55 protein-coding genes (2 of these 55 running past the window's edge) are annotated in these 55,230 nt (G+C 68.8%); 24 read left to right on the forward strand and 31 right to left on the reverse strand.

The window, feature by feature from the left end; all coding sequences use genetic code 11:
• The 3 genes in view from ABZZ22_RS02250 to rimP are tightly spaced (at most 26 nt apart) and all read right to left on the reverse strand, a layout consistent with a single transcriptional unit that may run on beyond the window.
• Nucleotides 1-330: the beginning of an alpha/beta fold hydrolase gene (locus tag ABZZ22_RS02250; protein ID WP_354926373.1), read on the reverse strand. The gene continues 570 nt to the left of window position 1, outside the view; only the first 330 of its 900 coding nucleotides appear in the window; it begins with the start codon at nucleotides 328-330; its stop codon lies off the left edge, out of view.
• A 26-nt stretch (nucleotides 331-356) separates the two neighbouring features.
• Nucleotides 357-1,334: a transcription termination factor NusA gene (nusA, locus tag ABZZ22_RS02255; RefSeq protein WP_354926375.1), complete on the reverse strand. Its 978-nt coding sequence runs from the start codon at nucleotides 1,332-1,334 to the stop codon at nucleotides 357-359.
• Between the two features lie 3 nt (nucleotides 1,335-1,337).
• Nucleotides 1,338-1,820, reverse strand: coding sequence for a ribosome maturation factor RimP (gene rimP / locus ABZZ22_RS02260; protein ID WP_354926377.1), 483 nt, complete (start codon nucleotides 1,818-1,820; stop codon nucleotides 1,338-1,340).
• A gap of 180 nt (nucleotides 1,821-2,000) precedes the next feature.
• On the opposite strand from rimP, the gene ABZZ22_RS02265 reads away from it, so the two are divergent.
• Both ABZZ22_RS02265 and ABZZ22_RS02270 read left to right on the forward strand, forming a co-directional pair.
• The gene (locus tag ABZZ22_RS02265) at nucleotides 2,001-2,423 is read left to right on the forward strand and encodes a hypothetical protein (RefSeq protein ID WP_354926379.1); all 423 of its coding nucleotides are present in this window, start codon (nucleotides 2,001-2,003) and stop codon (nucleotides 2,421-2,423) included.
• Nucleotides 2,420-2,866: a DUF4439 domain-containing protein gene (locus ABZZ22_RS02270; protein WP_354926381.1), complete on the forward strand. Its 447-nt coding sequence runs from the start codon at nucleotides 2,420-2,422 to the stop codon at nucleotides 2,864-2,866. The genes ABZZ22_RS02265 and ABZZ22_RS02270 overlap by 4 nt, the downstream gene beginning before the upstream one ends.
• Nucleotides 2,867-3,232: 366 nt before the next feature.
• On the opposite strand, the gene ABZZ22_RS02275 is transcribed toward ABZZ22_RS02270, so the two are convergent.
• From ABZZ22_RS02275 to ABZZ22_RS02300, 6 genes are all read right to left on the reverse strand, one after another.
• Entirely contained in the window at nucleotides 3,233-4,744 is a 1,512-nt protein-coding gene (locus ABZZ22_RS02275) for an acetyl-CoA hydrolase/transferase family protein (RefSeq protein ID WP_354926383.1), read from the reverse strand.
• Nucleotides 4,745-4,804: 60 nt separating this feature from the next.
• Nucleotides 4,805-6,565, reverse strand: a complete 1,761-nt coding sequence (locus tag ABZZ22_RS02280) for a proline--tRNA ligase (protein WP_354926385.1) — start codon at nucleotides 6,563-6,565, stop codon at nucleotides 4,805-4,807.
• 75 nt (nucleotides 6,566-6,640) lie between these two features.
• On the reverse strand, nucleotides 6,641-7,486 hold the full coding sequence (locus tag ABZZ22_RS02285) for a GNAT family N-acetyltransferase (protein ID WP_354926387.1): 846 nt from the start codon (nucleotides 7,484-7,486) through the stop codon (nucleotides 6,641-6,643).
• 56 nt (nucleotides 7,487-7,542) lie between these two features.
• Nucleotides 7,543-8,202, reverse strand: a complete 660-nt coding sequence (locus ABZZ22_RS02290; protein WP_354926389.1) for a hypothetical protein — start codon at nucleotides 8,200-8,202, stop codon at nucleotides 7,543-7,545.
• A gap of 135 nt (nucleotides 8,203-8,337) precedes the next feature.
• Nucleotides 8,338-9,120, reverse strand: coding sequence for an SDR family oxidoreductase (locus ABZZ22_RS02295; RefSeq protein ID WP_354926391.1), 783 nt, complete (start codon nucleotides 9,118-9,120; stop codon nucleotides 8,338-8,340).
• Nucleotides 9,104-11,146 (reverse strand): hypothetical protein, encoded by a 2,043-nt coding sequence (locus tag ABZZ22_RS02300; protein ID WP_354926393.1) that lies wholly within the window; start codon nucleotides 11,144-11,146, stop codon nucleotides 9,104-9,106. The genes ABZZ22_RS02295 and ABZZ22_RS02300 overlap by 17 nt, the downstream gene beginning before the upstream one ends.
• A gap of 222 nt (nucleotides 11,147-11,368) precedes the next feature.
• Between ABZZ22_RS02300 and ABZZ22_RS02305 the strand changes: the two genes are divergently transcribed.
• Nucleotides 11,369-11,521 (forward strand): hypothetical protein, encoded by a 153-nt coding sequence (locus tag ABZZ22_RS02305; RefSeq protein ID WP_354926395.1) that lies wholly within the window; start codon nucleotides 11,369-11,371, stop codon nucleotides 11,519-11,521.
• Entirely contained in the window at nucleotides 11,518-11,931 is a 414-nt protein-coding gene (locus tag ABZZ22_RS02310) for a hypothetical protein (RefSeq protein WP_354926397.1), read from the forward strand. Before ABZZ22_RS02305 ends, ABZZ22_RS02310 begins: the two co-directional genes overlap by 4 nt.
• Nucleotides 11,932-12,145: 214 nt before the next feature.
• Here ABZZ22_RS02310 and ispG read toward each other — a convergent pair whose 3' ends face one another.
• The 5 genes from ispG to ABZZ22_RS02335 form a co-directional block, all read right to left on the reverse strand.
• Complete coding sequence (ispG, locus tag ABZZ22_RS02315) at nucleotides 12,146-13,300, reverse strand: flavodoxin-dependent (E)-4-hydroxy-3-methylbut-2-enyl-diphosphate synthase (RefSeq protein WP_292646119.1); 1,155 nt, start codon at nucleotides 13,298-13,300, stop codon at nucleotides 12,146-12,148.
• 21 nt (nucleotides 13,301-13,321) lie between these two features.
• Nucleotides 13,322-14,680: a site-2 protease family protein gene (locus tag ABZZ22_RS02320; RefSeq protein WP_354926399.1), complete on the reverse strand. Its 1,359-nt coding sequence runs from the start codon at nucleotides 14,678-14,680 to the stop codon at nucleotides 13,322-13,324.
• Nucleotides 14,677-15,786, reverse strand: a complete 1,110-nt coding sequence (gene dxr, locus ABZZ22_RS02325; protein WP_354926401.1) for a 1-deoxy-D-xylulose-5-phosphate reductoisomerase — start codon at nucleotides 15,784-15,786, stop codon at nucleotides 14,677-14,679. Before dxr ends, ABZZ22_RS02320 begins: the two co-directional genes overlap by 4 nt.
• Before the next feature lie 204 nt (nucleotides 15,787-15,990).
• Nucleotides 15,991-18,024 (reverse strand): acyltransferase family protein, encoded by a 2,034-nt coding sequence (locus ABZZ22_RS02330; protein ID WP_354926403.1) that lies wholly within the window; start codon nucleotides 18,022-18,024, stop codon nucleotides 15,991-15,993.
• A gap of 143 nt (nucleotides 18,025-18,167) precedes the next feature.
• Nucleotides 18,168-19,610, reverse strand: a complete 1,443-nt coding sequence (locus tag ABZZ22_RS02335; protein ID WP_354926405.1) for a gamma-aminobutyraldehyde dehydrogenase — start codon at nucleotides 19,608-19,610, stop codon at nucleotides 18,168-18,170.
• 117 nt (nucleotides 19,611-19,727) lie between these two features.
• Here ABZZ22_RS02335 and ABZZ22_RS02340 point away from each other — a divergent pair, with 117 nt between their 5' ends.
• A complete protein-coding gene (locus ABZZ22_RS02340) occupies nucleotides 19,728-21,116 on the forward strand; it encodes an aspartate aminotransferase family protein (protein WP_354926407.1) in 1,389 nt (462 codons plus the stop codon).
• Nucleotides 21,117-21,135: 19 nt separating this feature from the next.
• Here the strand turns inward: ABZZ22_RS02340 and ABZZ22_RS02345 are convergent, their stop codons facing one another.
• Complete coding sequence (locus ABZZ22_RS02345; protein WP_354926409.1) at nucleotides 21,136-21,750, reverse strand: hypothetical protein; 615 nt, start codon at nucleotides 21,748-21,750, stop codon at nucleotides 21,136-21,138.
• 18 nt (nucleotides 21,751-21,768) lie between these two features.
• Here ABZZ22_RS02345 and ABZZ22_RS02350 point away from each other — a divergent pair, with 18 nt between their 5' ends.
• Both ABZZ22_RS02350 and ABZZ22_RS02355 read left to right on the forward strand, forming a co-directional pair.
• Entirely contained in the window at nucleotides 21,769-21,948 is a 180-nt protein-coding gene (locus tag ABZZ22_RS02350) for a hypothetical protein (protein ID WP_179657042.1), read from the forward strand.
• Nucleotides 21,949-22,387: 439 nt separating this feature from the next.
• Nucleotides 22,388-23,650: a DUF222 domain-containing protein gene (locus ABZZ22_RS02355; RefSeq protein WP_354926411.1), complete on the forward strand. Its 1,263-nt coding sequence runs from the start codon at nucleotides 22,388-22,390 to the stop codon at nucleotides 23,648-23,650.
• Nucleotides 23,651-24,104: 454 nt separating this feature from the next.
• Here the strand turns inward: ABZZ22_RS02355 and ABZZ22_RS02360 are convergent, their stop codons facing one another.
• A complete protein-coding gene (locus ABZZ22_RS02360) occupies nucleotides 24,105-25,484 on the reverse strand; it encodes an FAD-dependent oxidoreductase (protein WP_354926413.1) in 1,380 nt (459 codons plus the stop codon).
• Between the two features lie 131 nt (nucleotides 25,485-25,615).
• On the opposite strand from ABZZ22_RS02360, the gene ABZZ22_RS02365 reads away from it, so the two are divergent.
• From ABZZ22_RS02365 to ABZZ22_RS02375, 3 genes are all read left to right on the forward strand, one after another.
• Nucleotides 25,616-26,086 (forward strand): Lrp/AsnC family transcriptional regulator, encoded by a 471-nt coding sequence (locus tag ABZZ22_RS02365; RefSeq protein ID WP_354926415.1) that lies wholly within the window; start codon nucleotides 25,616-25,618, stop codon nucleotides 26,084-26,086.
• The gene (locus ABZZ22_RS02370) at nucleotides 26,083-27,498 is read left to right on the forward strand and encodes an FAD-dependent oxidoreductase (protein ID WP_354926417.1); all 1,416 of its coding nucleotides are present in this window, start codon (nucleotides 26,083-26,085) and stop codon (nucleotides 27,496-27,498) included. Before ABZZ22_RS02365 ends, ABZZ22_RS02370 begins: the two co-directional genes overlap by 4 nt.
• A gap of 189 nt (nucleotides 27,499-27,687) precedes the next feature.
• Nucleotides 27,688-28,578: an RIO1 family regulatory kinase/ATPase gene (locus ABZZ22_RS02375; protein WP_354926419.1), complete on the forward strand. Its 891-nt coding sequence runs from the start codon at nucleotides 27,688-27,690 to the stop codon at nucleotides 28,576-28,578.
• Between the two features lie 60 nt (nucleotides 28,579-28,638).
• Here ABZZ22_RS02375 and ABZZ22_RS02380 read toward each other — a convergent pair whose 3' ends face one another.
• Nucleotides 28,639-29,226 (reverse strand): hypothetical protein, encoded by a 588-nt coding sequence (locus ABZZ22_RS02380; RefSeq protein ID WP_354926421.1) that lies wholly within the window; start codon nucleotides 29,224-29,226, stop codon nucleotides 28,639-28,641.
• The gene (locus tag ABZZ22_RS02385) at nucleotides 29,227-29,820 is read right to left on the reverse strand and encodes a TetR/AcrR family transcriptional regulator (RefSeq protein ID WP_354926423.1); all 594 of its coding nucleotides are present in this window, start codon (nucleotides 29,818-29,820) and stop codon (nucleotides 29,227-29,229) included.
• Between the two features lie 72 nt (nucleotides 29,821-29,892).
• Between ABZZ22_RS02385 and ABZZ22_RS02390 the strand changes: the two genes are divergently transcribed.
• Together ABZZ22_RS02390 and ABZZ22_RS02395 are read left to right on the forward strand one after the other, a co-directional pair.
• A complete protein-coding gene (locus tag ABZZ22_RS02390) occupies nucleotides 29,893-30,771 on the forward strand; it encodes an oxidoreductase (RefSeq protein WP_354926427.1) in 879 nt (292 codons plus the stop codon).
• 18 nt (nucleotides 30,772-30,789) lie between these two features.
• Nucleotides 30,790-31,902, forward strand: a complete 1,113-nt coding sequence (locus tag ABZZ22_RS02395) for a Rossmann fold nucleotide-binding protein (RefSeq protein ID WP_354926429.1) — start codon at nucleotides 30,790-30,792, stop codon at nucleotides 31,900-31,902.
• Here ABZZ22_RS02395 and ABZZ22_RS02400 read toward each other — a convergent pair.
• Nucleotides 31,877-33,037 carry a glycosyltransferase family 1 protein gene (locus ABZZ22_RS02400; protein WP_354926431.1) on the reverse strand — a complete coding sequence of 387 codons (1,161 nt, stop codon included), beginning with the start codon at nucleotides 33,035-33,037 and terminating at the stop codon, nucleotides 31,877-31,879. The genes ABZZ22_RS02395 and ABZZ22_RS02400 overlap by 26 nt on opposite strands.
• A gap of 299 nt (nucleotides 33,038-33,336) precedes the next feature.
• Between ABZZ22_RS02400 and ABZZ22_RS02405 the strand changes: the two genes are divergently transcribed.
• The gene (locus ABZZ22_RS02405; protein ID WP_354926433.1) at nucleotides 33,337-33,771 is read left to right on the forward strand and encodes a hypothetical protein; all 435 of its coding nucleotides are present in this window, start codon (nucleotides 33,337-33,339) and stop codon (nucleotides 33,769-33,771) included.
• 6 nt (nucleotides 33,772-33,777) lie between these two features.
• Here ABZZ22_RS02405 and rlmN read toward each other — a convergent pair whose 3' ends face one another.
• From rlmN to rpsB, 8 genes are all read right to left on the reverse strand, one after another.
• Nucleotides 33,778-34,902, reverse strand: coding sequence for a 23S rRNA (adenine(2503)-C(2))-methyltransferase RlmN (rlmN, locus tag ABZZ22_RS02410; protein ID WP_179661336.1), 1,125 nt, complete (start codon nucleotides 34,900-34,902; stop codon nucleotides 33,778-33,780).
• Nucleotides 34,903-35,023: 121 nt separating this feature from the next.
• Nucleotides 35,024-35,422 carry a hypothetical protein gene (locus ABZZ22_RS02415; protein WP_354926435.1) on the reverse strand — a complete coding sequence of 133 codons (399 nt, stop codon included), beginning with the start codon at nucleotides 35,420-35,422 and terminating at the stop codon, nucleotides 35,024-35,026.
• 61 nt (nucleotides 35,423-35,483) lie between these two features.
• Nucleotides 35,484-35,981: a histidine phosphatase family protein gene (locus tag ABZZ22_RS02420; protein ID WP_354926437.1), complete on the reverse strand. Its 498-nt coding sequence runs from the start codon at nucleotides 35,979-35,981 to the stop codon at nucleotides 35,484-35,486.
• A complete protein-coding gene (locus ABZZ22_RS02425; protein WP_354926439.1) occupies nucleotides 35,981-36,886 on the reverse strand; it encodes a phosphatidate cytidylyltransferase in 906 nt (301 codons plus the stop codon). Before ABZZ22_RS02425 ends, ABZZ22_RS02420 begins: the two co-directional genes overlap by 1 nt.
• Before the next feature lie 176 nt (nucleotides 36,887-37,062).
• Entirely contained in the window at nucleotides 37,063-37,617 is a 555-nt protein-coding gene (gene frr, locus ABZZ22_RS02430; RefSeq protein ID WP_354926619.1) for a ribosome recycling factor, read from the reverse strand.
• Between the two features lie 65 nt (nucleotides 37,618-37,682).
• Complete coding sequence (gene pyrH / locus ABZZ22_RS02435) at nucleotides 37,683-38,396, reverse strand: UMP kinase (RefSeq protein WP_354926441.1); 714 nt, start codon at nucleotides 38,394-38,396, stop codon at nucleotides 37,683-37,685.
• Between the two features lie 167 nt (nucleotides 38,397-38,563).
• Nucleotides 38,564-39,373, reverse strand: coding sequence for a translation elongation factor Ts (tsf, locus tag ABZZ22_RS02440; protein ID WP_354926443.1), 810 nt, complete (start codon nucleotides 39,371-39,373; stop codon nucleotides 38,564-38,566).
• Between the two features lie 49 nt (nucleotides 39,374-39,422).
• Nucleotides 39,423-40,370: a 30S ribosomal protein S2 gene (gene rpsB, locus ABZZ22_RS02445; protein WP_354926445.1), complete on the reverse strand. Its 948-nt coding sequence runs from the start codon at nucleotides 40,368-40,370 to the stop codon at nucleotides 39,423-39,425.
• Between the two features lie 422 nt (nucleotides 40,371-40,792).
• Here rpsB and ABZZ22_RS02450 point away from each other — a divergent pair, with 422 nt between their 5' ends.
• On the forward strand, nucleotides 40,793-41,416 hold the full coding sequence (locus ABZZ22_RS02450) for a peptidoglycan DD-metalloendopeptidase family protein (protein ID WP_354926447.1): 624 nt from the start codon (nucleotides 40,793-40,795) through the stop codon (nucleotides 41,414-41,416).
• Here ABZZ22_RS02450 and ABZZ22_RS02455 read toward each other — a convergent pair.
• From ABZZ22_RS02455 to ABZZ22_RS02470, 4 genes are all read right to left on the reverse strand, one after another.
• Nucleotides 41,335-41,940, reverse strand: coding sequence for a hypothetical protein (locus ABZZ22_RS02455; protein WP_354926449.1), 606 nt, complete (start codon nucleotides 41,938-41,940; stop codon nucleotides 41,335-41,337). The two genes, ABZZ22_RS02450 and ABZZ22_RS02455, sit on opposite strands and share 82 nt — an antisense overlap.
• A 127-nt stretch (nucleotides 41,941-42,067) precedes the next feature.
• Complete coding sequence (locus ABZZ22_RS02460) at nucleotides 42,068-43,030, reverse strand: tyrosine recombinase XerC (protein WP_354926451.1); 963 nt, start codon at nucleotides 43,028-43,030, stop codon at nucleotides 42,068-42,070.
• A 29-nt stretch (nucleotides 43,031-43,059) separates the two neighbouring features.
• Nucleotides 43,060-44,232: a DNA-processing protein DprA gene (gene dprA, locus ABZZ22_RS02465; RefSeq protein ID WP_354926452.1), complete on the reverse strand. Its 1,173-nt coding sequence runs from the start codon at nucleotides 44,230-44,232 to the stop codon at nucleotides 43,060-43,062.
• Nucleotides 44,229-45,761: an ATP-binding protein gene (locus ABZZ22_RS02470; protein WP_354926621.1), complete on the reverse strand. Its 1,533-nt coding sequence runs from the start codon at nucleotides 45,759-45,761 to the stop codon at nucleotides 44,229-44,231. The genes dprA and ABZZ22_RS02470 overlap by 4 nt, the downstream gene beginning before the upstream one ends.
• Between ABZZ22_RS02470 and ABZZ22_RS02475 the strand changes: the two genes are divergently transcribed.
• From ABZZ22_RS02475 to ABZZ22_RS02520, 10 genes are all read left to right on the forward strand, one after another.
• Complete coding sequence (locus tag ABZZ22_RS02475; RefSeq protein WP_354926623.1) at nucleotides 45,648-47,033, forward strand: recombinase family protein; 1,386 nt, start codon at nucleotides 45,648-45,650, stop codon at nucleotides 47,031-47,033. The two genes, ABZZ22_RS02470 and ABZZ22_RS02475, sit on opposite strands and share 114 nt — an antisense overlap.
• A 521-nt stretch (nucleotides 47,034-47,554) precedes the next feature.
• Nucleotides 47,555-47,773, forward strand: a complete 219-nt coding sequence (locus tag ABZZ22_RS02480; protein ID WP_354926454.1) for a hypothetical protein — start codon at nucleotides 47,555-47,557, stop codon at nucleotides 47,771-47,773.
• A 189-nt stretch (nucleotides 47,774-47,962) separates the two neighbouring features.
• A complete protein-coding gene (locus ABZZ22_RS02485) occupies nucleotides 47,963-48,424 on the forward strand; it encodes a hypothetical protein (RefSeq protein WP_354926456.1) in 462 nt (153 codons plus the stop codon).
• Nucleotides 48,411-49,757: an AAA family ATPase gene (locus ABZZ22_RS02490; protein ID WP_354926458.1), complete on the forward strand. Its 1,347-nt coding sequence runs from the start codon at nucleotides 48,411-48,413 to the stop codon at nucleotides 49,755-49,757. Before ABZZ22_RS02485 ends, ABZZ22_RS02490 begins: the two co-directional genes overlap by 14 nt.
• A complete protein-coding gene (locus ABZZ22_RS02495) occupies nucleotides 49,754-49,927 on the forward strand; it encodes a hypothetical protein (RefSeq protein ID WP_354926460.1) in 174 nt (57 codons plus the stop codon). Before ABZZ22_RS02490 ends, ABZZ22_RS02495 begins: the two co-directional genes overlap by 4 nt.
• Nucleotides 49,924-50,286: a hypothetical protein gene (locus ABZZ22_RS02500; RefSeq protein ID WP_354926462.1), complete on the forward strand. Its 363-nt coding sequence runs from the start codon at nucleotides 49,924-49,926 to the stop codon at nucleotides 50,284-50,286. Before ABZZ22_RS02495 ends, ABZZ22_RS02500 begins: the two co-directional genes overlap by 4 nt.
• Before the next feature lie 2 nt (nucleotides 50,287-50,288).
• Nucleotides 50,289-50,540 (forward strand): hypothetical protein, encoded by a 252-nt coding sequence (locus ABZZ22_RS02505; RefSeq protein ID WP_354926464.1) that lies wholly within the window; start codon nucleotides 50,289-50,291, stop codon nucleotides 50,538-50,540.
• A 125-nt stretch (nucleotides 50,541-50,665) separates the two neighbouring features.
• A complete protein-coding gene (locus ABZZ22_RS02510; RefSeq protein WP_354926466.1) occupies nucleotides 50,666-52,426 on the forward strand; it encodes an HNH endonuclease in 1,761 nt (586 codons plus the stop codon).
• Nucleotides 52,427-52,485: 59 nt separating this feature from the next.
• Entirely contained in the window at nucleotides 52,486-53,709 is a 1,224-nt protein-coding gene (locus ABZZ22_RS02515) for a phage portal protein (RefSeq protein WP_354926468.1), read from the forward strand.
• Nucleotides 53,702-55,230 carry the 5' portion of a hypothetical protein gene (locus ABZZ22_RS02520; RefSeq protein ID WP_354926470.1) on the forward strand. Its footprint extends 61 nt past the window's final position, so only the first 1,529 of its 1,590 coding nucleotides appear in the window; it begins with the start codon at nucleotides 53,702-53,704; its stop codon lies beyond the right edge, outside the window. Before ABZZ22_RS02515 ends, ABZZ22_RS02520 begins: the two co-directional genes overlap by 8 nt.

Here is a 55,230-nt window from a genome sequence, read left to right on the forward strand (position 1 = left end):
GATCTCGGGATGCAGCGTGCCGAGCAGCAGCGCCGCCTGGGCGCCCCAGGACGTGCCCAGCACCACCAGCCGCTGGTAGCGGGAGTGGAGCTCGGCGAGGACGTCGTCGAACGTCTCCAGCGGCATCAGGCGGGCCTCGCCCGGCTGTCCGGGGCCGCCGAAGTAGCGGATCGACGCAGCCGCCACGCCGTGCGCGGCGAGCATCCGGCACCGATCGGTCTCGACCCGCCCCGAGGACCCGGACAGGACGAGGACCCCGGTGGTGGCACCTTCCGGCTCCACCAGAATGCCCTCGGACCCGGTCAGAGCTGTCTCACGCACGTTCGGCATGCGCACAGGCTAGCCAGCCGCGAGGCTCAGGCGACCGGGGTCTCCTCGTCGGAGCGGATGTCGATGCGCCAGCCGGTGAGGCGAGCGGCGAGGCGGGCGTTCTGCCCCTCCTTGCCGATGGCCAGCGAGAGCTGGTAGTCGGGCACGACGACGCGAGCCGACTTGGTCGCCTCGTCGATGATCTGCACCGCGGCGACCCGGGCCGGGGAGAGCGCGGAGGCGACGAGCACCTTCGGGTCCTCGGACCAGTCGACGATGTCGATCTTCTCGCCCTGCAGCTCGGACATGACCTGGCGGACCCGCTGCCCCATCGGGCCGATGCAGGCACCCTTGGCGTTGACGCCGGCGACGGTCGAATGGACGGCGATCTTGGTGCGGTGGCCGGCCTCTCGGGCGATCGCGGCGATCTCGACGGTGCCGTCGGCGATCTCGGGGACCTCGAAGGAGAAGAGCTTCTTGACCAGGTTGGGGTGGGAGCGCGAGAGCGTGATCTGCGGACCACGCATGCCCTTGCGCACGCTCACCACGAGCGCCTTGATCCGGGTGCCGTGGCTGTAGTCCTCACCGGGCACGCGCTCGGAGAGCGGGATGACGCCCTCGAGTCGGCCCAGGTCGACGAGCACGTCGTCGGGGTTGCGGCCCTGCTGGATGACGCCGGAGAGGATGTCGCCCTCCTTGCCGGAGAACTCACCGAACTTCACGTCGTCCTCGGCGTCGCGCAGCCGCTGCAGCACGATCTGCTTGGCGGTGGTGGCGGCGATCCGGCCGAAGCCCTCGGGCGTGTCGTCGTACTCCCCGACGACGTTGCCCTCGTCGTCGACCTCCGCAGCCAGCACGCGTACGTGCCCGGTCTTACGGTCGAGGTCGACCCGCGCCTTCGTCTGGGACTCGCCGGTCTTGTGGTAGGCCGTCAGCAGGCCCTGTTCGATCGCCTCGACGAGCACATCGAGCGAGATCTCCCGCTCCCGCTCCAGCATCCGCAGGATGCTCATATCGATGTCCATGGCCTACTCCCCCTCGTCGATCCGCTTGAACTCGATCTGCACAAGCGCCTTCTTCACTTCCGCGTACGCCACCTCGCGGCGCTTGCCGCTCACCTCGAGGCTCGCGCGCTCCTCGTCGGACTCCTTGACGCGGCCGGCGAACGTGGAGCCGTCGACGGTGGTGACCTTGACCAGGCGACCCTTGTTGCGGCGCCAGTGGCGCGGCAGGGTCAGCGGCCGGTCGACACCGGGAGAGGTGACCTCGAGCGTGTATGGCTGCTCGCCCATGACGTCGGACTCGTCGAGGACCCGGTTGACCTCACGGGTCGCCTCGGTGACCCCCTCATGGGTGATCCCGCCGTCCTTGTCGACGGCGATCCGCAGGATCCGGCGCTTGCCGGCCGGCGTGATCTCCACTGCCTCGACGTCGAGGCCCAGGACCAGAAGCGGGTCGACAAGGGCCTCCTCGATGGCACTCGCGATCGCGTCCTTCCGCTCAGCACTCAACGCGATCTCCCCCTGCATCCTGTTGTCTGATCCTGTTGGCTGGTCCAATTGTGTGGGCCGCCGAGCACGCGGCGCCGCCGATGACACCTTACCTGTACGCCTCGGGTGTCTCGCACAGCACGCGGTTGTGTTGGAAAGCCGCTGACGCGACTCTCGCCGGGTGTGGCTAGGGTTCCTCACGTGTTCAGGATGCTCTCGCGCCGCACCGCTGTGGCCGTCGCCGTGGTCGCTCCGATGGCCGCCTCGGCGTGTTCGGCCTCGGAGATGCTCAATCCTGTCAAAGCACCGCCGCCGAGCACTCCCCCGGCCCCCGCCAACCCCGACCAGAGTGTGATCGACGCCACGGTCGCGGAGATCCTCGGCGCCGACGCGGGCGCGCCGGCGGCCTTCGTCCAGCTCCATCGCGTCCACATCGAGGCGCTGGCGCCGTCCGAGGGCGTCACGGCCGCGCCGGCGCAGGGCCGCTGGCAGGAACGTCAGCTCGCCCTGGTCACCACGCTCACCGCCGCTGCCGGGCATGCCGCGGACCCGCAGCTGATCACGCTGCTCGCCTCGGCAGCCGCCGGCCAGCAGCAGCTGCTGCACGGACGGGGCCTGGCATGACGGGGGCCGGCACGACAGCCGCGGACTCGGCCTCGACAGAGGCCATCCAGGCTGCGCTCGCGGTCGAGCACGCTGCGATCTACCTCATCGGCGCCCTGGGCGGGCGCACCTCCGCCTCGTCCACACCGGCGCTGGCGCGAGCGCTCGAGGTCGCGTACGCCGACCACGTGAACGCCCGCGAGGCCCTGGCCGTCCGCGTGGTGGCCGCGGGGCTCGAGCCGGTCGCGTCCTCCGCCGTCTACGACGTGCCCCGCCAGACCGGGTCGGCCGAGGGCATCAACGCCGCGGCCCTGCGCTTGGAGCGGGACACCACCGCGACCTATCTCTCCCTGGTCCCGAAGGCGACCGGCACCGACCGCACGCTGCTCGTCCAGCTGCTCTGCCGGGCGGCCGCGCGGCAGCTCGACCTCGGCGCGAAGCCGACGGCGTTCCCTGGAACCTAGGCCAGCGCCACCAAAAGCCGAGATGGCCCGCGAACCGTCCGGCGCGGGAGACTCCCGAGATGTCTCCCGAATCCGGGCGGCTCGCGGGCCAGGTTTTGGCCTGGACACGAGGCCTGAGAAGCCGCCTGGGGGCGGACCTCTCTTGCAGAAGTATGCAATCCCCGCTCAGAATGGCCCAGACCCGCAAAAGCGCATTGCAAGAACTTGCAACTTTTCCTGGTGTCATTCCCAGGAGCGAGCGATCTGGTGTATGGCCGCTCAGCCGCCGGGCGGCGGGGCACAGGGAGACCTTCAGCACCGTACCGATCTTCGAAGACCCTGTCCGCTCGCGCAGACGCATCGAGACAGATCCGAGACCTTCCCGGCTCACATGTGTCCGGTCTCGACGTAGGAACTATGCCAAGAGAGCGCCTCACCGAGCAGGTGCGGCGTGTGCACGGCATCGGGACGCTCGCGCTGGGCGCGCTCGAAGTAATCGACGAGCCGGTCGCGGTAGCCGGGGTGCGCGCAGCGGTCGATGATCTTCCGCGCCCGTGCCCGCGGCGAGAGTCCGCGCAGGTCGGCCAGCCCCTGCTCGGTGATCACGACCTGCACGTCGTGCTCGGTGTGGTCGACGTGGCTGACGAAGGGCACGATCGAGGAGATCGCGCCGTTCTCGGCGGTCGAGGCAGAGACGAAGAAGTTGAGATACGCGTTGCGGGCGAAGTCGCCCGAGCCGCCGATGCCGTTGACGATCGAGGAGCCGGCGACGTGGGTGGAGTTCACGTTGCCATAGATGTCGGCCTCGACCATGCCGTTGATCGCGATGAGGCCCAGCCTCCGTACGACCTCCGGATGGTTCGAGATCTCCTGCGGCCGCAGCAGGATCCGGCCCTTGTAGTGGTGGATGTCGTCGTTGAACCGCTGAGCGCCCTCCTCGGAGAGCCCGAAGGACGTCGACGAGACGCCGATCAGCTTGCCCGAGTCGAGGAGGTCGAGGAGGCCGTCCTGGATCGTCTCGGTGTAGGCCGTCAGATGCTCGAACTCGCTCTCCTGGAGGCCGGCCAGGACCGCGTTGGCGACGTTGCCGACGCCGGCCTGGAGCGGCAGCAGGCTCCGGTGCAGCCGGTCGTTGCGCACCTCGTGCCGGAGGAAGTCCACGAGGAGGTCCGCCATCGCGCGGCTGTTGTCGTCGACCGGGCGCAGCGGCGTGTTGCGGTCGGGCTGGTCGGTCTCGACGACGGCGACCACCTTCGCCGGGTCGACCCGGAGGTAGGGGTCGCCGATCCGCTGCATCGGCGTGGTGAGCTGGATCGGTGCTCGCTGGGGCGGCAGGCGGGTGCCGTAGTAGATGTCGTGGAAGCCCTCGAACCCTCGCGGCTGCCAGCTGTTCACCTCGAGGATCACCTTGTCGGCGTTCTCCAGCCAGGTCTTGTTGTTCCCCACGCTCGAGGAGGGGACGAGCAGCCCGTTGTGGAGGATCGCCGCCACCTCGACGACGGCGACGTCGAGGCCGCCGTAGAAGCCGAACCAGCTGTGCTGGGCGACGTGGGACAGATGTACGTCGACGTACTCGACCTCGCCGGAGTTGATCTGCCGGCGGAGCAGCGGGTCACCGTTGTAGGGAAGCCGCTTGGAGAGCCCGTGCGCCTCGGCGAGGACGCCGTCGAGGTCGGGCGCCGTCGAGGCACCGGTCCACGCCTGGACCCTGAACTCCTCGCCACGCTCATGAGCCGCCCGCATACGTCGTGCCAGCGCCGCCGGCACCGCCTTCGGGTGCCCGGCCCCGGTGAACCCCGAGAACCCCACGGTCTCCCCCGGCGCGATCTGCTCGGCCGCCTCCGCGGCGCTCATCGCCCGCCCGGCGAGCGTACGGTCAAGAATCCTGAGCCCCGTCATGGGATCGATCTTGCCTCACCCCCGCTCGCCGAGTCGGTAGAAATGGCGGGCGGGGGTGGGTCAGCCGCGGACGACCTCGGTCAGGTGAGCGACCACGTCGTCGAGAGCGACCTCGGTCCTCTCGCCGCTCTTACGGTCCTTGACCTCGATCTTGCCCTCGACCAGACCCTTGCCGACGGTGACGATGGTCGGGACGCCGATGAGCTCGGCGTCCTTGAACTTCACACCGGGAGAGACCTTGGGGCGGTCGTCGTAGAGCACGTCGATGCCGGCGGCCTCGAGCTCACCGGCGAGCATCGAAGCGGCCTGGAAGATCGCGGCGTCCTTGCCGGTGGCGACGAGGTGGATGTCGTACGGAGCGACGTTGCGGGGCCAGGCCAGGCCGATGTCGTCGAGGGTGCCCTCGGCGACGGCGGCCACGGCCCGGGTGACACCGATGCCGTAGGAGCCCATGGTGACCGTGACGAGCTTGCCGTTCTCGTCGAGGACCTGCAGGCCGAGGGCGTCGGCGTACTTGCGGCCGAGCTGGAAGACGTGGCCCATCTCGATGCCGCGGGCCAGCGTCAGCGGGCCGGAGCCGTCAGGAGCCGGGTCGCCCTCACGCACCTCGGCGGCCTCGATGGTGCCGTCGGGGGTGAAGTCGCGGCCGGCGACCAGATCGATGACGTGCTTGCCCTCGACGTTGGCGCCGGTGACCCAGCGGGTGCCGGTGACGACGCGCGGGTCGACGAGGTAGCGGATCCCCGAAGCCGAGGACTCCCCCAGCGCCTCGGGGCCGATGTAGCCCTTGACCAGCTCGGGGTGCTTCTTGAGCTCGACGTCGTCCATCGGCTCGACCTCGATCGGCTCCAGCTGCCCCTCGAGACGCTTGATGTCGACGTCGCGGTCGCCGGGCAAGCCGACGGCAAGCGGCTCGACGGTGCCGTCGGGGTGGCGCAGCGTCAGCAGCACGTTCTTCAGCGTGTCGCCGGCCTCCCAGGGACGGTCCTCGCGCGGGAACGCCTCGTTGAGGTGGTCGACGAGAGTCTGGATCGTCGGTGTGTCGGGGGTGTCCTCGGCGTGGGCGGCGGGCACGCCCTCATAGGAGATCGGCTCGGGGGCCAGGGTCGTGACCGCCTCGACGTTGGCGGCGTAGCCCCCGGCCGAGCGGACGAAGGTGTCCTCGCCGGCCTCGGAGACGGCCAGGAACTCCTCGGAGGCCGAGCCGCCCATCGCACCGGAGGTCGCCTTGACGATGACGTACTCGAACCCGAGGCGGTCGAAGACCTTGACGTACGCCGCACGGTGGGCCTGGTAGGCGGCCTCGAGGCCCTCGTCGGTGTAGTCGAAGGAGTAGGAGTCCTTCATGATGAACTCGCGCCCGCGCAGCAGCCCGGCACGGGGACGCGCCTCGTCGCGGTACTTTGTCTGGATCTGGTAGAGCGCCAGCGGCAGGTCCTTGTAGGAGCCGTAGAGGTCCTTGACCAGAAGCGTGAACATCTCCTCGTGCGTGGGGCCGAGCAGGTAGTCGGCCTCCTTGCGGTCCTTGAGCCGGAAGATGCCGTCGCCGTACTCCGTCCAGCGGCCGGTCGCCTCGTAGGGCTCGCGCGGCAGCAGCGCGGGGAAGTGCACCTCCTGGGACCCGATCGCGGCCATCTCCTCGCGGATGATCGCCTCGACCTTGCCGAGCACGCGCAGTCCCAGCGGCAGCCAGGAGTAGATCCCCGGAGCGGCGCGGCGGATGTAGCCGGCACGGACAAGCAGCTGGTGGCTCGCGACCTCGGCGTCCGCGGGACTCTCACGAAGAGTCCGCACGAACAGGGTCGACATACGGGCGATCATGCGGGCAAGCGTACGGCGCAACGGACCGCTCCCGCGAACCGGTTCTGGGTGTGTTGTGACCGGCCCCGAGCAGGCTCAGAACATGATGGTGGAGAAGCGGGCCGTCTCGAGGAAGCCGGCCCGCTCGTAGGCGCGGCGGGCGGGGGCGTTCCACTCGTTGACGTAGAGGGAGATGCGGGGGGCGACCTCGCGACGGACGATGTCGCAGACCGCGGCCATCCCGCGGGCGGCCAGGCCCTCGCCGCGGCGGTGCGCGGGCACCCAGACCCCCTGGATCTGGGCGGCGCCCGGCGTCGCGCAGGCGACCTCTGCCTTGAAGACGACCTCGCCGTCCTCGATCCGCGCGAAGGACCAGCCGCGCGCGATCAGCTGGAGCACCCGGGCGCGGTAGAGGTCACGGCCACCGCCGGTCTCGGGCGAGATCCCGACCTCCTCGGTGTACATCGCCACGCACGCCGGATAGAGGACCTCCATGTCGGCGCGGACCGTGCGGCGTACGAAGGGGTCCGGCTCGACCAGGCTCTGCAGCTGCTGCTCGAGATGAGGCTGCTCCCAGCGCTCGTCGCGCGGTTTCCCCCAGGACTCACCGATCGCGCTCCACAGCGAGCGCACCGCGGGCTGCCGCCCCACGATCGTCGAGACGGTGCGTACGCGGTTGCGGGCCCGCTCACCGAAGGCGTACGCATCCTCCTCGGTGGCCTGGATCGGGACCAGGTTGGCGCCGACATGGCAGGCCGCGACCAGGTCGCCACCGTCCCAGCGGCCCCAGATCTCGCCGCCGAGCCAACGCGGCTCGAGGTTGGTGGTGCGCGCCCGGTATTCCGCGAACACGTTGACCACCGGATCCTGACCGGTCAGCTCCAGGAACGCACTCAGATCCCCCGCATGCAGCGGGCGGATCCCCTGGCGCGTCGTCAGCATGTCATCGAGCCTAGAGCCAATCCGGTTGTACGTCGCGCCTCGGCTCGCAGGCCGGATCACGCAAAGATGCGCTCGATCGAGTGCATCCGCTCGCGGACGGTCTTGAGCAGTACGTCCTGACCGGCCGCGCCCGTGTCGCCCCACACCGCCCGGCCCACCATCACGCCGCCGGCACCGAGCGCTCGGACCTGCGGCAGACGCTTGTTGAAGTCGTCCCAGCTCATCCCGTCCGACCGTGCGACCCAGGGCGCTCTCCCGATGTCGGCGCGCTCGATGGCCGCGATGCCCTCGTCGTTCACCTTGAGCTTGAGCACGATGCCGGTCTCTCCCGAGCGCTCGGCGAGTGCGGCCAGATCGTCGAGACAGCCCGGCCTCGCGCAGTAGGGCTCGAGGAAGACCCGGTGATAGCCCGGCAGGCGTTCGAGCACGGCCTGCGCGATCGGCGCGCAGCCCGCCTGGTGGTCCTCGAAGCCGACCTTGACGGCGTCGGTCGATCTCGTGGGGACGATGAGCTCTTCGACGGTCTCGATGTCCGGGAGTCCGGCGCAGGCGAGCTCCGGGCGTACCTCGCCGTGCCCCTGCGCTGGACGCACGACGATGCCCCAGCCGGGGGCGTGGGCCACCAGGTCGAGGAGCTCGAACCTGATGTCGGAGGAGTCCGGGGTGCGGAACAGCCCATCGTTAGCGTGATCGATGGCAAGCCAGAGATTGGTCACTGTTGTCGCCAGTCTGAGGAGGGAACAAGAGACATGTGGAGGCGCTAGGCGAAGCCTAAGCAGCGCGGCCCATGATCAGCGGCAACTCGCGTGCACTGCAGGCTGCGGGTCGCGCGGCCCCTCGATGATCGGTTCTCAGTATTCGCCGCCGTCGGCGACCACACACTGACCATTGATGGCGCTGGCGCCGTCGGAGGCGAGGAAGACACAGACCTTGGCGACGGCGTCGGCGGTCACGAAGCGGTGCCCGGGGATGCGCGCCGCCCGGTAGGAGATGTACTGGTCGACCGTGACGCCTTCCTTGCGAGCGTGCTTGACGAAGACCTGCCGGGAGGACTCGCTCCACATCGGTCCCGGAGCGACGACGTTGGCGCGGACGACCCCCTCCTCCTCCTGCGCGATCGCCTGGGCGAGCCCGGTCAGCGCGTGCTTGGACACGCCGTAGGCGGCCCGTCGTGACGGCGTACGGATCCCGAAGACCGAGCTGACCAGGACGACCGCACCGGACCCGGCCGCCCGCAGCTTCGGGAGCGCGAGCGAGGCCGTACGCCACACCGAGGTCAGGTTGATGTCGAGGGTGTGCTGCCACTCGGACCGGTCGATCTCGGCGACCGTGTCGGGGCTGGGGTTGATGCCGGAGCAGTTGATGAGGCCAGACAGCGTGTCGAACCCGGCGAGCGACTCGGCCAGGGCGTCCACCCCGTCGTCGGTGGTCAGGTCGGCCTCCACCCGCGCCACCGCTCCGGTCTCGTCGGCGAGGTAGGCGAGCTCGGTCGTACGGCTGTAGCCGTGCACGATCACCGGAGTGCCATCGGCGCTCAGTCTGCGTGCGACGGCACTGCCGAGGTCGCCGGTGGCTCCGAGGACGAGCACTGGTGGCCGAGGCTGTGCACCCGGCGACTCAGGCAGTGTGCTCATGGCGCTCCTTGATCCGTCGGATCGCCGCCCTCACCACTTGGTCGTGGGTGGGCGGCAGACCAGTGAGACCTTCAAGATGGCTCAGGCAAGTGATATCACCCATTTGTCCGAGCCGATATGCGGTTATCGGAATCGCCGGCGTGAGCACCGGGTGGTGCAGCCTTCGGACCAGCGCCTCGGTGATGTCGGTGTCCACGCGGAGCGCGTCGCGCTCTCGGCCGACGGTGCGTGGGTCCTCCTCACGGTCCAGGATCTGGAGATAGCCGTCGACCGGGACCCGACCGCGCAGAACGAGCTGATACATCGCCGCCTTCCGCAGGAACAGCGACTCGAAGGCCTCCAGCACGAACTCCAGCTCGTCCCAGTAGCGCTCCGGCGCCTGGTCGAGGAGCTCTCCGTAGTCGTCGCGCTCCTCGGTCAGGTAGAGGCAGATCAGCCGGTCCATCCAGGACAGGCTCTCGCGCACGCTCAACCGGGCCACCGCGTCCAGGTCTCCGGGCTGGAACCCGGCCTTCAGAAAGCTCATCACCATCCCGCCGAGGTGCATGTGGACGAAGCGGGCACCGTCGAGCGCCATGGCGCGTCCGTCGCGCAGCCGGTCGCGGATGCTCTCGGCCACGAAGTAGCGGTAGAAGGTCTCGTGAGCGAACTCCGCCGACTCCACCGAGTCCCTGGTCCGCCCGCTCACCCCGAAGACCTCGGGGTGGTCGAGCAGGTCGGCGATCCATTCGTACGTCAGGAAGTCCCGCTGCCTGGTGATGTCGAGATCACGCTGCAGGTTCGCGAAGAGCCATTCCGAGACGCGCGGGACCGGGATCAGGTCCTGCTCCTGCGAACCCGGCTCGTCCATCCCGGTGAACAGGTCCCAGGCGATGTCGCGGTAGGTCTGGAACCGCACCCTGCTGGGGATGCGTGAGCTCTTCCGATCCCAGGGCTGACCGCAGATGTGCTTGAGGTGGACGGTGTAGCCGTCCCACAGCGTCCGGGGAGCGGGCGCGCCTTCCTCGATGGAGGCGTAGAGCTGCTTGAGGACCAGCGGCGTCGCGGGGAAGAATCCCCCGCCACGCTCCATCTCGGCGGCCAGGCTGTTCAGCCTCTCATCGCCTCCGCGCTCATCGCCGAGAGCCCGCACCTCGACCGGCGAGATCGGCTCGACGCGTACGACCACGGCTTCCTCGACGCCGAGATCCTCCAGGCGCGCGGGACTGCGCAGCTGCTCGGCGAGCTCGTCGCGCTCGGTCTGCAGGTTGCGCTTGCTGATCACGACGAATCGGCCGCCCCGGCCGAACGCGGAGCGCAGCTCGCTCAGGTCGGGACGGGTGACGCCGTGCTCCTCGGCGCTCGAGGAGATCAGGTCGAAGTCGTCGATCACGATCGGCGAACGGTCATCGTCGACCAGATCCGCGTAGTCGACCGCCCCGTCGCGCAGGCTGATGTAGCGCACCTGCTCCTTCGACGCGGTCCACTCCCTGGCCTCGATCGTCTTCCCCGAACCCGAGGGACCGGTGAGGAAGAAGAGGTTGGACTCGGGATTCTCCAGCCATCGGCCGAGCACCTCGATGAGCGGGATCGTGGCCCGGTCCGTCGTCAGCCCGCTCAGCAACGCCACTCGTGCCCGCGGGAAGGTCAGCCGGGAGCTGGTGGCGGGCGCCGGCGCCTCGGTCATCTCAGCCGCTGCGAGGGTGAGCATCGGCTGTGCCGAGGCGGAGCCCGAGGCGATGGACCCGGGCAGTCCCGCATGCTGATCACGCCAGGCGTACGCCTTCCACCACTTCGACTGCCAGATGCCGGTGTTCTTGCGGATCCACTCGCCCTGGTGGGCCGGGTCGAGAGTGCGAGGCACCGCGCCTCCGACGACGCGGATGAGCTCGTCGAGCGGCATCAGCTTCGAGCCGGACGTACGCCGGTAGAAGGTGCTTCTGGCCATGGCCACGCCGGCGCCACCATCGGCTTTGCCGGTGACCTGCCTGACCCAATCGCGCAGTTCGACGTTGAACTGCTCTGGAGAGAGCGCTTCGTCGGTCATTTCCCCTCGCCGAGTCGTCGCGACCGCGGGCTGTGAGTATCTCGCAGGCGTCCCATTTCTGTCCCAGAAACGTCCCAACTCCCCCAGGACTGTCTTTACTTCGTCCCCACTCCCACCCGGCTACTGGCGAGTTGGATGTGACGTCCGCCACCTTGGAGACGTCCCCGACAGGGACAGCGCCGGCCCACCGAACGGGCCCCAACGCTGAAGGAGATGATGACCATGAGGAACCACAAGTTCAGCATCGCTACCTTCGCCGTCACGCTTCTTGTCGTGTTCGGCTTCAACCAGCTGCTCAGCGCTGAGCCGCCCAAGTGCGAGGCGGCCGCCGGCACCTCGTCCGTGTCCGTCGTCGCGGGAGGGGTGCTGTCATGAACGGCTTCTTCCCCCGCCCCGGCGAGACCGTCCGGGCCCGCGGCGGCACCCGCTCCGGAAAGCGCGGTGTCGTCGTCGCCACCGCCGCGGGTCGCGCCAAGGTCCGCTTCGACGGCCGCAGCGGCACCCGCTGGGTCCGCAGCGGCAACCTGAGCTCGACCGGCGGCGGCTCGCTGCCCTGGGTCCTTCCCGTCAAGGCCGCACTCGTCCTGTTCCTGGTCGTGCCGGGCATCCGGTTCGTCGTCGTCCACCTGTGGACCCACGGCGGACTGGACGGGTTCGCCACGGCTCTCGGAAACCAGATGGGCCAGGCGGCGCTCGCCTGGGGCCACCTGCTCACCACGGACCCGCTCGGAGCACTGCTCCACCTCGGGTTCCTCGGCGTGGTCTCCAGGCTGATGCACTGGTGATGCCGCCGACGACCTTCGAGACGTACGCAGGAAGTTGTCTCGAAGCGACAGACAGAGGCCCGGTCCGGCTGTGATGGACCGGGCTTCTTGCGTACGTGGCCCACGCCGGGTTGCGGGATGCTCACCGAGATGACTCGGCGAGTGCGCACCTGCTTCGTGGAACTCCACGAAGGAAGCGACCGTCCACCGAGTTACCTCGGTGAACATCCACCGCTCAGCCGCTGACCGAGACCGACGCGCCGCCGCCCTCGACGGGCTCCATGCCCTCGGCGATCTTCATCGCTTCCTCGATCAGCGTCTCGACGATGGCGGCCTCGGGGACGGTCTTGATGACCTCGCCCTTGACGAAGATCTGGCCCTTGCCGTTGCCGGAGGCAACACCGAGGTCGGCCTCGCGAGCCTCGCCGGGCCCGTTGACGACGCAGCCCATGACCGCGACCCGCAGCGGGACCTCGAGGCCGTCGAGGCCGGCGGTGACCTCGTCGGCGAGCTTGTAGACGTCGACCTGCGCACGCCCGCAGCTGGGGCAGGAGACGATCTCGAGGCGGCGCGGCTTCAGGTTGAGCGACTCCAGGATCTGGATGCCGACCTTGACCTCCTCCACCGGCGGCGCGGAGAGCGAGACCCGGATCGTGTCGCCGATGCCCTTGGACAGCAGCGAGCCGAAGGCGACGGAGGACTTGATCGTGCCCTGGAAGGCGGGGCCCGCCTCGGTGACACCGAGGTGGAGCGGCCAGTCGCCGGACTCGGCGAGCAGCTCGTAGGCGCGCACCATCACGACCGGGTCGTTGTGCTTGACCGAGATCTTGAAGTCCCGGAAACCGTGCTCCTCGAAGAGGCTCGCCTCCCACATCGCCGACTCGACCAGCGCCTCGGGCGTGGCCTTGCCGTACTTCTCCAGCAGCCGCTTGTCGAGCGAGCCCGCGTTGACGCCGATCCGGATGCTCGTGCCGTGGTCCTTGGCGGCCGCGGCGATCTCCTTGACCTGGTCGTCGAACTTGCGGATGTTGCCCGGGTTGACCCGGACCGCTGCGCAGCCGGCCTCGATGGCGGCGAAGACGTACTTCGGCTGGAAGTGGATGTCAGCGATCACCGGGATCTGCGACTTCTGCGCGATCGCCGGGAGCGCGTCGGCGTCGTCGGTGCTCGGACAGGCGACGCGGACGATGTCGCAGCCCGACGCGGTCAGCTCGGCGATCTGCTGGAGGGTCGAGTTGACGTCGGCGGTGACCGTGGTCGTCATCGACTGCACGGAGATGGGGCTCTCGCTGCCCACTCCCACCGAGCCGACCTTGATCTGGCGGGTCTTGCGGCGAGGAGCGAGCACCGGGGCGGGTGCCTCCGGCATACCAAGGGGGATCGACGTCATGGGGTCAAGATTACTTTCCGGTCAGGCTTGCAGGTGAAGTGGGACGACGAGGTCGGCGACGATCAGCACAACACCCATCACCAGGAGCGCCGAGGCCACGACGTACGCCACCGGCAGCAGCTTCGCCGGGTCGGCGTGGCCCGGCTCGGGCCGTCGGAAGAGCCTGGCGAAGGCGCGGCGTACGCCCTCCCACAGCGCCGTCGCGATGTGGCCGCCGTCGAGCGGCAGGAGCGGGACGAAGTTGAAGATGCCGATGAACAGGTTGAAGCCACCGACCAGGAACGCGAAGCTGGCGACCTTCTCACCGACGTCGAGGCCCTCGTGGGCGGCGATCTCGCCCGCGATGCGGCCGCCGCCGACGATGCTGACCGGGCTGTCGGCCGAGCGCTCCTCGAGACCGACGATCGCGAGCGCGACGTGCCAGACCTTGACCGGGAGCCGCAGGAGCGCGTGGACGGCGTTCTCGGCCATCACGCCCATCTCCTTCAGCGCGTAGACCGGCCCCTCCTTGGTGGTGACCACGTGCGACTCGGGTGACATCCCGAAGAAGCCGACCTTCGCGGTCTCGGGGTCGGCGCTGGTGTCGTCGAGGTCCTTGACCCGCTCCTGCACGACGGTCTGGGTCTGCAGCGTCATCCGCTCGCCGTCGCGCTCGATGACGATCGTGGCCTCGCCGTCCATGTTGTCGCGGATCAGCTTCTGCGCGACCGGCCACGAGGTCAGCTCGGTGCCGTTGAACGAGATCAGCTCGTCGCCGGGTTTCAAGCCGGCGTCGGCGGCCGGGGTCGGCCTGTCGCTCGGACGGCACTCACGGCCCTGTTCCTCCCAGGTCAGCAGGCACTCCTGCAGGCTCGAGACGACCGGATGACCCTCGTTGACGACAGGCTCGCGGACACCGTAGATGCCGAAGACGCCCCAGAGCACGAAGAACGCGATCGCGATGTTCACCGACGGCCCGCCGGCCATCACGATGACCTTCTTCCACCACGTCATCTTATAGAAGAGCCGTGGCTCGTCCTCCGGACGGATCAGCTCCCACTCGGCCGAGCGGGCATCGCTGATCAGCTGGGTGAACATGCCGGTGTTGGACTTGCGGATCTTGAGCGCACCGTCATCGGTCCGCTCCCCCAGCTGGTCGGCGCCGGGCGGCAGCATGCCGACGATCTTGACGTAGCCACCGAGCGGGATCGCCTTGAGGCCGTACTCGGTCTCGCCGATCTGCTTGGACCACACCGTCGGCCCGAAGCCGATGAAGTACTGCGTCACCTTCCCGCCGAACGCCTTCGCCGGGATCATGTGGCCGAGCTCGTGGAGCCCGATCGAGACCAGGATCGCGACGACGAAGCCGATCACTGCCAGCGTGTAAAGCAGCACACTCATTTACCGGTCTCCAGGATGCGAGTTGTCTCCGCGCGCGCCCAGGCGTCGGCGGCGAGCACGTCCTCGATAGAGAGGGTGCTTTCAGAGCGTACGCCCTGATGGGCTGCCATGACCTCCACGATCGTGTCCACGATGCCGGGGAACGGGATCTGGCCCTCGTGGAAGGCGTCCACGCAGACCTCGTTGGCGGCGTTGTAGACGGCGGGGTGGGTGCCACCGCGGGTCCCGGCCTCGCGGGCCAGCCGCACGGCCGGGAAAGCTGAGTCGTCGAGCGGCTCGAAGCGCCAGTCGGCGGCCTTGGTCCAGTCGATCGGTGTCTCTGCGTCCGGCACCCGCTCGGGCCAGGCCATCCCCATCGAGATCGGCACCAGCATCGTCGGCAGCCCGAGCTGGGCCACCACGGCACCGTCGGTGAACTCGACCATCGAGTGGATGTACTGCTGCGGGTGGACGACGACCTCGATCCGGTCGAAGGGTACGTCGAAGAGCAGGTGTGCCTCGATCACCTCGAGGCCCTTGTTGACCAGGGTGGCGGAGTTGGTCGTGATCACCCGCCCCATCGCGAAGTTGGGGTGCTTGAGCGCCTGCGCCGGGGTGACCTGGGCGAGCTCATCGCGGGAGCGGCCGCGGAACGGGCCGCCGGACGCGGTCAGCACCAGCTTGCGTACCTCCTCGGCGCGGCCGGCACGCAGGCTCTGCGCGATGGCGGAGTGCTCGGAGTCGACCGGGACGATCTGTCCCTCGGCGGCGACCCGCTTGACCAGCGGACCACCGATGATCAGCGACTCCTTGTTGGCCAGCGCAAGGGTGTTGCCGGCCTCCAGCGCGGCCAGCGTCGGGCGGAGACCGACGGCACCGGTGATCCCGTTGAGCACCACGTCGGCGGGCTGGGCGGCCGCCTCGACCGAGGCCTCCTCCCCCAGGCCCGCGACCTTGGGCGCGAACTCGGCGACCTGGGCCTCGAACAGCTCCTTGTTGGACCCGCCCGCGGTCAGGCCGACGACCCGGAACCGGCCCGGGTTGGCCCGCACCAGGTCGAGTGCCTGGGTGCCGATGGACCCCGTGGAACCGAGGATCACCACGTCGCGTGGTCGCTGATCGTTCACCCGCCCATCCTGCCAGCAGAGGCTGAGAAGGCGCCAAGCGGACACCGAAAGGACCGGCGAGAAGACCCCGGAAATAGCAACAGCCCCGGACTCCCCCACGGGTCCAGGGCTGCGCATGAAACGTTTTGCAACGTCTGGCCACAATTAAGCCACAACATGCACGTTAAGGCAAATTCCAGGACGCGCGTCCCAGTTGAATTCGCGTCAGATGTGCGGTGCCAAGAGGACACCCAGGCGAGGGGCGACGTGCCGGACCCAGGACTCGGTCAGGTGTGAGGGGTCGTAGTAGGTGACCTTCTCCCCCACGACGAGCGGGCAGCGGTCCTCGGCGCACACGAAGCGCTGGGGGTCGACGTAAGCCGCCTTGGTGCCCTTCAGCGCCGCGCGCGTGATCTCGTTGCTGCTCGTCTCGCGGGAGTCGGGGTCGCTGAGGCAGGACCGCTGGTCGGCGTCGGGCGCGCTGATGCAGTCGGCGGGTTCGTGGTCGACGGCGGGCACGTCGCCGATGACGACCACCTTGCGGGAGATCTCTCGATAGGCCTTGGCCGTGCTGCGTACGGCCCGGGACCACTGCTCGTCACGGTCCATCCCGGCGTAGCTCTTGGGCATGAAGAGCTGGCCACGGGCGGTCGAGACGATCGCGTCGGGCTCGAGGCCCTCGAGACGCTCCGCCGACCAGTCCCGGAACTCGTCGCACTCGGCCTGGGTCATCTTCTTGCCCCGGTGCTGGACCGGGTAGGGGGCGCAGCCGACCTTCACCAACGGCACGACCCGGAAGCCGTTCTCGTTGCCGAGGTCGTCGAAGGCGGTCAGCCACATGCCGGCATGGGAGTCACCGACGACGGCGACGGTCTTCTTCGCGTCGGTGTCACCCAGGGTGCAGTCGGCGACCTGGGTGTCTCCGTAGTTCGCATAGCAGTCGTACGTCTTCTGCCAACGGTCGTCGGTGATCTCGGCGCCGAGCACGGCCGGCGGGATCGGGCCACCACGGTCGGCGATGTCGAGAGCCGCGCGGAGCTCGCGCTGCACCTGCGGCGGGCCGCCGGTCTCGGCGGCGGTGTCGGGGACCTCGTTGGCCGCGAACCACGCCTGCGCCTGGGCGGCGCGCTCCCTCTCGGCGTACGCGGCATAGCCGGTCGTCAACCAACCGCTGCCGACCGCGAGCACGAGCGCGACCGGCCACAGAACCAGCGAACGCAGCCCGTGCGAGAGCACCGGCACCTGCTTGTGCTGGAACGGGAGCTCGACGAAGCGGTGGCTCAGCACGGAGAGGAGCACCGCGACGGCGACCGCGACCGTCATCTCGAGCGCTTCGTTGCCGAGGCGGAGGAACTCTGGAGCGAGCACGATCAACGGCCAGTGCCACAGGTAGAGGGAGTAGGAGATGTCGCCGACGTACCTCAGCGGCTTGATCGCGAGGACCTTCGCGGTCGGGGCGTTCGCGCCCGAGGCGAGCAGCGCGACCGTGCCGAGGGTGGGCACCAGAGCCTGCCAGCCGGGGAACGGGGTCGCCTCGCTGAACGCCACCGTCGCGAACAGGATCGCCGCCGCTCCGCCGAGCCCGGCGACGATGCTCGCAGCGCCCTTGAGCCGGCCACCCCAGCAGGCCAGCAGCGCGCCGGCGGCGAGCTCGTAGGCGCGTGCCGGCGTGGAGAAGTACGCGGCGGTCGGGTTCTCGCCGGTGGCGTGGACCGACCAGGCCAGGCTGGCGACCGCGATCGCCGCAGCGACGATCGTGAAGCCCTTGCGGCCGAGCCTGGGGATGAGCAGGAGCGCCAGCACCGGCCAGACCAGGTAGAACTGCTCCTCCACCGACAGCGACCAGTAGTGCTGGAAGGGCGAGGGCTCGCTGGGCTGGAAGTACTGCACGCCCTCGGCCGCGAAGTGCACGTTGGCCAGGAAGAACGCCGCCCAGGTGCCGTCGGCGGCGGCGTCGGTGAGCCGGGTTGTGGGCAGCTGCCAGGCGGCGTACGCCAGGACCACGATGATCACGAGGGTCGCCGCCGGCAGGATCCGACGGGCGCGGCGCGCGTAGAACTGCGGGATGCTGACCGTTCCCGAGGTGTCGGCCTCGCGCAGCAGGAGGGTGGTGATCAGGAAGCCGGAGAGGACGAAGAAGACGTCGACTCCGACGAAGCCGCCCTCGGTGTGCGGGACGCCCGCATGGGCAGCGACGACCAGACCTACGGCAATGGCCCGGAGACCTTGGACATCTGTCCGCCATTGCTTGGCTGACATGTGGGGTGCACCTCGTGTGGGGGATCGACTGCGTCCATTGCTGGGTCCGTGTCGCGGAGGTACGCGAAACGGCGCTCGATGCTTTCACGGACGCTGGCGGCCCGCACATCGAGGGTCGCACCCTCGAGTGTTTGTCTAGCGGACTACTCGCCGATGAAGGACATCACGTGCTTGATCCGGGTGTAGTCCTCGAAACCGTAGACAGAAAGGTCCTTGCCGTAGCCGGAGTGCTTGAAGCCGCCGTGGGGCATCTCGGAGATGTAGGGGATGTGGGTGTTGATCCACACCACACCGAAGTCGAGGCGCTTGCTGACCCGCAGCGCGGTGCCGTGGTCCTTGGTCCAGACGCTCGACGCGAGGCCGTAGTCGACGTCGTTGGCCCACCGAAGCGCCTCGGCCTCGTCGGCGAAGCTCTGCACCGTGATCACCGGCCCGAAGATCTCCTGCTGGATCTGCTCGTCGTCCTGGCGGAGTCCGGCCAGGACCGTGGGCTGGAAGAAGTAGCCGTTCTCTCCGCCCACGATCCTCGCCGGTGCTCCGCCGGCCGCGATCGTGGCGTGGTCGGGGAGCCGGTCGACCATGCCCGCGACCCGGGCGAGCTGGCCGGGGTTGTTGAGGGCGCCGACGTCGCGGTTGTTCTCCGGGAGACCGACCGTGGTGTTGCGCGCCGCCTCGGCCAGGGCGGCGACGAACTCGTCGTGGACGCCCGCCTGCACCAGCACGCGGGTGGCGGCGGTGCAGTCCTGGCCGGCGTTGAAGTAGCCCGCCGCGGCGATGCCGGCGACCGCCTTGCCGATGTCGGCGTCGTCGAAGACGATCACGGGCGCCTTGCCGCCGAGCTCGAGGTGGACGCGCTTGAGGTCATGCGCCGCGGTCGCGGCGACCTCCATGCCGGCGCGCACCGAGCCGGTGATGGCGACCATCTGCGGGGTCTTGTGGCGGATCAGCGCGCGGCCGGTGTCACGGTCACCGGTGACGAGGTTGAGCACGCCGGGCGGCAGGAACTCCTGGGCCAGCTCGGCCAGCAGGGACGAGGCGGCCGGGGTGGTGTCGGAGGGCTTGAGCACGATCGTGTTGCCGGCCGCGAGGGCCGGGGCGATCTTCCACGACATCATCGCGAGCGGGTAGTTCCAGGGCGTGACCTGCCCGATCACGCCGATCGGCTCGCGCCGGATCCAGGAGGTGTGGTCGGCGAGGTACTCCCCCGCGCTCTTCCCCTCCAGCGTCCGGGCTGCGCCCGCGAAGAAGCGGAAGTGGTCGATCGTCGGCGGCAGCTCCTCGTCGAGGGTCAGCTGGTAGGGCTTGCCGGTGTCCTTGACCTCCACCGCGGTCAGCTCCTCGACCCGAGCCTCCATCGCGTCGGCGATCCGGAGCAGGGCCAGGCTGCGCTCCTGGGGTGTGGTCTCGCCCCAGGTCTCGAAGGCCGATGCGGCCGCGGCGTACGCCCTGTCGACGTCCTCCTCCCCCGACATCGGCGCCTGCGCGTAGACCTCGCCGGTGGCGGGGTCCACGACGTCGTACGTCGCGGCGTCGGCTGCCTCGCACAGCTCGCCGGCGATCACGTTCCTGAAGATCTTGTCGGCCATGGACAAGAGACTAACTCCTTTCCGTAACGCAGATGTGACAACCGAATCCGAAGTGATATTGCACCTAGGCTACGGATTCGCTTGCGAAAGCGCGATGTAATGGGTGACCATTGACGCATGACCGGCAGATACGAGCAGCTCCAGCGCGACGCCAAGGACCACCTCTGGATGCACTTCACACGGCATTCGAGCTACGCCGAGGCCGATGTGCCGATCATCGCCAGGGGCGAGGGCGCCTACATCTACGACATCGAGGGCAACCGCTACCTCGACGGTCTCGCGGGACTGTTCGTCACCCAGGTCGGCCATGGTCGCGCCGAGCTCGCCGACGCGGGCGCGGAGCAGGCGAAGCAGCTGGCCTTCCATCCGCTGTGGTCCTACGCGCACGAGCCGGCGATCGAGCTGGCCGCGCGGCTGGCCGCGCTCGCGCCCGGCGACCTGAACCGGGTCTTCTTCACGAACTCCGGCTCCGAGGCCGTCGAGACCGCGTGGAAACTCGCCAAGAACTACTTCAAGCTGCGTGGGAAGCCCGGCAAGCACAAGGTGATCGGGCGCAACATCGCCTACCACGGCACTACCCACGGGGCGCTGTCGATCACCGGTCTGGCTGACATCAAGGCGCCGTTCGAGCCGCTGGTCCCCTCGACCTTCCGGGTGCCGAACACCAACATCTACCGGGCCTCGGAGATCACCGGCGGGATGATGGACGGGAGCGACCCGGAGGCGTTCGGCCGCTGGTGCGCCGACCAGATCGAGTTCGTGATCCAGGCCGAGGGGCCCGACACGGTCGCCGCGGTCTTCCTGGAGCCGGTGCAGAACTCCGGCGGCTGCTTCCCACCTCCCCCGGGCTACTTCCAGCGGGTCCGGGAGATCTGCGATGCGTACGACGTCCTGCTCGTCTCCGACGAGGTCATCTGCGCCTACGGGCGGCTGGGCACGATGTTCGGCTGCGAACGGTTCGACTACATACCGGACATCATCACCTCGGCCAAGGGGCTGACCTCGGGATACGCGCCACTGGGGGCCGCGATCATCTCCGACCGGCTGATGGAGCCGTTCCTCTCCGGGGACCAGACCTTCTACCACGGCTACACCTTCGGCGGTCACCCCGTCTCCACCGCAGTGGCGCTGGCCAACCTGGACGTCTTCGAGGCCGAGGACCTGCTCGGCAACGTACGCCGCAACGAGGCCGCGTTCCTGGCCACGCTGTCGAAGCTGAAGGACCTGCCGGTCGTCGGTGACGTACGCGGCACCGGCTACTTCTACGGCATCGAGCTGGTCAAGGACCGCTCGACCAGGGAGACCTTCACGGCCGAGGAGTGCGAGCGGATCCTCTACGGCTACGTCTCCAAGGCACTGTGGTCCGAGGGCCTCTACTGCCGCGCCGACGACCGCGGCGAGCCCGTCATCCAGCTCTCCCCGCCGCTCACCGTGGGCCAGGCCGAGTTCGACGAGATGGAGCAGATCCTGCGCCGGGTGCTTGAGAAGGCCTCGACGATGCTCTGACCCGCTCCTGTGGGGTGGGTCAGCCGAGGACGCGGACCTCGCTGCCGAGAACGGCACCGTCCTGGAGGGTCAGGTGGTCGCCGGACCAGAATCGCCCCGGGTCGTAGTAGTTGGTGGGGCGCTCGTCGTCGAGCAGGCCCATCTCCTGGTAGGTGGCCGCAACGACCTCGGCGCAGAAGACCTGCTCGAGGCTGGCCTTGGAACGGACCCGGCCGCGAGCCCAGCGCCCGGCCAGGGCGGCGGTCGAGGGGAACGGGGTGCCGTCGAGACGCGCGATCGTCCTCAGCAGAGCATCCTCGCGCTTGCGGTCGACGTCGGCGGTGAGCTGACGCAGCCAGACCTGCTGCTCGTAGCGGCCAGCCCACTGCTCGACCGCGGCCCGCAGGTCGTGGAGCTGTACGCCGCGATGGTGGGTGCCGGTGTAGAGGTCCAGCAGCCCTTTGCCGAGCTCGGCATGCCACAGCAGCGGCGGCAGGTCGTCGAGCACCACCGCCATCCCGACATGGTTGACCGGCGCGTTGCTGAGCATCCGGATGGCACGGTCGGCGACCGAGCGCCCGCGGAAGAGCCACAGATCGCCGGTGCGGGTCTGGTCTACGGCGTCTTCGAGGGAGATAGTGGTGTCGTCAGACATCTGGAGCAGGGGGTCCTCATGGGTTTCGGTAGTGCACGCGTGTGGAAGATCGTCGGCCTCGCGGGCCTGGCCGGCGTCACCGCGACCGGTGCCATCATCGCGCGCAACCACCGTCAGCGTACGCAGCGCACGCCGGAGGAGATCCACGCCAAGCTTCGTGAGCGGGTTGCGGAGGCTTACGAGCATCCTGCGGCTTAGGTTCTCGCCGTCTTCTTGTCGAGACCTCTCTTGTTCGGTGGTCGAGCTTGTCGAGACCCTCTGTATCCGGTGGTCGAGCCTGTCGAGACCCCTGCCCCCGGTGGTCTAGCCTGTCGAGACCCCCTGCCCCCGGTGGTCGAGCCTGTCGAGACCCCCTGCCCCCGGTGGTCGAGCCTGTCGAGACCCCCTGCCGGAACGTCCCACCCGAAGGCTGGCGTGGGCCGCCGACCCGGGTGTGGCGCAGCGCATTCTCGCTTCGAAACGGTGGGGTGGGAGGGTGGCCCTTCGGGCCACTTACCATCCACAGGTTTGAGGCCCGTTCGCTCACCGCGAAAACAGTGTCTGACCTGCAAAGATAGGTAGATTCACGTCCCCTGGAGGAGTAGAATCAGACCCATCACGACACGCCTCTGAACACACTCGGAGAGGAGGGGCGGCGATGAGTCTCGAACCCGAGATCAACCACTGGGGCACCAACCCTCAGCACCCGATCGACGCAGAGCTCGCCGCCCTCGAATCCTCCCTCGACACCCTGCTCACCCGGGACCCCGCCTACTGGCGCACTGCGGAGAAGAAAGACCGGTTGAAGCGTCTGGAGATCATCCAGGCCAAACAAGTCGCGTTGAGACTCCGGGTCCTCGCTGTGTCCGGTGACATCGCTGAGGAGACCGGCGCGAAAGACGTCTCGGGGTGGATGTGGACCGAGCTCCTGGTCGACAAGAAGGTCGGACGTTCCGAGGTGAAGCTCGCCGCGGGGGTCGCGAGGTACGAGCTTGTTGCTGCCGGTCTGGCTGAGGGTGTGGTGTCCCCCGACAAGGCGAGGGTGATCGTCAAGGCCCTCGAGGCGGTCGAGGCCGACCCTGAGGCTAGTGCCGAGAGCCTGATCTTGGCGGAGAAGCTGTTGGTCGAGTACGCCACCGAGTGGACCGCGGCCAAGCTCGAGATCATCGGGAAGCGGATCCTGTTCGAGGTCGATCCCGAACGGTTCGAGGCCGCCGAAGCCAAAGCGCTGCAGCGGGAAGAGGAACGCGCCCAACGCCGCACGTTCTTCACCGCGCGTGCCAATGGCGACGGGACCGTGGACATCCACGCCCGGGTCTCGAACGCGGTCGGAATGAGGTTGCGCACCATCCTGGACTCGCTGGCCCAGCCCCGGAAGCTCTCAGCGGAGGACCGGGGCCGTAAAGCTCCTTATGACCGGCTGCTGGGCCAGGCCTTCGCCCGGATCATCGAGACCTACGACATCGACCAGCTGCCCCGCCACGGTGGCCACGCGACGACGGTGTTCGTCACCATGAGTGTCGAGGACCTCCGCAAGGATCTCGGCACCGCCGCTCTCGGGTTCGATGGCGACAAGATCACCGCTGCTGAGGCCCGCCGGATGGCGTGTAACGCCGACCTGATCCCGGTAGTGCTGGGCACAGGCTCTGAGATCCTCGACTTCGGTCGCACCACAAGGCTGGCCCATCCGGTCCAACACCGAGCACTCCGGTTACGAGACAAGTGCTGCCAAGCCGAGGACTGTGATGCCCCAGCGGCCTGGACCGAAGCCCATCATCTGAAACCGTGGTCTCAAGGCGGCCGAACCGATCTCGCCAATATGGTCTTGTTGTGTCCCAGTGATCATCGCCGGATTCATGACCCGAACTACGACTATGAGCGTCTTCCGGATGGACGGATCCGGTTCACCCGCCGCGTCTGACCTGGCTGCGGCCGGCTCCGGCCTACCCCGTCTGCTGGGGTCGACCTTGTGAAGGGTTTCACGAGCTCGGACCCTCTGTCATAGCCGACGACCCAGTGGCCTCCGGCAGGGCGCGGGTGCTCTCCCTTGTGAATGATTCACGAGGTGTCATCGTCTAGCGCAGCGCCCCCGCAGACCCTCCTCCTGCGAAGGCCGCCTGCCCCGGCCCCCAAGCCCGTACCCAACCCGAAATCGCTGCGCCAAACCCCGCCGCCGACCCGATAACCAGCCAAAATTCTCGCCGGATCACGGTGTCAAGGATCGCCGCAGGCGACCGGCGAAGCCGGCGGCCGAAGGCCGTCCTTTACTCCGGGATCCGGCGTGAACACCATCCAAAACGGGTCGGCGGCCCCAACCCAACAAAGACGACCAGCCCCGAGCGCCCCTCACCGAGACCCCCACCGAGCCCCCAGCCCTAAGAGTCGAACCCGAGCCCCAACCGATCCATCGTCCGCAAGAAGAGATCACGCCGACCCCCGTTGGCATCAGCCTTGCCGAGCGATCGGACCATCATCTGGATCCCGGCGTAGCGCGCCGGCTCGGGCGGGAACGGCAACGGCTTGGAGCGCACCATCTCCAGCGACGTACGCTCCGTCTGCTCGCCGCTGAGGAGGTCGAGCATCACCTGGGCGCCGAAACGGGTGGCACCTACGCCGAGACCTGTGTAGCCGAGGGCGTAGGCGACACGGCCGGCGTACGCCTTCCCGAAGAAGGCCGAGAAGCGGGTGCAGGTGTCGATCACGCCGGCCCAGCGGTGAGTGAAGCGCAGGCCCTCCAGCTGCGGGAAGGTCTCGAAGAAGTGGCTCGCGAGGCGGTCGTGGGTGGCCCCGGTCTCCAGCTCCGGCGAGATCTTCGAGCCGAAGTGGTAGATCGCGTCGTACCCGCCCCACAGGATCCGGTTGTCGCGGGTCAGGCGGTAGTAGTGGAAGTGGTTGGCGGAGTCGCTGACGCCCTGCCGGTTCGCCCAGCCGATGGCGGCCAGCTGCGCGGCGGAGAGCGGCTCGGTCATGAGTACGTAGTCGTAGACCGGCACCGTCATCATCCGTAGTCGCCGCAGCAACGGCGGGAAGGCGTTGGTCGCCAGCGCGACACGACCGGCGCGCACCGATCCCATGATCGTCGACGCCTTCATCCCAGCCCCATCGCTGGCGAGACCGGTGACCGCAGAACCCTCGTGGATCACCACCCCCGCGTCCAGACAGGCCTGCCGCAAACCCCAGGCCAGCCGCGCCGGCTCGACGGTCGCGGTGTCCCCGAGCACCTCGAGGCCGCCGAGGTAGGTCGGCGATCGGAGCTCGCCCCGCACTGCGGTCTCGTCCAGCAGCCGGTGCTTGATGCCGTGCTCGGTCAGCGCGGCCGACCACTCCGCGAGGTCATCGACCTCGTGCGGGCGGGTGGCGACGTTCAGCGCACCGGTCATCTGCCAGTCGCAGTCGATGCCGTGCTCCTCGATGGTCGCGGCCATCTCAGCCAGGTTGTCCTGACCGAGCCGGTCCAGCGTCGCGAGCTCGTCTGGCCAGCGCTCCAGGCCATTCCAGAAGCCGTGCGTCAGGGATGCCTCAGCGAAGCCGCCGTTGCGGCCCGAGGCCTGGTCGCCGCACTGCCCGGCCTCGAGGACCATGACCGACCACGACGGAAACCGCATCCGGGCCAGCAGCGCCGTCCACAGTCCCGAGTAGCCGCCGCCGACGACCACCAGATCGGCTTCGGCCACCCCGAGCAGCGGCGGCAGCGGCGCGGGTCTGGTGGGGTCGTCCAGCCAGTAGACGGCCGGCTTGGCATCGGTCAGCGACACGTGGCTCACCTCGCCAACTATGGCAAGTCTGCACGCCTCAAACCAGCCCAAAGTACGGAATCACGGAAATACTTCGTTACACACGACGGATTTCGTTGCAACTGGCCAGCGGCAAAAGGTTGACTGGCCCCATGACTCGCAAGCACAACGGGGGCGCTCACCTCGATGACGTCAACAAGCTGATCATCGAGCAGCTCCAGCAGGATGGCCGCCGCAGCTACGCCGCGATCGGCAAGGAGGTCGGTCTGAGCGAGGCCGCGGTGCGACAGCGCGTACAGCGCCTCGTCGACAGTGGCGTCATGCAGGTCGTCGCGGTCACCGACCCGCTCGAGCTCGGCTTCGCGCGGCAGGCGATGATCGGCGTACGCACGTCCGGGCCGGTCGAGGGGATCGCCGACGAGCTCGGCAAGCTCGACGAGGTCGACTACATCGTCATCACCGCCGGCTCCTACGACCTGCTCGTGGAGGTCGTCGCCGAGAGCGACGAGGCCCTCCTCAATCTCATCTCCAGCAAGATCCGCGCCATCGAGGGCGTGGTGAGCACCGAGACGTTCATGTACCTCCACCTCCACAAGCAGACCTACGCCTGGGGTGTCAGGTGAGCCGGGACGGCTACGCCGACATCAGCCTGTGGCACGAGACCGCGGGCGACTCCTGGGAGCCCCGCCCGGCGCTGATGGGCGACGTCGAGGTGGACGTCGCGATCGTCGGCGCCGGCTACACCGGGCTGTGGACTGCCTACTACCTGACCGAGGCCAGGCCGGACCTGAGGATCGCGATCCTCGAGGCCGAGGTCGCCGGGTTCGGGGCGTCGGGCCGCAACGGCGGCTGGTGCTCGGCGCTCTTCCCCGCCTCGCTCGACAAGGTCGCGGCGGCCTCGAGCCGGGAGGCAGCGCTCGCCCAGGACGGGGCCATGCGTGCCACCGTCGACGAGGTGATCCGGGTCGCCGAGGCAGAGGGCATCGAGGCCGACATCGCCAAGGGCGGCACGATCACCGTGGCCCGTACGCAGGCCCAGCTCGAGCGCGCGAGGGCCGAGGTCGAGCACGCCAGGTCCTGGGGTCTCGGCGAGGCCGAGCTCGCCCTCCTGGACCGTGCTGGCGCCGAGGAGCGCCTCGCCGCGACCGGCACCCTGGGCGGGACCTACACCCCCGACTGCGCCTCGATCCATCCGGCAAAGCTCGTGCGTGGCCTGGCCCGTGTCGTCGAGAGCCGCGGCGTGACGATCTACGAGCAGACCCGAGCCACCGCGATCGAGCCCCACCGGGTGCTGGTCGAGCACAGTCTGGTCCAGCACAGCCCCACCGAGCGCGACGTGGTCACCGCAGACGTCGTCGTACGCGCCACCGAGGGCTACACCCCGACGCTGGCCGGCCTGGAGCGCGAGATCATCCCGGTGCGATCCCTCATCATCGCCACCGAGCCGCTCTCCGACCTGGTCTGGTCGAGCATCGGCCTGGAGGAGCGCGAGACCTTCTCCGACGGCCGGCACCTGCTGATCTACGGGCAGCGCACCGCGGACGACCGGCTGGTCTTCGGCGGGCGCGGCGCCCCGTACTCCTTCGGGTCGAGGATCACCCACGCGGACGCCTCCGACCTGCGCACCCACCGCCGCCTGTTGGCGACCCTGATCGAGATGTTCCCGGCCGTACGCGGCCATCAGGTCACCCACCGCTGGGGTGGTGTCCTCGGCATCCCGCGAGACTGGCACGCCTCGGTCGGCTACGACCCGGTCAGCGGCCTCGCGCACGCCGGCGGCTACGTAGGCGACGGCGTCGCCACCACCAACCTCGCCGGACGTACGCTGCGAGACCTGATCCTCGGCGCCCCCTCCGACCTCACCGCGCTCCCCTGGGTCGGGCACGTCTCACCACGCTGGGAGCCCGAGCCGCTGCGCTGGCTCGGCGTCAACGCCGGGCTGCGCGCGATGACCATGGCGGACGCGGAGGAGTCCGCGACCGGCAGGGGCTCCCTGGTCGCCCGCGCCGTAGCTCCGCTGGTCGGCGGCCACTGACTCGCGAGCGGTCTCCGCCGCCACAGGTCACGAATAAACCTGTTGCACTCGCCGGTCGCGGTCCTCTACCATGGAGCGCGACCGGCGTTCCTCGTCCATGAGGCGCCCTTGATCGAGAGGAGCAGACCATGACTGTCGTTGTCCTGTGCCTGCCCACAGACCACATCTCTCGTATCAGGAGCACCCGTAGTGACTCAGGAGAACCTCTCCGCTGATCCCGCCGTATCCGACTCTCTGGCGGGAATCGACCCCAACTTCGTCTTCGACTTCCAGGCCTACGACGACGACCTGGATGACGGACAACGCTGGTCCACCTGGCTCTCCGTCGAGCCACTCTCCCGTGGACCGGAGCCGCGCCCGGACTGGGTGGTGACCTCTCAGGGCGCCATCGACACCGATCTCGGCGTCCTCAAGACCGGCAAGGAAGCAGACGCCTTCCTGATCGTGCGGGCCGACCCGCTGGTCCCCGAGCACGAGGCGCTGATGGTCGCCAAGCGCTACCGCGACACCGACCATCGCACCTTCCACCGGGCCGCGTCCTACACCGAGGGCCGCTCCGTCAAGCGATCCCGAGACGAGCGCGCCCTGAAGAAGGGCTCGACCTTCGGCCGCGAGGTCGCCAAGGCCGAGTGGGCAAACGCCGAGTGGAATGCGCTCGTACGCTGCTGGAATCTCGGTCTTCCGGTCCCCTATCCCGTGCAGATCGACGGGACCGAGATCCTGATGGAGTGGATCGCGGTCGAGGACGAGCTCGGGGAGCTCGAGACGGCGCCCCGGCTCGCCCAGACCCGGCCGGAGCGCCACGTCCTGGAGATGTGGTGGGACGGGCTGGTCGACTCGCTGGCCACGATGGTGCAGGCGGGGATGGTCCACGGCGACCTCTCCCCCTACAACATCCTCGCCCAGGACGACCGGCTCGTCATCATCGACCTCCCCCAGATCATCGACCTGGTCGGCAACCCCCTGGGTTTCGACTTCCTGCTCCGCGACATCGCCAATGTCGCGAAGTGGTTCCAGGCCAGAGGCCTGGAGGTGGATGAGCAGGAGGTCTACGCCGACCTGATGGCCCACGCCTTCTGAGCCCGCCGTGTGCTGCCAGGGGTGCGCTATGGCGCACGTCTGGCAGCACATCGCGATGGTTCAGGCCAAGGAGCAGACCTTGGGGGCTCCCTCGAAGTCGAGATCACCCGAGATCAGGTCGCCGAAGAGCTGCGTTCTCATCGTGACGCCCGAGGGGTGCTCCAGGTCGGCGGAGTCGAAGTCGCGGTTGACACCGGAGACCATGCCGTTCAGATTCTCCCGCTTGCTGATCCGCCATCCGTGGTCGGCGAGGTAGTCGAGGATCTCGACATATCCGGCAGCTCCCGCCTCGCTCACCTCGTCGAAGGCAACCTCCTCGGTCGCCTCCCACACGAACGAGGCACCAACCTGGACCAGATGGTGGTCCGACTCGTCGACGCCGCATCCATCCACCGCGGCAACCTCCGGCCAGCGGAGCCCGTCGGGCGTCGGGATGGAGTTGATCTGCTCGAGGTGAGGTTCGAGCTTGTCACGCCAGACCTCGAGCGCCCTCCGGTCCGTGACGACCGCGCGCTCCGCTTGTCTGCTCTCATCCACGCTCGCCCGGATGGCAAGCCCTGCGAGCAGCAGGAGGGTGCAGAAGATCGCGATGCCGATCCCCACTTCCGCGAGTACGCTGCGCGCCGCCACCGCGCGAAGAAAGCGCATCTAGCGGGCCAGGCCGCGCATCAGGGTCTCGACGACGTCGCGCACCATCCCCTGTGACTGCTCGGGTGTCACGAACCCGGAGCCGACGAAGGTGGCCAGCCCCTGGAGCGCCGCCAGGACGGTGACCCCGATGACCTCGGGGTCACCGTCGGCGACCTCACCACGGACCTGGCCGTCGGCGAGCAGGGCGGTGGGGTGGGCGAAGGCCGCGGCGACGGCCTCGGCGATCTCGGCGCCGGCAGTCTCGCTGTGCTTGCGCGCGAACATCACCGAGAGCAGCGCCGGATTGTCGGTGGCGAAGTCGAGGTAGGCCGAGGCGAAGGCGACCAGGTCGTCGGTCAGCGAGCCGCGGGTGGCCAACGCGGCGTCCATCACCTCGCCCAGCCGACGGAACCCGGCGATCGCGAGTGCGTCGAAGAGCGCGTTCTTGTCGCGGAAGTGGGCGCTCGGCGCGGCGTGGCTCACGCCCAGATCGCGGGCGATGCCGCGTAGCGAGAGCGCATCGGTGCCCGACTCGCGCAGCACCTCCTCCGCGCGGCGGAGCACCGCGGCGCGCAGGTCGCCGTGGTGGTAGCGGGGCATCGTCTCGGTCATCAGAAGACACCTTATCGAGATTTCCGCGATATTGGCATTGTCAAGATTCTTGTCAGCGTCTAGATTGAAGCCATGACCGAACAGAAGTGGACATCCGACCAGCTGCCGTCCTTCGAGGGCCGCACCGTGATCGTCACCGGCGCGACCAGCGGTCTGGGCCGCATCGTCGCCACCGAGCTCAGCGCGAAGGGGGCTCGCGTCGTCCTGGCCGTACGCAACGTCGCCGCCGGCGAGGAGGTGGCCGCCACGATCGGGGGCAAGACCGAGGTGCGGTCGCTCGACCTCGCCGACCTGAGCTCGGTGCGACAGTTCGCCGACGCGTGGGGCGGGACGATCGACGTACTCATCAACAACGCCGGGATCATGATGGTGCCGAAGCGCCTCACGACCGACGGCTACGAGAGTCAGCTCGCCACCAACCACCTGGGGCACTTCGCGCTCACCAACCTGCTGCTCCCCCACATCACCGACCGCGTCATCACGGTCGCCTCCTCGGCCCACCGTTGGGGTGGCTTCGACCTCGACGACCTCAACTGGGAGCGGCGCGACTACCAGCCGCAGAAGGCCTACGGGCAGTCGAAGATCTCCAACCTGCTCTTCACCCTCGAGCTCCAGAGACGTCTGGAGGGCACCGGGCTCCGGGCGTACGCCGCCCACCCGGGCTACGCCGCGACGAACCTGCAGAGCCACACGGGCAACGCCCTCAAGCACGCCCTCATGGCGATCGGCAACCGGGTCGTCGCGCAGTCCGCGGAGGCAGGCGCCCTCCCGACCCTGTACGCAGCCAGCCAGGACCTCCCGACAGGAAGCTACGTCGGACCGGACGGGCTCGGCGAGTACCGCGGGAGCCCGACGCTCGTCGGGCGCACGGCGATCGCCTCCGACCCGGACCTCGCCCGCAGGCTGTGGACCGAGTCCGAGGCCATGACCGGAGTCTCCTGGCCACTGTGAGTCGGTAGGTTTCTCGGTATGAAGCATCACCGAGGACGGCATGTCGACATCGAGTCGGTGGAGGAGCTCGACGGGCATCTGGCCGCAGGAGCGGGGAGCCTGAGGGGCTGGCGGCTGCGGTCACTGGACCTGAGCTCGCGTTCCACCGCCCTGCGGGAGAGCGAGCTCGCCGGGGCGACGTTCCTGGGATGCAGGTTCGCACCCGGGGACGGGGCCTACGCCGAGGACGAGGGCGCGCTGGTGATGCCGGTGATCTCGGAGGCGCCGGTCGACACCTACCGCTCCCGGCTCTACACCGCCGAGGAGCTCTACGACGATCCCGTCTATGCGCGAAGCCTGGATGCGAAGGCGTACGCCTGGTTGCAGCGGCCGCTCGATGCCGACGACGAGCTCGCGATCACCCTTCACGACCACGCGATCGACGTCGCACTGGAGGCGTGGGTGCGCGCGCGACGCGACGAGGGAACCCGGATCGTCGGGATGATGGGCGGGCACGCGCTGCAGCGGGGCGAGGACGGCTACACGACCGCCGCCCACCTGGGCAAGCAGCTGGCGAGCCACTACGTGGTCGCCACCGGCGGCGGCCCGGGAGCGATGGAGGCCGCCAACCTCGGGGCCTTCCTCGCCGGAGCACCGAAGACGACGCTGGAGAACGCGCTCGAGTCGCTGGCCACGGTGCCGTCGTTCCGGCCGTCCATCCGGGCCTGGGCTCAGGTCGCCCTCGGCGTACGCGACGAGGGCGCGGGCCGACCCGGGAGATCGCTGGGGATCCCGACCTGGCACTACGGACACGAGCCGCCCAACGTGTTCGCCGGAGCGATCGCGAAGTACTTCCGCAACGCTACCCGCGAGGCGGTCCTGCTGGAGGTCTGCGACGGCGGGATCGTCTTCCTGCCGGGCGCCGGCGGCACCGTCCAGGAGATCTTCCAGGACGCCTGCGAGAACTACTACGCCGATGCGAGCGCGATCGCGCCGATGGTGCTCGTCGGACGGCGCTACTGGACCGAGACGCTGCCGGTCTGGCCGCTGTTGCAGGCGCTCGCACGCGGGCGCGCGATGGAACAGTACGTCCACCTCGTCGACACCGCCGAGGAGGTGGCCGACGTCATCGCTGCCGGCGTGCCCGGATGACGTCGCGGTAGTGGTCGACCAGGGCCGCGTTCACCGAGCCCCAGGACTTGTGCGCGACGCTCTTGCGGGCCTCGCGTCCCATCCGCAGCCGCAGCTGCGGGTCGTTGTGGAGCAGCGCGACGTGGGAGCCGAGATCGTCGCGGCTGCCAGGCTCGTAGAAGAACCCGGTGACGCCGTCGGCGACCAGGTCCAACGGCCCGCCGGACCGCGGCGCGACCACCGGGACCCCGGACGCGAGCGCCTCCTGGACCGCCTGGCAGAACGTCTCGTGGGAGCCGGTGTGCGCGAAGATGTCGAGCGAGGCGTACGCAGCTCCGAGCTCCTCCCCCTGGAGCACGCCCATGAAGGTGGCGTCCGGGAGCAGCTGGCGCAGCTCGCGCTCCTGCGGGCCGCCGCCGACGAGGACGACCTTGTACACCGGGTTGCGGGCCAGCGCGGCGAGCAGGTGCAGCTCCTTCTCCTGAGCCAACCGGCCGACGTACCCGACGATCGTCTCCCCGTTCGGCGCGAGCTCCGCGCGCAGGTCGTGGTCGATGCGGCTGGGGTGGAACAGCTCGACGTCGACACCTCGGGGCCACAGGCCCGTACGCTGCACGCCGAGGCCCTCGAGCTGGGTGAGGGCCGACGAGCTCGGCGCCAGGGTGCGGTCGGCGGCCGAGTGGGCCTGGCGGGTGAGCATCGCGGCCGCCTGGGGACCCCCGACGGCCTTGTACTTGTCCCAGAAGCCCACCAGATCGGTCTGGTAGATCGCCACGCTCGGGATGCCGAGCTCCTTGGCGACCAGCACCGCCTGCCGACCGAGCAGTGCCGGTGAGGCGACGTGGACGACGTCGGGGCTGAACCGGCGCATCACCGCGCGCAGCTTACGTCGCGTCTCGAGACCGACGCGGAAGTCCTTGTAGACCCAGAACGTCGCACCCCGGGTCCGGGTCACCGGGAAACCGGCGTACTCGGCGGGCCCGGTTGGCGCCACGACCTCGACGGTATGGCCGTCGATCGCGAGGTGCTCCAGCACGCGGCGTACGGAGTTCGTCACGCCGTTGACCTGGGGCAGGAACGACTCCGTGACGATGAGGACGCGGAGCGGCTCTGAGTTGGCGGCGACCAGTGGGACCCGATCGAGGCTGATGCTCATGTTTCTGATCGTGAGCGTCCTGCGGCAACGTGATCCCCGACTTGGTTGACCGGTCGGTGAACCTCCCGTGGCCAGAACTCTGTTTCGGGTGACAGGTAGTCCGCCCGGTGTCATCAGCGGAAACGACGCATGACTCTCAAAAATCTGTCACCGGGCCGTGGCCGGTCGACAGAAGTCGGTGAGCAGACGTTCCTAGGCTCGCGGCGTTGGGCTGGCCCGGGCTACTCGGGGCAGCGTGTCGGAGCCGGCGGCCGCGCAGGGGGTTGCCGCCGGCCCGCTCATTTTGCCACGATCGCGGTATGGCCACCGATGAGGAGCACATCCGGCCCGAAGGCGTCGACGACCTCACCGTCGAGGCGCTCGGCGCCATCAGCGAGGCACTCGAAGCGATCGAGATCGCCCGTGGTCATCTGTACGCGCTGCATCGCATCACCGGCACGGCCGACCTCACCCTCGGCAAGGGTGTCAAGCAGCTGCGCGAGGCCGGCCACACCGAGCTGGCGGACAGGTTCGAGCGCGAGCTCGTCGGACGCAACGTGCTCTACGGCAGATGGACGTTCCAGATCGTCGAGGAGTACGACGACGGCTACTACGCCACCTTCAAGCGGCTGGAGAAGGAGGCTCGCGACGCTCTCGTCGAGGGCAAGCGGCACCTCTACGAGTCGGAGATGAAGGAAGACCGCCGCACCCAGGGCCGACACGGCCACGAGCACCGGCCCGCGCCAGGGGCTTGAACCGGGCTAGGACACCGACTGGGCGGCGAGCTGGCCGCAGGCACCGTCGATCTCGCGGCCGCGGGTGTCGCGGACGGTGGTGGAGATGCCCTTCGCCTCGAGGCGGCGTACGAACTCGCGCTCGTCGGCCGGGTCGCTCGCGGTCCACTTCGAACCCGGGGTCGGGTTGAGGGGGATCAGGTTGACGTGGACCCAGCCCCAGTCGCCGTAGGAGTTGAGTACGTCGGCGAGGAGGTCGGCGCGCCAGGCCTGGTCGTTGATGCCGCGCATCATCGCGTACTCGATGCTGACCCGGCGCTTCGTGACGCGGGCGTAGTTCCAGGCGGCGTCGACGGTCTCGGCGACCGAGAAGCGGGTGTTGATCGGGACCAGCTCGTTGCGCAGCTCGTCATCGGGGGCGTGCAGCGAGAGGGCGAGGGTGACCGGGATGCCCTCCTCGGTGAGCTGCTTGATCCGCGGCACGAGCCCGACGGTGGAGACGGTGACGTGTCGGGCGGAGAGGCCCAGGCCCTCGGGGGCCGGGGAGGTGAGACGGCGGACCGCGCCCATCAGGGCCTTGTAGTTGGCCATCGGCTCGCCCATGCCCATGAAGACCACGTTGGAGAGACGGCCCGGGCCGCCGGGGACCTCGCCGCTGGCCATCTGCCGGGCCGCGACGACGACCTGGTGGACGATCTCGGCGGTCGACATGTTGCGCTCGAGGCCGCCCTGGCCGGTGGCGCAGAACGGGCAGGCCATGCCGCAGCCGGCCTGCGAGGAGATGCAGACCGTGGCGCGGTCGGTGTAGCGCATCAGGACCGACTCGACCAGCGCACCGTCGAAGAGCTTCCACAGCGTCTTGCGGGTGGTGCCCTTGTCGGCCTCCTGCTGGCTGATCGGCGTCATCAGATCGGGCAGGAAGGTGTCGACAAGCTCCTGGCGCTGGTTCGCGGGCAGGTCGGTCATCTTCTCCGGGTCGTCGACCAGGCGCTCGAAGTAGTGCACCGAGAGCTGCTTGGCCCGGAACGCCGGAAGTCCAGCCTCCTTCGCCGCGTCCTGGCGGCCGGCCAGGTCGAGGTCGGCCAGGTGGCGCGGCGGCTTGCCGCGTCCCTTCGGCGGCGCCATCACCAGCGGCAGGCGGCGCCCCTCCATCGCGGCGGCCTCGGCCTCGGGGCTGTGCGGGGCCGGTACGGTCACAGGGTCGGGCTCGGTCACCGCTCCAGTGTCCCACCGGGGTGCGGCGTACGGCTAACCCTCGATCCGCTCCGCCCGGTCAGCCCGTCTTCAGCAGGATCCAGAAGACCAGGGCGCCGACGCCCACGACCACCAGCACGGTCAGGATGATCCCCAGCCAGACGAACTGGGCCAGTCGGCGGGTCTTGCGCGGGATGAGCAGGGCAAGCGGCAGGAGCAGGGTCAGCGCCACCCACGGGAACAGCTCCTCGGCCCGCTCCGGTCCGGCCACCCACGTCAGCAGGGCACCCCAGGTGCCCGGCACCAGGATCGCGTAGGCCAGGCCGATGTAGAAGCCGACCAGGGCAGCCACGGTGGGATGCGAGTCGTGCAGCCATGCCCACAGCCCACCCGACCCCGAGGGCTTCTCCTCAGGGTCGTGATCTGCCTCGACGTCTGGATCGGAGTCCACGTCGAGATCCGTGGGCCGCTGGGTCACCCTTCAACCGTAACGCTCGACCCCGTGCCCGTTGGGTAAAGAATCGCAGGAGTGCTGGATCTCAGACCTGGATGAGGTCAGGCATGCCGAGCGCCCGCCATCGCACCAGGTCGGGAGGCTGGCCGGTGAGCTCGCTCGCCAGGACGGTCCAGGCAGTCCCGTGGCCGACGAGCACGACGTCCTCGCCCGCATGCGCCGACAGGATCCCGGACGCGGCCTTCGTCACCCGTGCGCGACAAGCCGCGAGCGGCTCCCAGCTCTCGTACGCAGGGACTGACGGCTCCTCGAAAGCCTTCTCGACCGTGGTCTGGAAGTCCTCCACCCAGGCTTCTCCGCGGATGTGCTCGCGCAGCGCGTCCACCACGCCGACGTCGCCATCGGTGAGCAGCTGAGCGGTCTGCTGCGCCTTCGGCTCGGGCGAGGAGTACCACGTGGCGCCGGCCGGGAGCCGGTCTCGCAAGGCCCAGACGTCGTCGAAGCCGGCCGGGTCGAGCTCCCAGTGCTCCGCGGCGACGCCCGGGACGATCGTCGGGCGCCCGTGGCGTACGAGGAAGAGCATCAGAAGACGGCGTAGTGGAGGATCAGCCAGACCGGGGCGACAGTGGCCAGCAGCGAGTCGAGGCGGTCCATCAGACCGCCGTGGCCCGGGACGATCTGGCTCATGTCCTTGACGCCGAGGTCGCGCTTGATGACCGACTCGACCAGGTCGCCGAGAACGGCCATCACACAGACGACCAGGCCCAGGGCGACGCCGATCCACCAGGCTCCGTCGAGCAGCCACACGACCAGGACGACGCCGGCGGCCACGGTGAAGACCATGGATCCGGCGAAGCCCTCCCACGACTTCTTCGGCGAGATCACCGGAGCCATCGGGTGCTTGCCGAAGAGGACGCCGGCGACGTAGCCGCCGATGTCGGACATGATCGTGAGCAGAACCCAGACGATGATGCCGCGTACGCCGTCGTCCGAGAGCCCGCCCGACGTCCAGCCGCCGCCCTCGCCGAGCATGAGCCCGACGAACGAGCCCAGGAACGGCAGGTAGAACAGCGTGAGGACGGCCGCGCCAGACGTGCGTACGTAGCCGTCGACGCCGCGCCGCAGGACCCACAGCATGATCACCAGAGCCGAGACCGCGGTGGCGGTCACGAGCGCGTCGGCGCCGAGGAAGTAGGCGACCAGGACCATCACCGTGCCGCCGATCATCAGCGGCTGCTCGGGGACGTCCATGTCCTTGGCCATCAGGCCCCGGTGGAGCTCCCAGACCGCGGCCACGACACAGCCGACGACGATCAGCATGAACGCCGTCTTCACGAACAACAGGCTCAGCGCGATCGCGACCAGGAGGACGACGGCGGAGCCGACCGCGGCGGGCAGGTTGCGGCCGGCGCGGCCGTAGTCCTTCTTCGGCGGCTCAGGGGCCGGGGAAGAGGGCTGCGGCGTCTGGGTCATGGGAAGCTCAGTCATTCGTCCGTGGGTGGTAGGCCAGCAGTAGGCCAGCAGTCTGGGGCCTCAGATCTCGGCGAGATCGTTCGCTGAGGAGTAGATCTCGACCCGCTTCGTGGCCTCGCAAGCTCAGCCGCTGCGCTCGCTCGATCTTTTCGCGTTGTGACCCTGCTCGCTTCGCTCGCAGGGTCACAGGCTCAAACCTCCAGCAGCTCGGCTTCCTTGGACTTGAGCATCTCGTCGATCTCGTCGGTGTGCTTCTTGGTGAGGCCGTCGAGGCGCTTCTCCGCCCCGGTGACGTCGTCCTTGCTGGCCTCGCCGTCCTTCTCGAGCTTCTCCAGATTCTGCTTGGCCTTCTGGCGCACCTGGCGCACCGAGACGCGGCCCTGCTCAGCCTTCTCCTTGGCGAGCTTGATGTACTCCTTGCGGCGCTCCTCGGTCAGCTCGGGGAAGACCGCACGCAGGATCTTGCCGTCGTTGGACGGGTTGACGCCGAGGTCGGAGTCGCGGATGGCCTTCTCGACGTTGGCCATGGCGCCGATGTCGAACGGGGCGATGTTGATGATCCGCGGCTCGGGGCTGGTGAACGAGGCCAGTTGCTGGATCGGCGTCGGAGTGCCGTAGTAGTCGACCAGGATCTTGCTGAACATCTGCGGGGTGGCCCGACCGGCACGGATGGTGGCGAAGTCCTCACGCGTGGAGTCCACCGACTTCACCATCTTGCTGTCGGCCTCGTTGAGGATGTCGTTGATCACCGGTTTACTCCTGTGCGCTCGTAAGTGATGTGGGTGTGGGGTGGCGTGTGGGCTCGTGCCGCTCAGCCAGCGGTGACGAGCGTACCGATCTTCTCACCCTGGACGATCCGGAAGATCGCCCCCTCGTCCTCCGCGCCGTAGACCACGATCGGCATCTTGTTCTCCATGCAGAGGGCGAACGCGGTGGCGTCGGCGATCTTGAGCTGCTTCTGCAGCGCCTCGTTGAAGGTGATCTCGTCGTACTTCGTCGCCGTCGGGTCCTTCTTCGGGTCAGCGGTGTAGACACCGTCGACCCCGTTCTTGGCCATCAGGACGACCTCGGCGTGAACCTCCATGGCACGCTGGGCGGCGACGGTGTCGGTGGAGAAGTAGGGCATGCCCGAGCCCGCGCCGAAGATCACGACCCGGCCCTTCTCGAGGTGACGCATCGCCTTGCGCGGGATGTAGGGCTCGGCGACCTGACCCATCGTGATCGCGGTCTGCACCCGGGTGTCGACTCCCTCCTTCTCGAGGAAGTCCTGCAGCGCGAGGCAGTTCATGACGGTGCCGAGCATGCCCATGTAGTCGGCGCGGGACCGATCCATCCCGGCCTGCTGCAGCTCGGCGCCGCGGAAGAAGTTGCCGCCACCCACCACGATCGCGACCTGCACGCCGGAGGCGGCGACAGCAGCGATCTCCTTGGCGATCGAGGCCACAACGATGGGGTCGACGCCGACCTCGCCGCCGCCGAAGTTCTCTCCGGACAGCTTGATCAGAATGCGCTGGTAGCGGGTCATACCGTGGCCTTTCCTCGGGCGACGTCGTGCGGGGCGGTGCCGGTGTTCTCTGTGTACGAAAGAGCCGGTCCGATGATGACCAGACGGATCATCGGACCGGCTCCTTTCGTCGTACGTTGCTGCTCAACCTAACGGATCGCGCGCTGTGCGCGCGGGCCAGGCTCTGGTCAGGCGCCGACGTCGAAGCGGGCGAACTGCTTCACCTGCGTGTTGGCGGCGTCGAGGACCTGCTTGACGGACTTCTTCGACTCGAAGACCGACTCCTGGTCGAGCAGGACGATCTCCTTGAAGAAGGCCTTGATCCGACCCTCGACGATCTTGGCGACGGCAGCCTCGGGCTTGCCCTCCTCGAGCGTCTTCTTGGTGAGGACGTCCTTCTCGGCCTCGACCACGTCGGCCGGGACCTCGTCGGAGGTCAGGTACTGCGCCTTGAGCGCGGCAGCCTGCTGGGCGGCCTGCTTCGCGGCCGCCTCGTCACCCTCGTAGGAGACCAGGACGCCGAGGCTCGGCGGCAGGTCGGAGGCCTTCTTGTGCAGGTAGACCGTGGTCTCACCCTCGAAGTAGGCGACCTGGCCGAGCTCGATCTTCTCGCCGATGGTGCGGGCGAGCTCCTCGACGGTCTCGCCGACGGTCTTGTCGCCGAGCGCAACGGCCTTGAGGGCCTCGCGGTCGTTGATCTTGTTGGCGTCGGCAGCCTCGGCGATCTGCTGGGCAGCCGCGACGAAGCCCTCGTTCTTCGCGACGAAGTCGGTCTCCGAGAGGAGGCTGACCAGCGCGTTGCCGGAGGCGGCGACGAGGCCCGCCGAGGTGGTGCGCTCCGCGGCGCGGGCGGTGGCCTTGGCCGTGCCCTTGACGCGAAGGATCTCGACAGCCTTGTCGAAGTCGCCGTCAGCCTCGTCGAGCGCCTTCTTGCAGTCCATCATGCCGGCCTGGGTCAGCTCGCGGAGCTTCTTGACGTCGGCAGCGGTGTAAGCCATGTGTGTCTTCCTCTGACTTGTTAAGTGGCTCTTAAGTGGACGCTGAGGCTCAGGCCTCGGCGGGCGCCTCGGTGGCCTCAGCAGCCGGGGTCTCCTCGGCCTTGGTCTCCTCGGCGGGGGCCTCGGTGGCCTCAGCGGCCGGGGTCTCCTCGGCCTTGGTCTCCTCGGCGGGGGCCTCGGTGGCCTCAGCGGCGGGGGTCTCCTCGGCCTTGGTCTCCTCAGCGGCCGGGGTCGCCAGGAGCTCGCGCTCCCACTCGGCCAGCGGCTCCTCGGCGGTGGTGCCCTCGGTGCCCTCGCTCTTGCCACCGGAGCGGGCGATGAGGCCCTCGGCCACGGCGTCGGCGACAACGCGGGTCAGCAGGCCGACGGCGCGGATGGCGTCGTCGTTGCCCGGGATCGGGAAGTCGACCAGGTCGGGGTCACAGTTGGAGTCGAGGATGGCGACGATCGGGATCCGCAGCTTGCGGGCCTCCTCGACTGCCAGGTGCTCCTTGTTCGTGTCGACGATCCACACGGCGGACGGCGTACGGCCCATCTCGCGGATGCCGCCGAGGGTCTTGTCGAGCTTGTCGCGCTCCCGCTTCATCTGCAGGAGCTCCTTCTTCGTGCGGTCCGAGCCGGCCACGTCATCGAAGTCGACCTCGTCGAGCTCCTTGAGGCGGTTGATCCGCTGGTGCACGGTCTGGAAGTTGGTGAGCATGCCACCCAGCCAGCGCTGGTTGACGTAAGGCATTCCGACGCGCGTCGCCTGCTCGGCGATGGCCTCCTGGGCCTGCTTCTTGGTGCCGACGAACATGATCGTCCCGCCCTTGGCCACGGTCTCCTTGACGAAGGCGAAGCTGCGGTCGATGTAGGCCAGCGACTGCTGAAGGTCGATGATGTAGATGCCGTTGCGGTCGGTGAGGATGAACCGCTTCATCTTCGGGTTCCAGCGACGGGTCTGGTGTCCGAAGTGGACGCCGCTCTCGAGGAGCTGGCGCATGGTCACGACTGCCATGATGTTTTTTCTCCTATGTGGTGGCCCGCGTTCGCACCGCTGAGGCTCGACCTTGCGTTTCTCGAGGTCGGGCGGGTGTCGGCGCGAGCCGATCGGTTTTCAGTTTCGCGCCCATCGTTGGTGATGGGCCCTGACGCCTGCACGCGGTCCGACCTGAGCGTGCTGCTCGGGACTGAGGGCCGCGCCCGCGGGCGATCGGCCTCTCGGAGCGAGAAACCGTCGCGGTCTGCTGGCGTGCGAAGTCAGCCCCACAGGGGGCTGCCGATCCAAGACTAGCCGCCGATCGGCGTCTCGGGCCAATCCGCCGGGACCGACGTCGGTGCGGGCCGATCAGTGTCCACAGGGGTATCTCGAGACAGGGTTATCCACAGGGCGTACGAGGCCCGTTGTGCGGGTCGTCGATCCGGGGTTGTCTGCTCGGCATGACCTCGTATCGCCTCTCCGACCGGGCCCGCACCCTCGTCGCGGCCCTGTTTCTCGTCGTCCTCATCGTCCCGACAGGCCCAGCCCTCGGAACCCCGCGTGCCGAGGTGGCGCCGCCCGGCGCCTCGTTGGGTGGGGCAGCGGGTCACGACGAGGGTCCGAGCCCGGTCGGTATGTCTGACGAGGTCCCCCAGGGAGAATGGCCGCTGGCGCCACAGCCGGAGGTGGTGCGGCGCTTCGACCCTCCCGACGCCCCGTGGGGTGCCGGTCATCGCGGCGTGGACCTGGCCGGATCGCCGGGTACGGTGGTTCGCGCCGCGATGGCTGGGACGGTCGCATTCGCCGGGGTCATCGCCGGCAAGCCGGTGGTGAGCGTTGACCACGATGCCACGCGGACCACCTACGAGCCGGTCGTGGCCACGGTGGCCGCCGGAGACCCGGTCGCCGCCGGTGCGCCGCTGGGCCGTCTCGGCGTCGCCGGCTCCCACTGCTTCCCGGTCGCCTGTCTGCACTGGGGCTGGATCCGCGACGCGGACGATGTCTATCTCGACCCGCTGCTGCTCGTCGACGCACCGCGGCCGGTCCGGCTCCTCCCCCTCTGGCGGGGAGACCCGGTCCGATAGGCACGTCCACCGAAGCGGGTGCGTCCCCAGGGCTTGTAGACCGAGAGCACGACCGCGATCGTCACCCCGGTCAGCGAGACCGCCGGCGGAAACCGCAGAGTGCCCACGTCTCCGGTCAGCTCACCAGTCGCGGCCAGGACCTCGCCGATGGTCCGGACCTCGGCCATACCCGGCATCAGTACGAAGACGATCAAAACGACCAGCACCACGTTGACGACCAGCTTCACCGCAACCCACCAGAACCGCACCAGGCCCCACTTGGTCCCCCAGCCGAGCACCAACCCGGTCGCCAGCACGATCACCCCCGCGGCAAGCATCGGCCCCGCCAGATACGTACCGATCACCTGCAACGCCAGGGCCCGATCGGCGGCCTCCGCCGATCCCGTGGCGACGGCGGCCAGGATGCCGACGACCACATCGATGCCGAGCCACGCCCCCACTCCGAGGAGGTGGAGCACGAGCACGGCCTTGCGTACGCCGGACCGCAGCCGCGCCGGCTTGCCGGTCGTCGAGTTCTTGGACATGCCCTCACCCTCGCCGACACGAAGTGCCGTCACGTCCGCGCGACAGCGTGAGCGGCGTACGTGATCTGGCGTACGCCCCGGCGAGTCGGTAGTTGTGGCGGCCCGCCACTTCTACTGTCTCGGCAGGTCAGGCGCGGGGGTGGGCTTGACGGTAGGCCTTGCGGAGCCGGTCGCTGCTGACGTGGGTGTAGATCTGGGTGGTGGCCAGGCTGGCGTGACCGAGGAGCTCCTGGACCGAACGGAGGTCGGCGCCGCCCTCGAGGAGGTGAGTGGCCGTGCTGTGGCGGAGTCCGTGGGGACCGAGGTCGGGGGCCCCGGGGACGTCGGCGAGGCGTCGGTGGACGAGGGTGCGTACCGCGCGCTGGTCGAGGCGGCCGCCGCGAGCGCCGAGAAACAGCGCTGGACCGGAGGACTCGGTCAACAGCTGTGGTCGACCACGGACGACCCAACGATCGAGCGCTCGCACCGCAGGACCACCGAAAGGCACCATCCGCTCCTTGCGCCCCTTGCCGAGCACCCGTACGACCCGCCGCTCGTAGTCGACGTCGTCCAGGTCGAGGCCGACGAGCTCGCCGACCCGAGCACCGGTCGCGTAGAGCATCTCCAGCACAGCGATGTCGCGCATCCCGACAGCGGTGCCGTCCTCGGCGGCAGCTGTGGCGGCGGCGATGAGCGAGTCGACCTCGTCGGGACGGAGCACGGGCGGGAGCGTCCGATGCGCCTTCGGTGAGCCGAGTGCGGCGCCGGCGTCGACCGGCGCCCGGCCCGTGCGCACCAGCCACGCGCAGAAGACGCGGGCCGCGGCGGCGCGCCGGGCCAGCGTCGTCCGCGAATGGCCGGTGGTCTGCTGCTTGGCCAGCCAGCTGCGCAAGGTGCGCAGGTCGATCGCCTCCGGGCCGGTGCAGCCCATCCGGGCGGCATGGTCGAGCAGACTGCGGACATCGCCCAGATAGGCCCTGACCGTGTGGTCGGAGAGGCCCCGCTCGGCGCCGAGATGTCGCTCGTAGTCCCCCAGCAGCGCGGCGTAGACCTCGGAGAGATCCGCCTCCGCGGACCCACCCTCCTGGTCTTCCTCGGCATCTGCGCTCACCCGAGCCAGAGTAGATGCTGAGCGGAGCCTCAGGTGCGAGCCGCGCCCGGCGCCAGCTGCCACCCGTCGGGGAACCGCTCGGCGAGGCCGAGCGCCTCGAGCCGCGTCAGCGCGGTGCCCGCGGTCTTCGGGTGAAGGCACGCCGATCTCGCGATGTCGAGCTGAGAGGAGGGTCTGGTCACCGGCACCGCGTCGAGGACCTGCTTCTCGATGGAGGTGAGCGAGTCGCGGCGGCGCACGGGCCCACGGGGCTCCACGGGGAGGGCTTCGCCGGCGTCACCGACGAGCTCGCGTACGTCGAGACCGTCGGCGACCAGGACACCTTTGCCGCTGCGCAGGAGGTCGTGCGTCCCGACGGAGGTGATCGCCCCCACCTGGCCCGGCACGGCCATCACGGGCGTGTTGATGCTGTAGGCCCAGTGGGAGGTGTTGAGGGACCCGCTGCGCGCCGCCGCCTCGACGACCACGGTGCCGCGGGCGAGGGCGGCGATGATCCGGTTGCGGGAGAGGAATCGATAGCGGGTGACCGGGAAACCGGGCGCGATCTCTGAGATCACCGCACCGCTCTCGGCGATCGCGTCGATCAGGCGCCGGTTGCGCAGCGGATAGGGAACGTCGACACCGCCCGCGAGCACGGCGACGGTGCTCCCGGGCGGGCCGGTGAGGGCGCCGCGATGCGCGGCCGCGTCGATGCCGACCGCTGCCCCGGAGACCGTCACGAAATCGTTGACCGCGAGGTCCGCGGCGATCCGCGCCGCGGCGTCGGCGCCGTAGGCCGTCGCCTCTCGGGACCCGACGATGGCGACCGAGCGGTCCAGGTCGCTGAGCAGGAGCGGCCCCCGCACCCACAGGCCGAGCGGGGTGCCGGTGCGGTGCTGGAGAGGCTCCTGTCCGGCGAGCCGCTCGACCTGGACAGGCCACTCCTCATCCCCGGGGATGACATAGCGGAACCCGGCGTTGGTCGCTCGCTCCAGGTCGCGGTCGGGATGGATCTGGGCCAGTCGCACTCTCGCTTCGAGTCCGTCCTCGCCGAGATCAGGATCCTCCTCGGCGAAGCGTCTGTACACCTCGGTCGCGGTGGCTCCAACCATGCAGCTGTCGAGGAGCGGGGTGCCGGGCTCGATCAGCTGGGTCAGCGCGATCCGGGCCAGGCGCTCGCGCTCGAGGTCGGTGAAGGTCGCGGCGACGGACGCTGTGCTCATGCGGACCTCCCCTCGTACGCCGCGACCTTGAGCGACCCGCCGTTGCGCAGCGCGAGCGCCGTCTCGGTCTCGGCGACGCCCGGCCAGTCGACCCCGGCCAGGTCCGCCAGCGTCCAGGCGAGCCGGTGCACTCGCACCGCGCCGCGACGGGTCAGGGCGCCCGAGAAGATGCGTGAGTCGATCAACGCCTCGGCTGATGGCGGCAGCGGCCAGTTGTCGCGCAGCGCGATCCCACTGGCCTGACCGTTGAGCCGCCAGCCGAAGTCTGCGTACCGCTCGCGTTGTCGACGCCGAGCCTGCGCGACCCGTTCGCGGATGTCGGCGCTGGCTTCCGAGCCCCACGGGTCGTGGTTCTGCTCGGACATGGGTCGCAGCGTGCGACTGATATCGATGCGGTCGGTGATCGGTCCGGAGACCTTGCGCGCATAGGCCTGTCGCTCGTTGGACCGGCAGATGCAACCGTCCTTGGTGACCGAGGCGTCGAAGTTCCCGCACGGGCAAGGGTTGGCGGCGAGCACCACCAGGGCGCGCGCCGGCAACGTCACCGACTCCTCCCCTCGGGAGACGGTGATGTCGCCGCTCTCGAGCGGCTCGCGCAGGCACTCGATGACGTCGCTCTTGAACAACGGGAACTCGTCGAGGAAGAGGACGCCGGCGTGGGAGAGCGAGACCTGGCCCGGACGGACTCGGCCGCTGCCGCCACCGACGATGCCCGGTTTCGAGGCGTCGTGATGGGGAGCCGCGAACGGGGGCCGGGTGAGGAGCCCCTGGTCCACGTCGAGCACTCCGGCCAGCGACTGCACCGCCATCACCTCGAGCGACTCCTCCCGAGACAGATCGGGCAGGATCGTCGGGATCCGCTCGGCGATCGAGGTCTTGCCGCAGCCCTTCGGTCCTTTGAGCAGCAGATGATGTCCGCCCGCGGCCGCGACCTCGACCGCGTAGCGGGTCTCGGGCATGCCTCGAAGGTCGGACATGTCCATGTCGTCGAGCCTGCGGTCTCCTCGCCAGCCGAGCAGGCTGCCGCCGGTGCCGGTCGCGACCGGCGGCGCGTCGGGCACCGGCTCGCCGCGCAGCTCCGCGACGACCTGACCCAGCGACCGGAATCCCAGGATCTCCATCCCGGGAACCATCCGCGCCTCGGCCACCTGCGGCTCCGGCACCACCACCCGGGCGATCCCGGCGTGGGAGGCGGCAAGCACCATCGGGAGCACTCCGGAGGTCGGTCGCAGCCCTCCGTCCAGAGCCAGCTCGCCGATGAAGACCGTGCGTTCGAGACCACCGGGCTCGATCTCGCCGCTGGCCGCGAGGATCGCCAGCGCCATCCCCAAGTCATAGTAGGCGGTGCGCGTACTTACGTCTAGACTTTCACTATGACAACTACGACCGGCGGCCTCGCACTGATCTATTCGCGCATCTCGTCCGACCCGGAGGGACGGGCCGTCGGCGTCGAGCGGCAGGAGGCCGACTGCAAGGCCCTGGCCGAGAAGCACGGCTACACCGTGGCTGGCATCTACCGCGACAACGATGTGTCCGCGTCGACCAAGAGCACCAAGAAGCGGCCCGGTTTCACCCAGATGGTGGAGAGGATCCACCAGGGAGACGTCGCCGCGGTGCTGGCCTACTCCAACTCTCGCCTGACCCGACGAGTCCGGGAGTACCTCGACATCATCGACCTTCACCGTGAGACCGGGGTCCTGTTCCGGACGGTCGTCTCCGGTGATGCTGACCTGACAACGGCCGACGGGCGGGGCGTCGCGCTGACCCTGGCGACCTGGGATCAGGCCGAGGCCGAGCGAACATCTGAGCGTGTCACTCGGGCCAAGGCCGACATGATGTCCCGAGGCATGTACAGCGGGGGGCCCCGACCATTCGGCTACGAGAGCGACGGCGTCACGATCCGGGAGGCCGAGGCCGAGCTCATCCGCTCTGCTGCTGAGAAGGTGCTCGACGGGTCGGGCCTCTACACCCTCGCGCGCGAGTGGAACGAGTCCGGCAACCTGACCCCCAGGGGCAACCAGTGGCGCAATGAGTCACTCCGGAAGGTGCTCATGCGACCGAGGACGGCCGGACTGACCAACGCTCCCGGCGGGCATGTCGAGGCCGTCTGGCCGGCGATCCTGGACATGGACCGCTGGGAGGCCGTTCGGGCGATCCTGCTGGACCCGTCACGCCGGAGCAACCAACTAGGCGGCGAGGCTCAGTGGCTGTTGACCGGAATCGCCGTCTGCGGGCTCGACGGGTGTGGCGCCACGGTCCGTCACGGCAGGACCAAGTCGATCCCCCACTACCGATGCTCGAACCGCAGCTGCACCAGTCGACGGCAGGACCTCACCGACGACCTCGTGCGTGCGGTCATCGTCAAGCGACTCCGTGAGCCCGACGCATCCGACCTGCTGGCCCGCCACCTTGACCCGGCGGCCGCCAAGGAGGCGCGATCGCTGCGGCGCACCGTCACCGAGCTCGAGACCCGGCTCGAGGCACTGGCCACCAACACCGACCTCTCCGAGAAGATGCTGGCGAAGCGCGCAGCGGTCCTCGAGGGCGAGCTGGAGCAGGCACAGACGCGCCTGGACGCTGCGAACGTCGCGACGATGGCAGCCGGCCCCCTGAACGCCCTGGCCGGCCACCGTGACCCGGGCCAGGCCTTCCTCGACGCCGACCTCAAGACCCAGCGTGGTGTCGTGCGGACCCTCGTCACGATCACCTTCCTACCCAACGCACCCAAGGGCCGACCGAAGGGCTGGACTCCGGGCTCGCCGTACTTCGACCCGGAGACCGTCCGCATCGTATGGAACTAGGGCCGAAGGTCCCAGCCAAGGCGGTTGTGGTCTACCTCACATTTTGCTGTCCAGGTCTCACATATCGGACGTTTGTGATCTGAGACACTTCTTCGCTACCTCGCGCCACCTCACGCCACCTCGTCCCACTTCGTCTCAATGGGTCCTATTAGGCCGTATCTGAGGGCATCGGGCACACATCTGTGTCCGGAGTGGACACACTGCCCATTTGGGCACCTGACCTGGGAAAAGACACCGGCGTAACTTTCTCGCCCGATTCTCGTCAGAATCAGGTCGGAGTGGTTGCGCCGAATCGTGCTGTCTGCTTGCATAGACCGTAGGCGCGAAGGAGTCAATGGCCCAGACGGGCGTAATCCCCGGGCGACGAGCGCTGCTCACTGGTCAGATCTGACCAGGGCTCCACCTCATTAGGCAGCGTGCCGAGGGCCAACTTCCTACGGTCTAACCCTCGGCACGCCTGATCCCGAAGGACGTGTCCAACAATGGCACAGTCATATTCTGAAGTCGCCAACCGACCTCCAGTGTCGAAAGTCCAGAGCCTCCGAGGAACGCTCGCCAACGCTCACCGCCGCGGCACCGAGGCCGACATCATCGAGGCCCGCCGCGACCTCGCGATGGCGAAGATCGAGCAGTACGCGGCCCGAGTCGTGGCCGAGGCCCCAGCCCTCACTGACGCCCAACGCGAAAGGCTCGCCGGGCTCCTCGGCGGAGTCGGCCAGCGCATCGACGGGGCTGCCTGAGATGGCCCCGAACGAAGACCGCCCGGGGGTTAGCCGGGCGGTCAGCGGAGCTGCACGCTCCTCCTCAAGTATCTCACGGCGGTGTGGGCAGTGCTCCACCCTCGACCTCGCCGACCTTGCGACGTGCACCCGCTTCGGGATCATCTGTGGCCCGGACGCCTGCGCCCGGGACCTCATCGAGGTGACCCGATGACGACGCCCTACGAGCGCGTCGTGGACGCGCTGGCCGCTCATGTCCAGGTCCGCGATCAGGGCTCGAGCGCACGCGCTCAGTGCCCAGCTCATGGGTCCAGGGGGCTCACCCTCGCCGTCCGCGCCGGGACCACCGACGACGGCCGCGACAAGGCCACGATGACGTGCTTCGCGTCCTGCGAGACCACGGACATCCTGGCGGTCATCGGACTGACGATCGGGGATCTGTACGAGCCGAAGACCGGCCCGCGCGAATACGTGCCGCTCAAGATCACCCGCCCGACGTTCGACCTCGGGAAGGCGGGCATCTGGGATCGCGAGGAGCTCGCCGACCGCATGGCCGATCGCTCCGCCCAGGCGGAACTGACCCGGACCCTCGGGCCGGACCTGCTCGCCATCGGCGACCCGGACGCGCTCGCGTCCCTCTACCTCGGGGGGAGCAACGGTGACCGTGTCTGAGATCGACGACGAGTACGAGCAGCACCGTTGGCAGCCCTCCGACGAGGACCGCGAGTGGATGGCCGAGATGGCCCGCGAATACGACACCAAGCCAGCGACGGGTCTCCATGTGGTCAACAACGACGATGACGGCGCTGCGACCTCTGCCGCGATCGAGCACCTCCTGCCGCTGGTCGACTGGGACGAGCTCTTCGCCCAGGAGGACGAGGGCGAGCGCTGGATCTGTGAGCCCCTGCTGGCCGAGGGTCGCTCGACGGCACTGTTCAGCGCACCGAAGGCGGGCAAGAGCCTCCTCGTGCTGGAGATCGCCGTCAACGTCTCCCGCGGGTTCGCCGTCCTCGGCATGAAGCCCCCGCGGCCCTACCGGGTGCTGTACGTCGACCTGGAGAACGACATGCGCGGCGACGTGCGCCAGCGGCTCGAGGCCATGGGCTACGACCACGACATGATCAAGGAGGGGGCGCTGGCCAACCTCTGCTACCTCTCCTACCCGTCGCTGTCCAAGCTGGACAGCGCCCAGGGTGGCGCCGAGCTCCTGGCGGCCGTCGAGCACTACCGGTGCGACGTCGTGATCATCGACACCGTCTCGCGCATCGTGGCCGGCGAGGAGAACAGCAACGACACCTGGCTCAACCTCTACCGCCACACCGGCCTCGCGATGAAGCAGCGCGGCGTGGCCATGCTGCGCCTCGACCACTCCGGCAAAGACGCCGAGAAGGGCATGCGAGGCGGCTCGGCGAAGTCTGGCGACGTCGACATGGCGTGGCGCCTGACCCCGATGTCTGAGTCCGTGCTGCACCTCGACTGCGTGGCCCACCGGATGCCCGTGGAGTCCGCCCACCTGGAGCTCGTCCGCGAGACCGAGCCTGACCTCTACCACCGCGTTGCCGCCGGCCACGAGCGTGTGGGGATCAGCGCGATGGAGAAGGAGATCCTGGCCGACATCGAGGCCCTCCAGCTCGCACCCGAGCGCAGCGCCAACGACGTCTACACCGCGCTCCGGGCGGCCGGGAAGGGACGCAAGAAGAGGGCCGTTCTGCGGGTCGTTCGGATGTGGAAAGAGCAGGCTCGGACGGCCGAAAGTGGTTCCGGAACCACCCCGGTTCCCGACCCCCGGGAACCACCCTTGCGGGAACCACCTGGAACCACCACGAAACCGCAGGTCACAGGCATTTCAGGTGGTTCCGGAACCACCGGGAACCAGGTGGTTCCCACACCCATAGGGTGGGAACCACGGAACCGGGAACCGGGAACCGGGTGTCGATCGGGTGCCCCGGCGGACGTCCACCGCGCTGGCGCCTGCGACTGCTGGACACCAGGTGAGGCGTCATGACTCGCCCGACCTGGAGCGAGGCTCGCGACGCCATCGCCTGCCGTGGCTGCAAGGCGGCCCCTGGCGCGAACTGCCGATCGCTCCTCGACAAGCCCCTCAACGCCTGCCATCCCGCACGCATGGACGACGCCGCTGCCGTCCTCGACTTCCTCGACCTGGAGACACCATGAGCCGCAACCGCGCATCTGCCAAGGCGGCCGGCGCCCGCTTCGAGCGCGACATCGCCGACTACCTCGCCGCCAACGTCGACGACCGGATCGACCGCCGGGTCAAGACCGGGTCGAAGGACCGCGGCGACCTCGGCGGCTGGAGATACGCCGGCCTCCGCATCGTCGCGGAGTGCAAGAACGTCATCAAGCTCAGCCTCGGCACCTGGTGGGCCGAGGCTGAGATCGAGAAGGCGAATGACGACGCCGACATCGCGCTCGTCATCCACAAACGCCACGGACGCGGCGCGCCGCAAGACCAGTGGGTAACCACGACCCTCGGCGAACTAGTCAACCTGCTGCACGCAACCAAGGGGAACTGACCATGTCCGACTTCATCTTCGACCTGATCATCGCCATCACCATCACGGGCCTCATCGTCTACATCGCGTGGGTCGCCTGCCTGTTCATCGACGCCCGCAAGCGCTTCCGCGTCACCTGCGAGTGTGGCCACCGCGAGCGGACCATCACGCTGACCTCGGCCAAGTGGGCCGCGACCGAGCACATGATGAAGTGCCGGGGCAAGGCGGTCGTCTCGCCCCTGCCGCCCGTCGACATCGCCGCGGGTGCTGAGTAGTGACCACAGCACCCCGAGGCAGCAGCCCCGTCCCTCGTTGGGCGGGGCCTGCTGTGGCACGCGCACGTGCCACCCTGGCAGCGCGTACATCGTGGCCCGTGGCGTGTGGTGTGTGTGGCAAGCCGGTGAAGGCTGACCCACCGGGGACGAAGGGGAATGCCAGTGGATGGAGGCTGGGCCACATCAAGGACAGGGTCACGCACCCTGAGCTGACGTGGGTCGAGAGCAACTGGCGGGTCGAGCACAAGCGCTGCTCAGATGGTGGTGGCCAAGCCGCAGTCATCGCGAAAGCCAAGGCTGATGCGCTGCGTGAAGCCGGTTTTTCCGCGACGGACGAGGCCCCTCAAGCCGCCGCCCCTGTTTCTTCTCTCCCCAGCATCTCGAGCGAGCCGTTCACGATCCCTGATGAGCTCTCCTGGGACCACTTCATCAAGAACGTGCCCGCCTGGCTCGAGCCCTACATCGAGATGGACGCCAACTCGAACCCGCCCCTCGCCATCAGCCCCGTTCACCCCGACGCCGTAGGCACCTACGCCGACGATGCGATCCCCTGGATCGAGCAGGTCGAGAAGAAGGAGTTGCGCTGGTGGCAGCGTCTCGGCCTGGCCTTGAAGCTCCAGCACGACGCCGAGGGTCGCCTGCTCAAGCGCACGGCGGTCGAGACTGGACCCCGACGCGCCGGCAAGAGCGTGGGTCTGCGAGGCCTGGCTCTGTGGCGCATGAAGCACGGACCCTCCCTGTTCGGCGAGCGGCAGGAGATCGTGCACACCGGATCCGACCTCGCCGTCTGCCGCAAGGCCCAGAAGGAGGCCTGGCGCTGGGCCGAGGCCGAGTGGGGCCCGAAGGCCGTCACCCGCGGCAACGGGAAGGAGGCGATCGAGAGTCCCGACGCCGACGTCTGGCTGGTGCGCGCGCAAGATGCGACCTACGGATGGGACACGACCCTGGCGCTCGTCGATGAGGGTTGGGATGTCAAGCCCGACACCGTGACCGAGGGCCTGGAGCCGTCCCTGCTGGGCAGGCAGTCGCCCCAACTCATCCTCACCTCGACCGCTCACCGCCGTGCCCGCTCGACGATGCGATCGGCGCTCCTGACTGCGCTGGAGAACACCGACCCGAAGATCCTGCTCCTATGGTGGGGCGCCCCTCCTGACGCTGACATCTCCGACCCCGCGGTCTGGGAGGCCGCGTCTCCGTACTGGGACGAGGACCGCGCCGAGTTCGTCGCGTCGATGTACGCCAAGGCCCTGGCCGGCGAGGAGGATCCAGAGCTCGACGACGTCGACCCCATGCGTGCGTTCGAGTGCCAGTACGCCAACAAGTGGAACCTGAAGGAGCGCCGCCAGGTCGGCGACCCGGTGACCACAGAGCAGGCCTGGGCCGAGCTCGCACGCGTTGCACCCGCAACATCTCCCGATGCCGTAGCGGTCGAGGCCTGGTTCGAACGTGGCGTGTCGGTGGCGCGGGCCTGGCGCACCCAGGACGGCACGGTGACAGTCTCCGTGACCAACCACGCCACCCTCGACCTGGCGGCACGTCAGATCGCCGCGCTCCAACTGCGCAAGCCCGCCATCGTCGGCACCTCGCTGATCGAGCATCCCGCCTGGAAGAAGCACAAGGTCCGCACCGAGTCCGCCAGTGCCACCACCGTGGCCCAGGTCGGCGAGCTCCAGCGGATGCTCCGTGAGGGCACCCTCCGCCACGACGACTCCGAGCCGCTGACCGTGCAAGTCCTGGCGCTGCGCGTCTCGCCGGGAGTCAACGGCCCGCGCGTGCGCAACACGGACCGTCAGGACTCGATCAAGTCCGCCGTCTGGGCCGCGTCCGCTGCTGCCACCGTCGTCCGCCGGAAGGTGGTCGTGCCGACGAGGTATCAGACCGCCTGACGCAAATGTGACAACGCGTCGTGTCGCTACGCATGTCGCATTCGTGCCATACTGGCAATGTGGGCTTATGGACACGTTTCCGCGATGGGCTGACCGGCGGTAGAGCCGTTCAGCTGGCCGCCGCGTCCCAGGAGCTCGAGGCCACCGCCGGCGAGCAGTTCGCGGCGATCGGCTCCGAGTCCATCCCCGCCTCCTTCTTCGGCCTGACGTCCTACGACGACCCGGTAGCGATCGCTGGTGCGGTCTCTCGCCGCTCGGCGCTCCAGGTGCCCGCCATCAAGCGCGGACGCGACCTGATCCCCGGCACCCTGGGCACGCTCCCGCTCGACCTGTACGGCCCGCAGAACACGCTGTCGGTCTCCGACCTCCTCGCCCAGCCTGAGCGCAACACTCCGCGCTCGGTGACCATGGCGAAGACGTATGAGGACCTCTGGTTCGAGGGCGTCGCCTGGTGGAAGGTCACCGAGTACGGCTGGCACGGCTACCCGACCAAGGTTCGCCGCCTCGAGCCGCGCACGGTCGACGTCCGCATCGACGGCAAGGTCTACGTGACCCGGGACGGCAACCGCGGCATGACGTGGGAGTACGTCGAGGACAAGGACCTCATCCGCTTCGACTCCCCGACAGAGGGTGTCCTGACCGCCGGCGCCCGTGCCATCCGGTCCTCCCTGATCCTGGACGCCGCTGCGCTGCGCTACTCCGACGGCGCCCCGATGGCCGACTACTTCAAGCCCAGCGACGGCTACGACCCGGACCAAGACGAGGTCGACGCCACCCTCGACGCCTGGCTCGCCGCCCGCCGGCAGCGCGCAACAGGGTTCGTGCCCAGCGGCTTCGACTACAACGTCAACGCCTTCGACGCTCAGAAGCTCCAGCTGGCCGAGTCCCGCCAGCACGCCGTCCTTGAGCTCTCCCGCGTCATGGGCGTAGACCCCGAGGACCTCGGCGTATCCACGACCAGCCGGACGTACCAGAACAGCCAGGACCGCTACCAGGCCCGCGTGAAGGACACCCTGCGCCCGTACATGGTCGCCGTCGAGGAGCGCCTCTCCATGAACGACGTTTGCCCCCGCGGCTACGACGCCCGGACCCGCGTGGCCGACCTCCTGTTCGCCGACGACAAGACCCGCTTCGAGGCCTACAAGATCGGGCTCGAGGTCGGCGCCATCGGCCAGGACGAGATCCGCGAGCTCGAGCGCAAGGCCCCGCTTGCCCCGGACCAGACCCCGGCGCTCACGTCGGCAGAGCAGGTCATCGACGTCGAAGAGGTGCCCAATGCCTGAAGCACAGTTCACATTCTCCGCTGATCACCTGGACTTCACGGTCGACACCGAGAAGCGCACCATCAGCGGCCAGATCGTCCCCTTCGGGGTGAAGCCGATCGACGGTCGGAACGTCACCTTCTCCAAGGGCGACATCGCGTGGTCCAACTTCAAGTCCGTGAAGATGAATCTCGACCACGCCATCTCCACATCCTTCGGATTCGGCCTCTCCCTCGCTGAGGGTGACACCGGCATCCACGGGTCCTTCAAGGTGGCCGACGGCCCCCGTGGAGATGAGGCGCTCACTCTCGCTGAGAGCGGCGTGTACGACGGCCTCTCGGTCTCGCTCTACAAGCCCGAGGGCAAGGACAAATACCACCTGGCCCACGTTGCGTTGACGGCCGAACCAGCCTTCGACTCTGCGCGCGTCACCTCGATCGCGGCGTCCGCTGCGTCCAACAAGGAAGGGGCCGTCATGGCCGACAACACCGAGACGGCTGAGGCCCCCCAGGACTTCAGCGCCGTCACCACCGCAATCACCGAGGGCTTCGCGGCCCTCACCGTCCCGCCGCGCGAGGTCACCCCCGCCGGTGAGGGAGTCACCCGCGAGGAGTCCCCGTACCGCTTCAACGGCACCAGGGGCGCTCACGAGTTCTCCACCGACCTGTTCGCGGGCACCAAGGGCTCCGGCGAGTCGATGCAGCGCGTGCAGGACTTCATCCAGCACACGTTCGCGGCCGTCGACTCCGGCGACGTGACCAGCGTCAACCCGAACGGGTTCCGCCCCGACCTCTACGTCGACTACATCGAGAAGGACGCGCCGGTCTACGCCGCGATCAACTCCGGCGGACTCTCCGGCCCGACCCCCTATGTCGTGCCGAAGTTCGCTTCCTCGTCCAACGAGGTGGCCGACCACGCCGAGGGTGTCGAGCCCGCGAACGACGTGACGTTCGTAACCGACGACGACACCGTCACCCCGGCTGCGCTCTCCGGCCGTGCCGTCATCACCCGCAAGGTGTACGACGCCGGCGGCAACCCGCAGGTCTCGGCCATGATCTGGCGCCAGATGAACCGCAAGTACGCGGAGCTCCTGGAGACCAAGGCCGCGGCCTTCATGAACAGCCTCACGCTCACCGAGCTCGGCGGCACCCTCACGACCGGCGCGACGGATGCGACCCTCGCGAAGCTCGTCAAGGCCGGCCTGGTCGGTGCGCAGTTCATCGACGGTTCCGGGTCGTGGGACTTCTTCACCGGGCACCGGGACCTCTACACCGCGCTCGCCACGGCCGTCGACGGCGACGACCGCCCGTACTTCCCCGTCGTCAACGCGGTGAACGCGGACGGCACCGCGGGCGGCAAGTTCCGCTCGCTCGACATCGGCGGCCACAACCTGCTCCCGGCCGGGACCCTCGGCGCCTCTGGTGTCAACCAGAAGTCGTTCATCGGTGACAAGGAGGGGCTGCACTTCGTCAACACCGCCCCCCAGCGCATCGACCTGGCCGAGACCGTCGCCACCGTCTCCTTCGGCCTGTACGGCTACTG

Origin of the sequence: Nocardioides sp. NPDC006273 (assembly GCF_040613495.1) — a bacterium.
In the GTDB taxonomy this organism is placed as follows: domain Bacteria; phylum Actinomycetota; class Actinomycetes; order Propionibacteriales; family Nocardioidaceae; genus Nocardioides.

Bases quoted from the DNA above. Each gene is read 5' to 3' on its own strand.
- nusA (WP_354926375.1), bottom strand. From the start codon at position 1,334: ATGGACATCGATATGAGCATCCTGCGGATGCTGGAGCGGGAGCGGGAG.
- ABZZ22_RS02270 (WP_354926381.1), top strand. From the start codon at position 2,420: ATGACGGGGGCCGGCACGACAGCCGCGGACTCGGCCTCGACAGAGGCC.
- ABZZ22_RS02275 (WP_354926383.1), bottom strand. From the start codon at position 4,744: ATGACGGGGCTCAGGATTCTTGACCGTACGCTCGCCGGGCGGGCGATG.
- ABZZ22_RS02280 (WP_354926385.1), bottom strand. From the start codon at position 6,565: ATGATCGCCCGTATGTCGACCCTGTTCGTGCGGACTCTTCGTGAGAGT.
- ABZZ22_RS02285 (WP_354926387.1), bottom strand. From the start codon at position 7,486: ATGCTGACGACGCGCCAGGGGATCCGCCCGCTGCATGCGGGGGATCTG.
- ABZZ22_RS02295 (WP_354926391.1), bottom strand. From the start codon at position 9,120: ATGAGCACACTGCCTGAGTCGCCGGGTGCACAGCCTCGGCCACCAGTG.
- ABZZ22_RS02300 (WP_354926393.1), bottom strand. From the start codon at position 11,146: ATGACCGACGAAGCGCTCTCTCCAGAGCAGTTCAACGTCGAACTGCGC.
- ABZZ22_RS02305 (WP_354926395.1), top strand. From the start codon at position 11,369: ATGAGGAACCACAAGTTCAGCATCGCTACCTTCGCCGTCACGCTTCTT.
- ABZZ22_RS02310 (WP_354926397.1), top strand. From the start codon at position 11,518: ATGAACGGCTTCTTCCCCCGCCCCGGCGAGACCGTCCGGGCCCGCGGC.
- ispG (WP_292646119.1), bottom strand. From the start codon at position 13,300: ATGACGTCGATCCCCCTTGGTATGCCGGAGGCACCCGCCCCGGTGCTC.
- ABZZ22_RS02320 (WP_354926399.1), bottom strand. From the start codon at position 14,680: ATGAGTGTGCTGCTTTACACGCTGGCAGTGATCGGCTTCGTCGTCGCG.
- ABZZ22_RS02330 (WP_354926403.1), bottom strand. From the start codon at position 18,024: ATGTCAGCCAAGCAATGGCGGACAGATGTCCAAGGTCTCCGGGCCATT.
- ABZZ22_RS02335 (WP_354926405.1), bottom strand. From the start codon at position 19,610: ATGGCCGACAAGATCTTCAGGAACGTGATCGCCGGCGAGCTGTGCGAG.
- ABZZ22_RS02340 (WP_354926407.1), top strand. From the start codon at position 19,728: ATGACCGGCAGATACGAGCAGCTCCAGCGCGACGCCAAGGACCACCTC.
- ABZZ22_RS02345 (WP_354926409.1), bottom strand. From the start codon at position 21,750: ATGTCTGACGACACCACTATCTCCCTCGAAGACGCCGTAGACCAGACC.
- ABZZ22_RS02350 (WP_179657042.1), top strand. From the start codon at position 21,769: ATGGGTTTCGGTAGTGCACGCGTGTGGAAGATCGTCGGCCTCGCGGGC.
- ABZZ22_RS02355 (WP_354926411.1), top strand. From the start codon at position 22,388: ATGAGTCTCGAACCCGAGATCAACCACTGGGGCACCAACCCTCAGCAC.
- ABZZ22_RS02365 (WP_354926415.1), top strand. From the start codon at position 25,616: ATGACTCGCAAGCACAACGGGGGCGCTCACCTCGATGACGTCAACAAG.
- ABZZ22_RS02380 (WP_354926421.1), bottom strand. From the start codon at position 29,226: ATGCGCTTTCTTCGCGCGGTGGCGGCGCGCAGCGTACTCGCGGAAGTG.
- ABZZ22_RS02385 (WP_354926423.1), bottom strand. From the start codon at position 29,820: ATGACCGAGACGATGCCCCGCTACCACCACGGCGACCTGCGCGCCGCG.
- ABZZ22_RS02390 (WP_354926427.1), top strand. From the start codon at position 29,893: ATGACCGAACAGAAGTGGACATCCGACCAGCTGCCGTCCTTCGAGGGC.
- ABZZ22_RS02395 (WP_354926429.1), top strand. From the start codon at position 30,790: ATGAAGCATCACCGAGGACGGCATGTCGACATCGAGTCGGTGGAGGAG.
- ABZZ22_RS02400 (WP_354926431.1), bottom strand. From the start codon at position 33,037: ATGAGCATCAGCCTCGATCGGGTCCCACTGGTCGCCGCCAACTCAGAG.
- ABZZ22_RS02405 (WP_354926433.1), top strand. From the start codon at position 33,337: ATGGCCACCGATGAGGAGCACATCCGGCCCGAAGGCGTCGACGACCTC.
- rlmN (WP_179661336.1), bottom strand. From the start codon at position 34,902: ATGGAGGGGCGCCGCCTGCCGCTGGTGATGGCGCCGCCGAAGGGACGC.
- ABZZ22_RS02420 (WP_354926437.1), bottom strand. From the start codon at position 35,981: ATGCTCTTCCTCGTACGCCACGGGCGCCCGACGATCGTCCCGGGCGTC.
- ABZZ22_RS02425 (WP_354926439.1), bottom strand. From the start codon at position 36,886: ATGACTGAGCTTCCCATGACCCAGACGCCGCAGCCCTCTTCCCCGGCC.
- pyrH (WP_354926441.1), bottom strand. From the start codon at position 38,396: ATGACCCGCTACCAGCGCATTCTGATCAAGCTGTCCGGAGAGAACTTC.
- tsf (WP_354926443.1), bottom strand. From the start codon at position 39,373: ATGGCTTACACCGCTGCCGACGTCAAGAAGCTCCGCGAGCTGACCCAG.
- rpsB (WP_354926445.1), bottom strand. From the start codon at position 40,370: ATGGCAGTCGTGACCATGCGCCAGCTCCTCGAGAGCGGCGTCCACTTC.
- ABZZ22_RS02450 (WP_354926447.1), top strand. From the start codon at position 40,793: ATGACCTCGTATCGCCTCTCCGACCGGGCCCGCACCCTCGTCGCGGCC.
- ABZZ22_RS02455 (WP_354926449.1), bottom strand. From the start codon at position 41,940: ATGTCCAAGAACTCGACGACCGGCAAGCCGGCGCGGCTGCGGTCCGGC.
- dprA (WP_354926452.1), bottom strand. From the start codon at position 44,232: ATGAGCACAGCGTCCGTCGCCGCGACCTTCACCGACCTCGAGCGCGAG.
- ABZZ22_RS02485 (WP_354926456.1), top strand. From the start codon at position 47,963: ATGACGACGCCCTACGAGCGCGTCGTGGACGCGCTGGCCGCTCATGTC.
- ABZZ22_RS02495 (WP_354926460.1), top strand. From the start codon at position 49,754: ATGACTCGCCCGACCTGGAGCGAGGCTCGCGACGCCATCGCCTGCCGT.
- ABZZ22_RS02500 (WP_354926462.1), top strand. From the start codon at position 49,924: ATGAGCCGCAACCGCGCATCTGCCAAGGCGGCCGGCGCCCGCTTCGAG.
- ABZZ22_RS02505 (WP_354926464.1), top strand. From the start codon at position 50,289: ATGTCCGACTTCATCTTCGACCTGATCATCGCCATCACCATCACGGGC.